The sequence below is a fragment of the Streptomyces sp. NPDC058691 genome (assembly GCF_042714775.1).
Classification (GTDB): Bacteria; Actinomycetota; Actinomycetes; order Streptomycetales; family Streptomycetaceae; genus Actinacidiphila.
This window is the reverse complement of record NZ_JBHXSO010000018.1, coordinates 54,128-110,182: the sequence shown is the minus strand read 5'-3', so window position 1 is coordinate 110,182 and position 56,055 is coordinate 54,128. Positions and strand designations below refer to the sequence as shown.

Genomic DNA, 56,055 nt, shown 5'->3' with positions numbered 1-56,055 from the left:
GACGGCCGTCGCCACGGGCCTGCCGCTGCAACTCCACACCGGCTTCGGCGACCCCGACCTGCGACTGGACCACGCGGACCCGGCACTGCTCACGGACTTCGCCCGGGCGACCGCGGGCCTCGGCACGGACCTGGTGCTGCTGCACTGCTACCCGTACCACCGGCAGGCCGCCTACCTCGCGAACGTCTTCCCGCACGTCCACGCCGACGTCGGACTCGCCCTCACCCACGTCGGCCCCCGGGCGGGCGCGGTGCTCGCGGAATTCCTGGAGCTGGCGCCCTTCGGCAAGCTGCTCTTCTCGACGGACGCCTACGGGCTGCCGGAGCTCTACGTCGTGGGCGCCGAGGCCTTCCGTACCGCGGTACGGGACGTGCTGGGCGGCTGGATCGCCGACGGCGCGTGCTCCCCGGCCGACGCACGCCGCGTCGCCGCGCTCCTCGCCGCGGACAACGCCCGTCGCGTCTACCGTCTGTGAGGTCCCGGGCCGGGCCCGTCAGCCGGCCGGGGCGGGTTCCGGAGCGGAGACGGCGGCGGGGGCGGGAACGGCGCCGGGCTCGGTCAGGGGGCGCTCGCGCAGCGAGAGCAGGACGCGCAGGACCGCGATCCACACCAGCGTGGAGCCCAGCATGTGCGCGGCGACCAAGGCCTCGGGGAGCTTGGTGAAGTACTGGACGTAGCCGATGACGCCCTGCGCCAGCAGGACCAGGACGAGGTCGCGGACCCGCGCCCGCGGCCCGGCCGGGGCGTCGACGGCGCGCAGGGCGAACCACAGCGCGACGGTCAGCCCGCACACGACCCAGGCCAGATCGGCGTGGAGCTGGGCGATGGTCTCCCACTTCACCTGGACGCGCGGTACGTCACTGCTGTCGCCGGCATGCGGCCCGGCCCCCGTGACCAGCGTGCCCACCGCGATGAGCACGGCGGAGGCGACGACCAGCAGCCAGGTCAGCTGCCGCACCGGCTTGCCGACCAGCGGGCGGGGGCCAGCGTCGCCCTCGCCGGCACGGTGCCAGGTCAGCAGCGCGACCGCGATGAGAGCGCTGGACAGCAGGAAGTGCGAGGCGACGGTGTACGGGTTGAGCCCGGTCAGCACCGTGATGCCGCCCAGCACCGCGTTGCCCATGACGACCCAGAACTGCGCCCAGCCCAGGCGGGTCAGCCCGCGCCGCCACGGCTTGGCCGCGCGCGCGGCGACGATGGCCCAGCCGACGGCCGCGCACAGCACGTACGTCAGCATGCGGTTGGTGAACTCGATCGCGCCGTGCACGCCCATGGCACCGGTCGCGGTGAGGCTGTCGGCCGTGCACTTGGGCCAGGTCGGGCAGCCGAGCCCCGAGCTGGTCAGCCGGACGGCGCCCCCGGTCACCACGATGACCACGCTCATCACGAGCGCCGCCAGGGCGGCCCGCCGGACCGTCGCGGGGGACGGGGTCCAGCGCTGGGCGATGAAGGCCAGCGGGTTTCGCACGGCTTGGCCTGCTTGGCTGAGATTCGGCACGGCCACCATCGTAGGCGCCCCCTTGTGCAATCCTTCACGAGGGGGACGGCCAGGGGGAGGGGATCGGCCATGACCGGGGTCGACCGGCGGAAACTGATCTACGGGGGCGCCGCCGCGGCGTTGACGGGGACCGGCGTGGCCGCCTGCACCGCGGCCGGCACGCCGGCCGCCGAGGCCGCACGACAGCCGAGGAGCACCGCCCGTCCCGGCGTGGTCGACGTCGTCGCCGACTTCGGCGCCAAGGGCGACGGCACCACCGACGACAGCCGCGCCTTCGCCGACGCCTACCGCTACGCAGAGTCCCGCCTGGACGGCCACACGGGCCGCACGGTGATCGACGTCCCGCCCGGCAGATACCTGGTCACCGAGCCCGGCGCGCTGCTGGCCGGCGACAACCCCCGCAACCAGGCCAACGGGCTGCGCTTCCGGGGCGCCGGCCTGCGCATCAGCGAGATCGTCTTCGCGCCGGAGAAGGCCGAGGGCGCCTTCCTGTGCGTCAACGACGACATGTGGCAGAACATCGCCTTCGAGGGTCTGCGCTTCACCTCCGGCACACCCGGCGCCTCGTTCTTCTCCTCCTACTCCACCGGCGGCGCGGCGAACTACCGCTTCACCGACTGCGAGTGGATGGGGGAGTGGGAGTACGGCATCGCCCTGGACGGCACCAACACCAACTCCGAGATGCGCTGGGAGGCGTGCCGGGTCGGCGGCGCCTACCGGAAGGCGTTCCTGTACTCGGGCCTGTCGAAGCGCTCACAACATCCGGAGCAGCAGGACCAGTTCCTCAACTACTGGTTCACCGACATGAACGTCACCTACGAGTGGGGCAACTTCCTGGAGTTCCCCTACGGCGGCTCCGTCACCTGCCGCGCCGGAAGCTATGTCGTCACCGGCCGCCGCCCGGTCCCGCACCCCGACTACGGATTCGAGAGCGCCTTCTTCCGCTTCCCCCGGGCGCAGCACTTCAGCTCGGTCCAGCGCTTCCATGCCGAGGACATCCGCTTCGAGCTGCGCGGCCCGGACACCGTCGTCATCGACTGCGAGTGGGCAGGCGGCACCGTCCACTTCAACGACTGCGACGACACCGCGAACGCCTTCAAGCCCTTCGCCGCCGGCCTGCGCGCCCACCGCTACACGCCCGGCCCGCGCGGACCGCTGGTGCGGTACGACTCCTGCCAGCTCACCGGCGCGCACCGCTTCCGCACGGACGCCGCGGCGCGGCCGCCGGTGTGCGTGCGCTACGACATGTGCCTGCTGGTGAGCCACGGCCCCGAGGACGGCTTCCTGGCCCTCGACGACGGCCAGGACGCCGGATTCGCCCGCTTCGTGGACTGCATCACGCCCGCGTGAGTCAGGCGCCCACGGTGCCGTCGACGCCCTCGCGGAGGAAGTCGGCGTGCCCGTTGTGGCGGCCGTACTCCAGCAGGACGTGCACCATCACCATGCGCAGCGACACGTCCTCACCCCAGCGGGGCTGATGGCCGGCCAGGTCCAGGGAGGCGGCCTCGAGCTCGATGCGGCGCGAGGTCTCCACCTCGGCCTCCCACGCGCCGAAGGCCTCGGCCCGGGTCGAGGCGCTCGCGTCGTACGCCGCCTGGAAGTCGATCCGGTCGGACCAGACCATGGGGGCGTCGTGGTCCTCGAACACCCGGCGGAACCAGGCGCGCTCGACCTCCGCCATGTGCCGGACCAGGCCGAGCAGCGACAGCGTGGACGGCGGCATCGACCGCTGCCGCAGCTCCTCGTCGGTGAGGCCCTCGCACTTCATCGCGAGCGTCGCCCGGTGGTAGTCCAGGAACGCCCGCAGCGTCTCGCGCTCGCCGCCGAGGCTCGGCGGCCCGACGCGGTGGTCGGCGGTCACGGATGGGTCCCCCGTTCCGGATGATCAGGGGCCGCAGACTACTCCCAGCGGAACCAGCGGGCCGCCGCGCCCAGGCCCAGCACGGCCCAGACGGCGAGGATGCCGAGGTCGCCCCAGGGCACGCCCGCACCGTGCTGCAGGACGTCCCGCAGGCCGCCGGACAGGGCGGAGACCGGCAGCAGTTCGAGCACGGAGCGGACGCCGTCCGGGAACCTGTCGAGCGGCACGACGACCCCGCCGCAGACCAGCAGCAGGAGGAAGACCAGGTTGGCGGCGGCCAGCGTGGCCTCCGCCTTGAGGGTGCCCGCCATGAGCAGGCCGAGCCCGGAGAACGCGGCGGTGCCCAGGACCAGGAGCAGCAGCACGGACAGCGGGTCGCCGTGCGGGGACCAGCCCAGCGCGAAGGCGATGGCCGTCAGCAGGACCACCTGCAGAACCTCGGTGACCAGGACGGACCCGGTCTTGGCGGTCATCAGCGCCCACCGCGGCAGCGGCGAGGCGGCGAGCCGCTTCAGCACGCCGTAGCGGCGCTCGAAGCCGGTGGCGATCGCCTGCCCGGTGAAGGCGGTCGACATCACGGCCAGGGCCAGGATGCCCGGGGCCAGGAAGTCGACGGCCTTGCCGGCGCCGGTGTCGACGACGTCGACGGTGGAGAACAGGACCAGCAGCAGGGTGGGGATGACGACGGTGAGCAGCAGCTGCTCACCGTTGCGCAGCAGCATCCGCGTCTCCAGGACGGTCTGCGCGCCGATCATGCGGCCCAGCGGCGCGGCGCCGGGGGCGGGGGTGAAGGTCCCGGTGGCGGTCACGAACGCAGCTCCTTGCCGGTCAGCTCCAGGAAGACGTCCTCCAGGGTGCGCCGCTCGACCGCGAGCCGGTCGGGCATCACGCCGTGCTGGGCGCACCAGGAGGTGACGGTGGCCAGCATCTGCGGGCCGACCTTGCCCTCGATGCGGTAGCTGCCCGGGGTGAGCTCGGCCGCGGCCGAGTCGGCGGGCAGCGCCTTGAGGAGCGAGGCCAGGTCCAGGCCGGGGCGGCCGCTGAAGCGGAGGGTGTTCTCCGCGCCGCCGCGGCACAGCTCCTCGGGGGTGCCGCTCGCTATCACACGGCCCTGGTCGATGATCGCCACGTCGTCGGCGAGCTGTTCCGCCTCGTCCATGAAGTGCGTGGTCAGGACGACGGTGACGCCGTCGGTGCGCAGTTCCCTGATCAGCTCCCAGGTGACGCGGCGGGCCTGCGGATCCAGGCCCGCGGTCGGCTCGTCGAGGAAGACCAGTTCGGGGCGGCCCACGACCGCCATGGCGAGCGCGAGGCGCTGCTGCTGGCCGCCGGAGAGCCGGCGGTAGGCGGTGCGGCCGCAGGACTCCAGGCCCAGGCGCTCGATGAGCAGCGCCGGGTCGACGGGGTTCGCGTGCAGTTTCGCCGTGTGCCGCAGCATCTCCTCGGCGTGGGCGCCCGCGTACACGCCGCCGGACTGGAGCATCACCCCGATCCGCGGCCGCAGCGCGGCGGCCTCGCGTACGGGGTCCAGCCCCAGCACGCACACGCGGCCGGCGTCCGGACGGCGGTATCCCTCGCAGGTTTCGACGGTGGTGGTCTTCCCCGCGCCGTTCGGGCCGAGCACGGCCGTCACGGTGCCCCGTGCGACGGACAGGTCGAGCCCGTTCACCGCGGTTTTGGCGCCGTAGCGCTTGACCAGTCCGGTCACCTCGACCGCGGGGTCCATTTGCATGACGGGCAGTCTACGAACCCCGGCGCGGCGCTCTGCCGGGAGGGCCGTCGCGGGTGGGCGGGAAAGGGCCCTTTCGAGGGACGCCGGGTGCCCGCTTCCCTGGTGGGAGCCTCGCGCGGGGGGCCGGCCGGCCGGGGCCGGGAAGATCGTTCCCGCAGGTCAGGTTAGGTTTCCCTAAGTGACACAGCACACCGATCACCCACTGGACGCCGCTTGCCTCTCCCGGATGAATTACGCAACACTGGGCTTGTGAAAAACGCGTCCGAGGCTCGGGAGGAGCAGACGACCGGGGAGCGGAGCACCCGCAACCGGGTCGCCAGGTCCGTCCTGCTCCACGGGCCGTCGACCGCCGCGGACGTGGCGGAACGGCTGGGCCTGACGCAGGCCGCCGTACGGCGCCATCTGGACGCGCTCGTGGCCGAGGGCATGGTGGAGCCGCGCGAGAAGCGGGTCTACGGTAACCGCGGCCGGGGCCGCCCCGCGAAGGTCTTCGCGCTCACCGACTGCGGACGCGACACCTTCGACCAGGCGTACGACCAGCTCGCCGCGGACGCGATGCGCTGGATCGCCGAGTCCGCCGGCGGCGGGCCGCAGGGGGAAGCCGCGGTGTCGGCCTTCGCCCGCGCCCGGGTCGCCGCACAGGCCGAGCGCTACCGGGCGGTCGTCGAGGCGGCCGGTCCCGAGGAGCGCACGCAGGCGCTCGCCGAGGCGCTGAGCCAGGACGGGTACGCTGCCACGACGCGCGGCGCCCCCGCCTCCGCCGGGGAGCAGCTCTGTCAGCACCACTGCCCGGTGGCCCACATCGCCGAGCAGTTCCCGCAGCTGTGCGAGGCGGAGGCCGAGGTCTTCTCCCGCCTGCTCGGTACCCACGTACAACGGCTGGCCACCATCGCCCATGGCGATGGCGTGTGCACCACTTTCGTGCCGAAGGCCGGCCCGCAATCCCACAACGCAAGCAACGCCGGGAGGAACCCCGCATGACTGCCCCCCTGGAGACGGCTCACCCTGAACTCGAGGGTCTGGGCACCTACGAGTACGGCTGGGCCGATTCCGACGCCGCCGGCGCCGTGGCCCGCCGCGGGCTCAACGAAGAGGTCGTCCGCGACATCTCGGCGAAGAAGAACGAGCCCGAGTGGATGCTCAAGATGCGGCTGAAGGGTCTGAAGCTCTTCGGGAAGAAGCCGATGCCCACCTGGGGTTCCGACCTCTCCGACATCGACTTCGACAACATCAAGTACTTCGTGCGGTCCACCGAGAAGCAGGCGGAGTCCTGGGAGGACCTGCCCGAGGACATCAAGAACACCTACGACCGGCTCGGCATCCCCGAGGCGGAGAAGCAGCGCCTGGTCGCCGGTGTCGCAGCGCAGTACGAGTCCGAGGTCGTCTACCACCAGATCCGCGAGGACCTGGAGGAGCAGGGCGTCATCTTCCTGGACACCGACACCGCGCTCAAGGAGCACCCGGAGCTCTTCCAGGAGTACTTCGGCACCGTCATCCCCGCGGGTGACAACAAGTTCGCCTCGCTGAACACGGCCGTGTGGTCCGGCGGTTCCTTCATCTACGTGCCGAAGGGCGTGCACGTCGAGATCCCGCTGCAGGCCTACTTCCGGATCAACACCGAGAACATGGGCCAGTTCGAGCGGACGCTGATCATCGTCGACGAGGACGCCTACGTCCACTACGTCGAGGGCTGCACCGCCCCGATCTACAAGTCGGACTCGCTGCACAGCGCCGTCGTCGAGATCATCGTCAAGAAGGGCGGCCGCTGCCGCTACACGACCATCCAGAACTGGTCGAACAACGTCTACAACCTGGTCACCAAGCGGGCCGTCGCCTACGAGGGCGCCACCATGGAGTGGGTCGACGGCAACATCGGCTCCAAGGTGACCATGAAGTACCCGGCCGTCTACCTGATGGGCGAGCACGCCAAGGGCGAGACCCTGTCCATCGCCTTCGCCGGCGAGGGCCAGCACCAGGACGCCGGCGCCAAGATGGTGCACATGGCGCCGAACACCTCCTCCTCGATCGTCTCCAAGTCCGTGGCGCGCGGCGGTGGCCGCACCTCCTACCGCGGTCTGATCGAGATCGGCGAGGGTGCTCACGGCTCCAAGTCCAACGTGCTGTGCGACGCGCTGCTGGTGGACACCATCTCCCGCTCGGACACCTACCCCTACGTGGACGTCCGCGAGGACGACGTGTCCATGGGCCACGAGGCGACGGTCTCCAAGGTCAGCGAGGACCAGCTCTTCTACCTGATGAGCCGCGGTCTGGAGGAGAACGAGGCGATGGCCACGATCGTCCGCGGTTTCGTGGAGCCGATCGCGCGTGAGCTGCCGATGGAGTACGCGCTGGAGCTCAACCGGCTCATCGAGCTGCAGATGGAGGGCTCGGTCGGCTGACGCCGCACCCGCACCTCCGCCGGGGTCACCCCCGGCAACCCCGTCAAGCTCGTGAGCGAGTCGAAGGGCGCGTCGGCACCCGGCCGAAGCGCCCGGAGGCGAGCGAACACAGAAAGAGGCAGTAACACAGCCATGGCTGAAACCATCCCGGCCGCCGGTGCCACCACCGAAGGGGCCATCCAGGTCGGCCAGCCCCGGGACGCCCGGGTCAGCGCGCCCGCGTCCTACGACGTGGCCGACTTCCCCGTGCCCAACGGCCGTGAGGAGGAATGGCGCTTCACCCCGCTGGAGCGGCTGCGCGGTCTGCACGACGGCACCGCCGTCGCGACCGGCGGCGGCGTCAGGGTCGAGGTGAGCGCCCCCGAGGGCGTCACCGTCGAGACCGTCGGCCGGGACGACGCCCGCGTCGGCAAGGCGGGCAAGCCGGTGGACCGGGTCGCCGCACAGGCCTACAGCTCCTTCGAGAAGGCCGGCGTCGTCTCCATCCCCAAGGACGCGGTGCTCACCGAGCCGGTGCGGATCGCGGTGCACGGCGAGGGCGGTGTGGCCTTCGGCCACCAGGTCGTCGAGGTCGGCGCCTTCGCCGAGGCGGTCGTGGTCATCGACCACACCGGTGCCGCCACCGTCGCCGCCAACGTCGAGTACCTGATCGGTGACGGAGCCAAGCTCACCGTCGTCTCCATCCAGGACTGGGACGACACCGCCGTGCACGTCGCCCAGCACACCGCGCTGATCGGCCGCGACGCGACCTTCAAGTCCGTCGTGGTCACCTTCGGCGGCGACCTGGTGCGGCTGCACCCGCGGGTCGTCTACGGCGCTCCCGGCGGCGAGGCGGAGCTGTACGGCGTCTACTTCACCGACCGGGGCCAGCACCAGGAGCACCGCCTCTTCATCGACCACGACACCCCGCACTGCCGCTCCAACGTGGCGTACAAGGGCGCGCTGCAGGGCCAGGACGCGCACGCGGTGTGGATCGGCGACGTGCTCATCCGGGCCGAGGCCGAGGGCACCGACACCTACGAGCTCAACCGCAACCTGGTGCTCACCGACGGCGCCCGGGTCGACTCCGTGCCGAACCTGGAGATCGAGACCGGCGAGATCGTCGGCGCCGGCCACGCCTCGGCGACCGGCCGCTTCGAGGACGAGCAGCTGTTCTACCTGATGGCCCGCGGCATTCCGGCAGACGAGGCCCGCCGGCTGGTCGTGCGCGGCTTCTTCGCCGGGCTGATCCAGCAGATCGGCGTGGCGGACCTGGAGGAGCGCCTGCTGGAGAAGATCGACGCGGAGCTGGAGGCGTCCGTCGTATGACCACCGCTGGAGGCTTCGTCCGCGTCTGCGCGCTGAGCGAGCTGGAGGAGGACACGCCCAGGCGTGTCGAGCTCGACGGCGTTCCGGTGTCGGTCGTGCGCACCGAGGGCGAGGTGTTCGCGATCAACGACATCTGCTCGCACGCGAACGTCTCGCTGTCCGAGGGCGAGGTGGAGGACTGCCAGATCGAGTGCTGGCTGCACGGCTCGTCCTTCGACCTGCGGACCGGCAAGCCGTCCGGGCTGCCCGCGACGCGGCCCGTCCCCGTATACCCCGTACAGATCCAAGGGGACGATGTGCTCGTCTCCGTCACCCAGGAGTCCTGAGGCACCCATGGCAACGCTTGAGATCCACGACCTGCACGTCTCCGTCGACGCCGAAGGCGGTCCGCGCGAGATCCTCCGCGGCGTCGACCTGACCGTGAAGCAGGGCGAGACGCACGCCATCATGGGCCCCAACGGCTCCGGCAAGTCGACCCTCGCCTACTCGCTGGCCGGGCACCCGAAGTACACCGTCACCGGTGGCACCGTCACCCTCGACGGCGAGGACGTGCTGGCCATGTCCGTCGACCAGCGGGCGCGGGCGGGCCTCTTCCTCGCCATGCAGTACCCGGTCGAGGTGCCCGGCGTCTCGGTCTCCAACTTCCTGCGCACCTCCGCCACCGCCATCCGCGGCGAGGCCCCCAAGCTGCGCACCTGGGTGAAGGAGGTCAAGGAGGCCATGGAGCGCCTGCACATGGACCCCGCCTTCGCCGAGCGCAACGTCAACGAGGGCTTCTCCGGCGGTGAGAAGAAGCGCCACGAGATCCTCCAGCTCGAACTGCTCAAGCCGAAGATCGCGATCCTCGACGAGACCGACTCCGGCCTGGACGTCGACGCCCTGCGCGTCGTCTCCGAGGGCGTCAACCGCGTGCGCGAGAGCGGTGAGGTCGGCACCCTGCTGATCACCCACTACACGCGCATCCTGCGCTACATCAAGCCCGACTATGTCCACGTCTTCGCCGCGGGCCGGATCGCCGAGTCCGGTGGTCCGGAGCTCGCGGACAAGCTGGAGGCCGAGGGCTACGAGGCCTATGCGAAGGGAGGCGTATCCGCGTGACACCGCAGCTGCCGGGCCTGCTCGACACCGAGGCCATCCGCAAGGACTTCCCGGTGCTCGACCGGCTCGTCCACGAGAGCAAGAAGCTCGTCTACCTGGACAACGCGGCGACCTCCCAGAAGCCGCGCCAGGTCCTGGACGTCCTGAGCGAGTACTACGAGCGTCACAACGCCAACGTCCACCGTGGCGTGCACACGCTCGCCGAGGAGGCCACGGCGCTGTACGAGGGTGCCCGCGACAAGATCGCCGCCTTCATCAACGCGCCCAGCCGCGACGAGGTCATATTCACCAAGAACGCCTCGGAGTCGCTGAACCTGGTCGCCAACATGCTGGGCTGGGCCGACGAGCCCTACCGCGTGGACCGGGACACCGAGATCGTCATCACGGAGATGGAGCACCACTCCAACATCGTCCCGTGGCAGCTGCTCTCGCAGCGCACGGGCGCGCAGCTGAAGTGGTTCGGCCTGACCGACGACGGCCGGCTCGACCTGAGCGACATCGAGCAGGTCATCACCGAGAAGACGAAGATCGTCTCCTTCACGCTCGTCTCCAACATCCTGGGCACGATCAACCCCGTCGAGGCGATCGTGCGCCGCGCCCAGCAGGTCGGCGCCTTGGTGCTGATCGACGCCTCGCAGGCCGCGCCGCACATGGTGCTGGACGTGCAGGCGCTCCAGGCCGACTTCGTGGCCTTCACCGGTCACAAGATGCTCGGCCCGACCGGCATCGGCGTGCTGTGGGGCCGCCAGGAGCTGCTGGAGGACCTCCCGCCGTTCCTGGGCGGCGGCGAGATGATCGAGACCGTCTCGATGCACTCGTCGACGTACGCGCCCGCGCCGCACAAGTTCGAGGCGGGCACGCCCCCGATCGCCCAGGCGGTCGGCCTCGGCGCGGCTGTGGACTACCTGGCGGCGCTGGGCATGGACAAGGTCGAGGCGCACGAGCACGCCCTCACCGAGTACGCGCTGCGGCGGCTGAAGGAGGTGCCCGAGCTGAAGATCATCGGCCCGGACACCCCCGAGGGCCGTGGCTCCGCGATTTCCTTCACCCTGGGTGACATCCACCCGCACGACGTGGGCCAGGTCCTGGACGAGCAGGGCATCGCCGTGCGTGTCGGCCACCACTGCGCGCGGCCGGTCTGCCTGAGGTACGGAATTCCCGCGACCACGCGAGCGTCGTTCTATCTGTACTCCACCCCGGCCGAGGTCGACGCACTGGTCGAGGGCCTGGAGCACGTACGGAACTTCTTCGGCTGAGGACGGACGGCTAGCCTGTGAAGCTGGATTCGATGTACCAGGAAGTCATCCTGGACCACTACAAGAACCCGCACGGACGGGGCCTGCGCGACGGCGATGTCGAGGTGCACCACGTCAATCCGACGTGCGGTGACGAGATCACGCTGCGCGTGCGGCTGGACGGCACGTCCATCCAGGACATCAGCTACGAGGGCCAGGGCTGCTCCATCAGCCAGGCCAGCGCCTCCGTGCTCAACGAACTCCTGGTCGGCCGGCAGGTCGACGAGGCGGTGAAGGTCCAGGAGGTCTTCCTGGAACTGATGCAGTCCAAGGGCAAGCTGGAGCCCGACGACGCGATGGAGGACGTTCTGGAGGACGCCGTCGCGTTCGCCGGCGTCTCCAAGTACCCGGCGCGCGTGAAGTGCGCGCTGCTGAGCTGGATGGCGTGGAAGGACGCCACCGCCCAGGCTCTGGGCGATGGCGCGGCGAGGGAGTCCGCATGAGCGACAACGCAGAAGTCATGACCACGAAGCCGGCGAGCGAGGAGGAGGTCCGCGAGGCCCTCTACGACGTCGTCGACCCCGAGCTGGGCATCGACGTGGTCAATCTCGGTCTGATCTACGGCATCCACATCGACGACACCAATGTGGTCACCCTCGACATGACGCTCACGTCGGCGGCCTGCCCGCTGACCGACGTCATCGAGGACCAGGCCAAGTCGGCCACCGAGGGCATCGTCAACGACCTCAAGATCAACTGGGTCTGGATGCCGCCGTGGGGGCCGGACAAGATCACCGACGACGGCCGCGAGCAGCTTCGCGCGCTCGGCTTCAACGTCTGACCCGCGCGAGACCGCTGCGGCGGGGCGCCACTCCTCGGTGTGGCGCCCCGCCGTCGTATGTACGGGCGTACGCATCGATGTGTACGCTTGTACACATGGCATACGCGTTGCTGGGCGGGGCGATACTCGCCGAAGTGCTCGGGACGACCTCGATGAAGTACAGCGAGGGCTTCACCCGGCTGTGGCCCTCGCTGGGCACCGCCGTCGGCTACCTCATCGCCTTCGCGTTCCTCGCGCAGACCCTCAAGACCCTCTCCGTCGGCACCGCCTACGCCATTTGGTCCGGGGTCGGCACCGCGGCCATCGCCGGCATCGGCATGGTCTTCCTCGGGGAGGCGGCGACCGCGGCCAAGCTGATCGGGGTCGTCCTGGTCATCGCCGGGGTCGTCGTGCTCAACCTCGGCGGCGGCCACTGATGGCCCGCCGGTACGACCCCGAGCGCCGTCAGCGCATCATCGACGCCGCGATCCGGGTGGTCGGCGCGCGCGGCATCGCGGCGCTCAGCCACCGCGCGGTGGCCGCCGAGGCCGATGTGCCGCTCGGCTCGACCACGTACCACTTCGCCACCCTCGACGACCTGCTGGTGGCCGCGCTGGCCCAGTGCAACGAGACGTATTTCCAGGAGGCCGAGGAACGCGCCCTGTTCGCCGGGACCGGCGGCGACCTCGCCGCGGAACTGGCCCGGTTCGCCGGAGAGGCGGTCACCAAGGACCGCCCCCGTGCGCAACTGGAGTACGAGCTCTATCTCGCCGCCCTTCGCCACGAAGCGGTACGCCCGGTCGCCGCGGAGTGGGTGGACCGCATGGCCGCCCTCCTCGCCGGCAGGACCGACCCGGTCACCGCCCGCGCGCTGGCCGCGCTCGTCGACGGGATGTGCCTGCAAGCCCTGCTCACCGGCCGGGACGTCGACCGCGAGGAGGCGCGCGCGGTCTTCGCACGGGTCATCGGCGCGACGGACCGGGGTCGCTGACCTATACCGGACGCGACCTGATCCGGCACCTCCCCCTGCGGCATTCATGTCTTCACGTGATCGATTCTTGTAGAGGGCCGATCGGAGGACAGTATGAAACAGGCGATGAAGGACATACCGAAGGTGGTGTGGCTCCTCGCGACCGGCATGTTCTTCGTCGCGGCGGTGAGTTTCACCTTCGTCTACCTCTTCGTCTACCTGACCGGCCCCCGTGGGCTCAGCACCTCCCAGGCCGGTCTCATCGCCGGCGCCGGAGGCATCGGCATGGTGGCCGGCAACTTCACCGGCGGCTGGTTCGGCGACCGCTTCGGGCACCGGCGCACGCTCATCACCGGCATGGTCGTGTCCGGTCTCGGCCTCGCCTCGCTGCCGGTGCTCCCGACCGGCGCCCTCGCGATCGTCTTCCCGCTGGCCCAGTACGGCACCGGCATCACCCGCGCCTCCAACTCGGCGCTCATCGCCTTCTCCGTCCCCGAGGGCTCCCGCCGCCAGGGCTTCGCCCTGCTGCGCTTCATGGCCAACCTCGGCGTCACCATCGGCCCCCCGCTCGGCGCGCTGATCGCCACCACCACCTCGTACGGCTGGCTCTTCGTCGCCGACGGCCTCGGCATGCTGGCGTTCGGTGTCTACGCGCATTTCATCCTGCCCGCCAACGGCAACCACCGGGAGAAGACCCGGGCCCCCGCCGACGCCCCCGGCCTGTGGGCGGCGCTGCGCGCCAGGCCCGCGGTGCTCCTGCTGCTCGTCGCGATCCTGGTCGCCGACACCATCTACCGCCAGCAGTACTCCACCCTGCCGGTGTTCCTGTCCGACCACGGCATCGGCACCGGCGTCTACGGCGCGCTCATCGCCATCAACGGCGGTCTGGTCATCCTCTTCGAGCTCCCCGTCACCGTCGCCCTGCGCCGCCGCGCCCCGCTGCCGATCATCGCCCTCGGCATGGTGCTCGTGGGCGCCGGGTTCGGCGTGCTCTCGGCTGGCCGGTGGTACATCGCCACCGCGGTCGTGATGATGATCCTGCTCACCGTCGGCGACATCCTCTACAAGTCGCCCTCCACCGCATACGTCGCCGACAACGCCCCCGACCACCTCCAGGGCCGCTTCCAGAGCATGTACGCCGGCGCCTCCATCAGCGGCGTCGTCCTGGCCGCGCCGCTCGGCGGTGTCCTGTACGAGAGCGCACCCGGCGCCCTGTGGCCGCTGTGCGCCGTGCTCGGCATCGCCGCCGGCGTCGTCGTCTACTGCGCCCACCGGCTGCCGGGCGAACGGGCCGCCGCCGCGGAGCCGGACGCGGTCACGGCGACGTCGCAGTCCTGACCGCGCGGCGCCGGAGGGCCCGCCGGAGGGCCAGCCGGCCGGTCCGTATGACGGGCCGGTTGGGCAGGCGGGGGGACCAGCGACTAGCGTTCGACACATGACTGACACGACCGCCATCTCCCGCGCCACCGGCGCCGTCGCCGCGGGCCTCGCCACGATCGCCGACGACGGGACCGTTCTCGACACATGGTTCCCCGCGCCCGCGCTCGCGGCGGCGCCCGGCCCCGCGGGGACGGAGCGGCTGAGTGCCGAGCAGGCGGCCGAACTGCTGGGTGAGGCGGCCCCGAAGGCGCTCGGGCCCGACCCGCGCCGCGGTGTCGAGGTCGTCGCCGTCCGCACGGTGATCGCTTCGACGGAGGACAAGCCGCTGGACGCGCACGACGCGTACCTGCGCCTGCACCTGCTCAGCCACCGCCTGGTGACGCCCAACGGCCAGAACCTGGACGGCATCTTCGGCCTGCTCGCCAACGTGGCGTGGACGTCGCTGGGGCCCGTCCCGGCCGGCGGCATCGAGCGCGCCCGCCTCGCCGCCCGCGGCGAGGGGCTGCACCTGTCCGTCTACGGTGTCGACAAGTTCCCGCGGATGACCGACTACGTCGTCCCCTCCGGCGTCCGCATCGCCGACGCCGACCGCGTCCGCCTCGGCGCGCACCTCGCCTCCGGCACGACCGTGATGCACGAGGGCTTCTGCAACTTCAACGCCGGCACGCTCGGCACCTCCATGGTCGAGGGCCGTATCAGCCAGGGCGTCGTCGTGGGCGACGGCTCCGACATCGGCGGCGGCGCCTCGATCATGGGCACCCTGTCCGGCGGCGGCAAGCAGATCATCTCCATCGGCGAGCGCTGCCTGCTCGGCGCCGAGGCCGGCATCGGCATCTCCCTCGGCGACGACTGCGTCGTCGAGGCCGGCCTCTACATCACCGCGGGCACCCGGGTCACCCTCCCCGACGCCACCATCGTCAAGGCCGCCGAACTCTCCGGCGCGGACAACCTCCTCTTCCGCCGCAACTCCACGACCGGCAAGGTCGAGGTCCTCCAGCGCAAGGGCTCCTGGGGCGGCCTGAACGCGGTCCTGCACAGCCACAACTGACCCTGCGGGGCCGGGGTCCGGGGTCCGGGGTCCGGGGGTCGGGGCCGGGCGCCCCGGCCCCCGCATCGGCCTTTGTCGAGCGCCTCTGCGCTGTATGCCTGGTGGCATCTCACGTGCGACGGACCGCTGTTGACCACGGCCGACCGCCCGATGTGGCCGTTCGGAGGGCGTCAAGGAGGAGAACGCGGACCGGACGATGTCCATAGGCTTCCGGGTCGTGGACGAAGTGCGCTTGGCGTGGGCGGACAGGCCGGGTAACTGGTGGCGGAGAAACTGGTTCTTCGCGGGGTGTTCGGCGTTCGGGGTCGGGCAAGCCGTGGTGGTCGGGTCTTTTTGGCCTGGCGCCCTCTTTCCCCTTGGCTTCGGGCTGATCATGATCGGTGAGCGGATCGTGGCCCGGCGCTTGTGGGTCGCGGTTGACGCAGAAGGCATCAGATGGTGCGGCGGTTTCCGTGGGCAGAGGCAGTTGGGCTGGTCCGAGGTCGGCCACGTAGGGGACCGGTCGACGATCAAGCGCAGCATCCTGGTGCGCAGCATGCGCGTTACCGGCCGGGACGGCGTTGTGCACCGACTGCCGCTGCCGTACTCCACGTCGTTCTTCGATCCCGACGCGGACTTCGACCGCAAGGCCGCACTGATCATGGACCTGGCCCGAAGGTACCTGGACCGCCGGGTGTGATCGGCTTCGGATCGTGGGCCTGGCGGTTGCCGGACTTCGCTGCGCTCGTGCCGAGTCCTGCTGGATGATCAACCCATGGAGCAGGAATTGCGCGGGCAACGGCATCCGGGTGCGTGGGGTCGCGGGATGAAGAGGGTCCTCCTTCTCATCGCCTCCGGCCTCGTGGTGCTCGAAGCGGCCGCAGGTGTCGGGATCATGTGGTTCGGGACGTTCGGCGCCGGCCGGGTGATGTGCGAGTGGGAGGCGGTCGGCACACAGGAGGACTGTTCGCCCACGCCGTACGAGTACGGGCTGTTCGGCGCGGCCGTGCTGACCGCTCTGGTCATGCTGTGTGCCGCGGTTGTCCTGGGCCTGCCGCGCCTTGCCGCGCGGGTGCCCCGCCGGAGTGTGGCGGTGCTCCTCTGGGTCGTGGTCGCCCTCAACGTCTACGGCCTGGCGCGCTGGGCGATGAACGAGCCGTTCGGCGGGGGTGTTCTGCTGGAGGATGCGGAGGGCCTTGCCGTGGCCGCGTACGTCATCGGACTCTGCGTGGTGGGCATGCGGCGACAGGCTGTGAGCGGACCGCACCGTGCTGCTGGGTGACAAGCGCAGGTTCGCGGTGGAGGTCGGCGAGTGGCGCGGTCCGGAACTGCGACGGGTGGACGTCTGGGTCGCAGGCCCTCTGCGCCTCCTCGACGGCGACTACCCCGGCCGGGACCTCATGCGGGCCATCGCGGAGGGCAATCTTCGGGCAGCCCTGGCGCTGCTCCCGTAGCGGAGCGTGAGGTGAGGCGACGTCAGGAACCCGCCGCCCCTTACCGGACCGGGGCCCGGTACCGCTCCCGGCGCGTCAACTCCACAGGGGACGGTTGCGGTAACGGCGGGTGACGGACCGGGGAAGCGCGCCCAGGGGGCGCAGACGCGTCTAGGCTGGGGCTGCGCGCGAACGCGCCCCCCGAACGCCGCTGTATTGGAGACCCCGTCATGGCCGCTGACCGCCTCGACCTGCCGCCCGTGAGGCTGCTGCCCGAGGACGAGCTGGCGCGGCTCGCGCTCGCCGTGCCGCTGCTGGACCGGGCGGTGCGCCTGGCCCGCTGGTCCGCGCCGCACGTGCTGGTGGACGCCATGGGAGAGCTGGCGGTGGAGGACCACGCACGGGCGGTGCGGGAGCTGGGCCTGGAGGACGAGCCCGAGGGGGCCGCGGAGACGGCGCAGGCGTGGGGCGTCGCGGTCGACGCGGGCCTGGTGGACCTGGACATCGAGGAGCCGGACGACGACGCCCCCGCGGCGGAGCGTGTGGCGGCACTGGACGAGCCGGCGGGTCGCGCGGTGCCCGGCGAGGCGCTGCGGGGCGTGGACGAGGGCACCCCGCGCGAGGTGCTGGAGCTCTGGCTCGCCGCGGTGGAGACGGCGCTGTCCGAGGCGGCTGCGCCCGACCTGGAGAGCCTGATGGACGAGCTCGGCCCGGAGGGCGAGATCGATCCGGAGACCCTGGACTGGGACCCGGAGGAGGAGGCCGAGTTCCTGGACGGGGCGCTGGCCAACCTGTACCTCTTCGGCGCCATGGACGACGGAGGCGAGGGTCATGACGCCGTCCCGCTGCCCGTGCTGGCCGCCTCCCTCGTCGTCCCGGAGGACGTGGAGGAGCCGAGCGACGATCTGCTTGAGGACGTCACCGAGGTGATGATGCGCCTCGACGATCACTTCCGGCTGCTGACCACGACCGGGCTGATCGACTACACGCCGCTGGACGAGGCGCTGATCGAGGAGGCGGAGTCCGAGGAGGAGTCCGGCGCCGCCCTGTCCGGAGCCGGTGACCCGGAGGAGATCGGGCCCGAGGAGGTCTCCCGGTACGGCCTGGTGCGGCTGACCCCGCTCGGTGTGTTCGGGGTGCGCGCCCGCATGCTGGAGGCCGGACTGCACGCCCCGGCCGCCGGCGACCTGGCGGAGCGGCCGGCGTCCGTGCTGCTGGAGGCGCTGTTCGAGTACCCGGACCACATCGCCCGCCGCGAGGCCGACCACTGGCTCGCCCGGCGCAAGCCGTACGAGGCGGCCCGCGAACTGCTGGACGCCGCGCGCGGCGAGGACCGCAACGCGCCCGGCCGCCGGCTGGTGGCGCAGCAGACGCTGAGCCTGCTGGGGAACGAGGCCGAGCCCGCCCTGCGCGAGGTGCTCTCCGACCGCGAACTCGGCGGTCTGGCGCGGGTGTGGCTCACGGAGCGGGACGCCCCGGACGTGCCTGCGCCCGACGAGGACATGATCTTCTGGCTGACCATCGACACCATCGCCGCCCAGCTCGACGCCGACGACGACCCGGAGCTGCTGCGCGAGCTCGTCACCGACCTGGTCGCCCGGCACGACGGCTTCTTCTCCGCGGCCTGGCGCGTCGAGCACCCCGCCACGGCCGATGTCCTGGAGGCGATGGGCCGGCTGCACCCGGACAAGCGCCTGGCGAAGGACGCGCGCAAGGCGGCCTTCAAGGCGCGCTCCTCGGGGACCGCCACGCCCTGATCCCGGCGCGGGGCCCGAACGCCTCGGGGAATGGGCGGCGGAATGTCGCCCTGAGTTCAACTCCCGTTGTCCGCAGGGCGCAAGCGTGAGGTGCGGCAGAGAAGAGACCTTGTGGCCCGAGGAGAGTAACGATGCCGCTCACTCGCAGAGACTTCGCCAGGCGCACTGCCATGACGGGGGCCGGCGTCGCGCTGGCCGGAACCGTCGACGTTCTCGCGACCGCCCCCGGAGCCCTCGCGGCCGGGGCGCCCGCCGGCTCCGAGGCGGCCGGCTCGTCCCGGCACCACGGACAGCTCGGCTACGGCGAGCTGATCCCCGATCCCAAGGGCGTTCTGGCGCTGCCCAAGGGCTTCTCGTACCGGATCATCACCCGTACCGGCGTCACCACGCTGGAGTCCGGCGAGTCCACGCCCTCCAACCACGACGGCACCGCCACCTTCGAGGGTCTGCGCGGCGCCACGCTGCTCGCCAACAACCACGAGCTGGCCGGTGCCCGCGCCGACTGGCCGCACCCGGTGCCGCTGGCGGAGGGCCTGGTCTACGACTCCGGCGCCGCGGGCGGAGTGACCGTCGTCGAGGTCGCCAAGCACGGCGGCCACGTCGCGGAGTGGGTGGGCGTCGCGGGCACGGCCACCAACTGCGCCGGCGGCAGCACCCCGTGGGGCACCTGGCTGACCTGCGAGGAGACCGAGGACAAGGCCGGCACGCACGGGTTCCTGAAGGACCACGGCTATGTCTTCGAGGTCGACCCTTACGACCGCAGGGCCAACCGCGACCCCAAGCCCGTCAAGGCCCTGGGCCGCTACGCGCACGAGGCGGTCGTCGTCGACCCCAAGCGCGGCCACCTCTTCCTGACCGAGGACGCCTCCAACCCCAACGGCCTGCTCTACCGCTGGACCCCGCCGGCCGGCTTCCACCACGGACGCGGCAAGCTGCGCGGCCTGCCGGAGACGGCCGGTGTGCTGCAGGCCTTCAAGTGCTTCGACTCCGGCGGCCGGTTCGTCGACGACCTCTCCCGCGCCACGAGGATCGGCACCGTCTACGGCGTGGACTGGGTGGACGTACCGGAGCGCGACGCGAAGGTCACCTCGGTGCGCAAGCAGTTCGCGGCCGGTGCGGTCACCCGTGCCCGGAAGCTGGAGGGCATGTGGTGGGGCGACGGCGGTGTCTACATCGTCTCGTCCTACGCCCGTGAGGAGAGCCCGGGCACCGCGCACGACGGCGCCGTCTGGTTCTACGACCCCAAGCGCCGCACCCTGACCCTGAAGGTCCTGCTCGGCGTGAACCCGGACCCGTCGGTGGACGGTGCCCTCGACGGCCCGGACAACATCACGGTCTCGCCCTACGGCGGTCTGGTCATCGCCGAGGACGGCGAGGGCGTCCAGCACCTCTTCGGCGCCCTCGGCGACGGCCGTACGTATCCGATCGCCCGCAACGAGCTGAACATCGGCACCGCGCAGGAGCCGGAGTTCAGCGAGTTCACGGGGGTGACCTTCTCGCCCGACGGCAGGACGCTCTTCGCCAACATCCAGGTGCCGGGCATCATGCTGGCGATCACCGGTCCCTGGCGCCGCCACGGCCACGGAGGCGCCTGCTGACCCGGGCGACCCGTACCGAAAGCGCCCGGCTTGACCATGCCCTTCACCGTGCGGGAGTCGACGAATTCGCCCAGCGCCGTCATGTCCCACTCACCGGAGAACTGGCGGACGAATTTCGCCATCATGACGCCCGTGCGCGGCTCGGCGCCGGTGAGGTCGAAGCGGACCAGTTCCTCGCCTGTGGTGGCGTCCATCAGCCGGCAGTAGGCCTTGGCGACCTGGTTGAACTTCTGGCCGGAGAAGGAGTTCACCGTGAAGACCAGTCCGGTGACCTCGGGCGGCAGTCCGCCGAGGTGGACGGTGATCGCCTCGTCGTCGCCCGCGCCCTCGCCGGTGAGGTTGTCGCCGGAGTGCTGGATCGCGCCGTTGAGGATCGTGAGCCGGCCGAAGTAGCAGGACTCGATGTGGTTGCGCTGCGGCCCGTACGCGATGACCGAGGCGTCCAGGTCGATGTCCTTGCCGCGGTAGGCGGGCTCCCAGCCCAGGCCCATCCGGACCGTGGCCAGCAGCGGCTTGCCGCCCTTGACCAGGGAGACGGTCTGGTTCTTCTGGAGGCTGACCCGGCCCTTGTCGAGGTTGATCTTGCCGCTGCCGGGCGGAGCGGGGGGCGCCGGGGGAGCCGGCGGCTGGTGGGCAAAGGAGGGGGCCGGGGGCGGGGGCGCCATGGGGGGAGCCGGCGGTGCCTGGGGCGGCGCCTGCGGCGCGGCGGCGGCCGCGGGCTCCTCGTCCACGCTGACGCCGAAGTCGGTGGCGATGCCGGCCAGCCCGTTGGCGTACCCCTGGCCGACCGCGCGGGCCTTCCAGACCCCGGCGCGGCGGTAGATCTCGACCACGACGAGGGCGGTCTCCGTGCTGAGCCGCGGCGGGGTGAACGTGGCGATCACGGCGCCGCTGTCCGCGTCGCGGACGGTCGCCGTGGGCTCGGTGCCCGCGAAGGTGGCTCCGGCGGCGTCGGGGCTCGCCGTCACGACGATCTTCTCGATGTCCGCCGGCACGGCCGCGGTGTCGACCGTGATCGCGTCGGGGGACGCACCGCCGCCGGACCGGTGGGTGACACCGGGGCCCGAGGGCTGGTTGTAGAAGACGAAGTCGTTGTCGGAGCGCACCTTGCCGTTGGCGGCGATCAGCAGGCCCGACACGTCCAGCCGCACGGGCGCGGAGACCTCCACTGCCACGCGCGCTGCGGAGAGCGGCACATTCGAGCCGGGTGTCATAGCGGTCATGTTCCGCTTAACGATCGTTCCGGGTTTACGGTTCCATTACCGAACGGAGTTTTCACGTGTCACGCATTGTGGTGATCAGCGGGGGCGGCACGGGCATCGGACTGGCCGTCGCGGAGGCCTTCGCCGGTGACGGGGCCGGCGCGGACAAGGTGGTGCTCATCGGCCGGCGCAAGGAGGTGCTGGACGCCGCGGTCGCCCGGCTGGGCCCGGACACGGCCCTGGCCCTGCCCGCCGACCTCACGGACGAGTCGGAGGCGGAACGGGTCCGTGACACCCTCGCCGAGCGTTTCGGGCGGGTGGACGTCCTGGTCAACAACGCGGGCGGCAACGTCGCCCTGGGCGCCGGGGAACAGACCCTCGCCGGGCTGTGGACGGGCAACTTCCGGGCGAACGTCCTGACCGCCGTCCTGCTCACCGAGGCGCTGCGCGACCTGATCGCCGACGACGGCCGGGTGCTGCTGCTCAGCTCCATCGCGGCGATCCGCGGCGGCGGCTCGGGCTCGTACGGCGCCGCGAAGGCGGCCCTGCACCCGTACGCCTACGACCTGGCGGCGGAACTGGGCGGTCGCGGCGTCACCGTCAACGTGATCGCGCCCGGCTTCATCGACGACACCGAATTCTTCGGCGGCCGGATGACGGACGAGCGGCGGGCGGTCCTGATCGGCCAGACGCTGAACGCCCGGGTCGGGGTCCCGCAGGACGTCGCCTCCCTCGCGCACTGGCTGGCCTCCCCGGGCGCCGCCCACATCACCGCGCAGATCCACCAGGTCAACGGCGGCGCCGAGCGCGGCCGCTGACCGCGCGAGGACTTACCCTGGCCGCGTGATCAATGGTGGGCACGTCGTCATCCACAGCCGTGACGCGGAAGCGGACCGGGCCTTCTTCCGGGATGTGCTGGAGTATCCGCATGTCGACGCGGGAGGCGGCTGGCTGATCTTCAAGCTGCCGCCGGCCGAGATCGCGGTGCATCCCACGGACGGCCCGGGGTCGCAGGAGCTCTACCTGATGTGCGACGACGTGGACGCGACCGTGGCGGACCTGACCGCGAAGGGCGTCGAGTTCACGCGGCCGGTCACCGACGCGCGCTGGGGACGGGTGACCGGGTTCCGTCTGCCGGGCGGCGGCGAGGTGGGCCTGTACGAGCCCCGCCACGAGCGGGCCACCGAGTTGTGAGGCCGCCCGGGCCCGGGGGACCGCCGCGCGGTCAGTGCGGCCACATCGGCGGGTGCGTGGTGAAGTGGCCGCCCAGGTACGCGTGGTCGGGGTCGGCGGGGTCGAGCTCGCCCTGCTCGGCGATGAGCTTCGCGGCGAACGGCTCGGAGTCGTCCCGGGGCTCGTAGCCCAGGGCGCGGGCGCCGGACAGGTCCCACCATAGGCGGGTGTTGGCGGAGCTGCCGTACACGACGGTGTGGCCGACGCCCTCGGCGGTGAGGGCGGCGTGGAAGAGGCGGGCGCCGTCCTCCGGGCTCATCCAGATCGACAGCATGCGCACCGATGTGGGTTCGCGGAAGCAGGAGCCGATGCGGACGGAGACCGTTTCCATTCCGTGCAGATCCCAGTAGAGCTGGGCGAGGTCCTCGCCGAAGCCCTTGGACAGGCCGTAGAAGGTGTCGGGGCGGCGCGGGGTGTCGACCGGGATGAGGGGGTCGTCCCCGATCGGACGGGGAGTGAAGCCGACGGCGTGGTTGCTGGAGGCGAAGACGATCCGCGGGACGCCCTCCTCGCGGGCGGCCTCGTAGAGGTGGTAAGTCCCCTCGATGTTGGCGTGCAGGATCCTCTCGAAGGAGGACTCCAGGGAGATGGCCGCGAGGTGGACGATCGCGTCGACGCCGCGCACGGCCTCACGCAGGGCCGCCCGGTCGGCGAGGTCCGCGACGACGGCGTCGGGCGCCCCCTCGACGGGTACGACATCGAAGAGGCGCAGGTCGTAGCCGTACTGGGGGAGCAGTTCGCGCATCAGGGTGCCCAGGCCGCCCGCGGCGCCGGTGAGCAGGATGGTGCGGGGAGCGGGCATGCGCGGGTCTCCATCGGTCGCCGTGGTCCACGTCCGTGGACACCATTCATATGCATGGACACGCTAGAGAGCCTCCGTGGAAGCGTCAAGAGTCCACCACCAGCGGCTCTCTTCCTTGACCCCTCCTAATATGCTGCTTTAGCGTAAACGCGTTCATGAATATGGACATTGATCAGATGAGCGCACAGCCGCTGCCAGCTTGCAGGGAGAACGCGATGACCGAAGCCGTCTCACTCGCCGCGCGCCTCGACGGACTGCTGTTCTTTCCCGTGACGCCCTTCGCGCCGGACGGAGCCGTGGACCTGGAGGCCTTCCGCGCGCATGTGCGCGCGGGGGTCGAGGCGGGCGCGGGGGCGGTGTTCGCCTGCTGCGGCACCGGGGAGTTCCACGCGCTGACGCCCGAGGAGTTCCGGGACTGCGTGGCGGCCGCCGTCGAGGAGAGCGCGGGCCGGGTGCCCGTCGTGGCGGGCGCCGGCTACGGCACGGCCCTGGCCCTGCAGTTCGCCCGGCTCGCCGAGGAGGCGGGCGCCGACGGGCTGCTCGCGATGCCCCCCTACCTCGTCGTCGCCGACCAGGCCGGGCTGCTGCGGCACTACGCCGCCCTGGCCGCCGGCACCTCCCTGGACGTCATCGTCTACCAGCGCGACAACGCGGTGTTCACCCCGGCCACCGTCACCGAACTCGCCCGCATCCCGCGGATCATCGGCCTCAAGGACGGCGTCGGCGATCTCGACCTGATGCAGCGCATCGTCAGCGCCGTGCGCAGTTCCGTGCCGGACCGCGACTTCCGCTACTTCAACGGCCTGCCCACCGCCGAACTCACCGGCCTCGCCTACCGGGGCATCGGCGTCACCCTCTACTCCTCCGCCGTCTTCTGCTTCGCCCCCGAGATCGCCCTCGCCTTCCACCGCGCCCTCACCACCGGCGACGACGCCACCGTGAACAGGCTCCTCGACGGCTTCTACCGGCCCCTGGTCGAGTTGCGCCAGCAGGGCCGCGGCTACGCCGTCTCCCTGGTCAAGGCAGGCGTACGGCTGCGCGGCCTGGACGTCGGCGAGGTGCGGCCGCCGCTGTCGGAGCCGGCCCCGGCGCACGTGAAGGAACTGGCCGAGCTCATCGACCGCGGGCTCGCGCTGCTGGGCGAGGACTGACCGCCCGCGCACGACAGTCCCCGCCCACCTCACCCGTCAAGGGAGCCGAGTTGAGAGCCTCCACGTTCGTCTACCCCTGGGACGTCGTCGGCGACCCGGACGCCGCCGCGCGCATCGCCGACCTCGGCGTCCAGCAGGTCACCCTCGCCTCCGCCTACCACTCCACGCGGGCGCTCACCCCGCGCCACCCCGCCCGGCGCGTCGTCACCGCCCGGCACGCCGCCGTGCTCTACCCGCCCGACCCGGAGTACTGGGCCGGGCGGGCCCTGCGGCCGTACACCCAGGACTGGGCGGGCGGCGCCGACGCGTACGGGACGGCCGCCGAGGCCCTGCGGGCGGCCGGGCTGCCCGTGCACTCCTGGGTCGTGCTGGCCCACAACTCCCGCATGGGGGAGGAGCATCCGGGCATCACCGTCCGCAACGCCTTCGGTGACCGCTACCCCTGGGCGCCGTGCGTGGCCCGGCCGGAGGTGCGCGACTACCTCGTCGCGCTCGCGGCGGAGGCCGCCGTGCGGCCCGGCACGGACGGTACCGAACTGGAGAGCTGCGGCTGGTACGGCCTGGCCCATCTGCACGCGCACGACAAGACCGGCGGCGTCCCGCTGCCCGGCGCCGCGCAGTACCTGATGTCCCTGTGCTTCTGCGAGGTGTGCGAGGCGGGCTACGCGGGACTGGGGGCCGATCCCCGGGAACTGCGGGCGGCGGTCCGGTCGGCGCTGGAGCCCGTCTGGGCGGGCGCGTGGGCGCCGGGTTCCGACGAGTGGTCCGACGTCGGAAAGCTGCTCGGCATGGACCTCGCGGCGCTGACGCTCGCCTGGCGCACCGGCGTCGCCCGCGAGATGCAGCGGGCCGCGGTGGAGGCCGTGCGGGCGGCGGCCCCGCCCGGCTTCCGGGTCCTCCTGCACGCCGACCCGCATCCGCACCGCGCCGGCGCCAACACCGGCATCGACCCGGCACACGTCCTGGCCCTGGCCGACGGGCTGGTCCTGCCGGGCACCGACCACCTTGCCGCCTGCGTCCCGCACGCCCGCCCCGGCACCGTCCTGGCCGCCAACTTCCCCGTCGTCGCGGGCATGGGCGGCAGTCCGCACACCCTCGCCGCGGACGCCGCCCGGGCGGCCGCGCTCGGCGCGACCGAGCTGCGGCTCTACCACGCGGGGCTCGCCTCGGACGCGGACCTCGGCGCGGTGCGCGACGCGCTGTCCGCATTGCCGATGGGCGCCTGAACGCCCGGTCCGGCGCGCGTTCTCCCGATGCGGGCGCCGGACCGGAACGGCCCGCCCCTACCTGACGATCCGTCACCGAGCTGGCTTGCCGGGGCCATTGACGGTGCCGGGACACGGGCCTACCGTCGTCGTGTCATACGTCGTACGTCATATATCAGACGCGATATCCGAGAACCGGGGGCCGCTCCATGGACCTGCTGTCCGGCGCAGCGCCGGCCACCATCCCCTCCCGCACCCAGGTGGTGCTGGAGACGATCAGGCGCGGCATCCTGACCGGGCGGCTGAAGCCGGGGCAGGCCCTGGTCGAGACCGAACTCGCCGCGCGGTTCGGGGTGTCCAAGACCCCCGTGCGGGAAGCCCTCAAGACGCTGGCGGGCACCGGCCTGGTGGTGATGAGCCAGTACAAGGCCGTGACCGTGCGTACCGTCGACGCGGAGATGGCCCGGCAGATCTACGACGTGCGCCTCCTGCTGGAACCGCAGGCGCTGCGCCGCACTGTCGCCCGCCGCGCCCCGCTCGACGCCGCCCGCCAGGCGCTGGAGCGCGCGGACGCCGCCGCGGACCGGGCGGAACGGTCGCTGGCCAACCGGGACTTCCACGGCGCGCTGTACGGGCCCTGCGGCAATCCGCTGCTGGCCCGGGTACTCGACGGCCTCCGCGACCAGGCGGCGCTGGTGTCGGCCGTCGTCTGGCAGGAGAACCCCTCCTGGGAGCGGGAGGCGCGCGAGCACCGGGAGATCCTCGCCCGCGCGCAGGACGGCGACGCCGAGGGCGCGGCCCGTCTCCTGCACGACCACATGGCGGGCTTCGTCGCCCGGGCGTTCCCCGAGGGGGACGACAGCCCCTGAACCGCGCGCCGAACCGCGCGCGCCCGTCCACGACCGGCCGGTCCTCGATCCGAAGGGCATTCGCATGTCATTCGCAGAGCGGTCCTCCGCGCTCGCCGGGGTCGTCGCGATCCCGGTGACCCCCTTCGAGGCGGACGGGGGTGTGGCGCGCGGCACCTACCGGGCGCTGCTGCGCCGGCTGCTCGACCACGGGGTCCGGACGGTCACGCCGAACGGCAACACCGGCGAGTTCTACGCGCTGGACCCGGCCGAGCGCCGCCTGGTCGTGGAGTTGACGACGGCGGAGGCGGACGCCGGCACCCAGGTCGTCGCCGGCGTGGGCCTCGACGTGCCCACCGCGGTGGCCGCCGCCCGGCACGCACGCGACGCGGGGGCCGGGATGGTGATGGTGCATCAGCCGGTCCACCCCTACGTCTCCCCGGAGGGCTGGCTCGACTACCACCGGGCGATCGCCGACGCCGTCCCCGGGCTCGGCGTCGTCCCCTACGTCCGCGACGCGGCGCTGGAGGGCGGGCTGATCGGCCGGCTCGGCGAACTGTGCCCGAACGTGATCGGCGTGAAGTACGCCGTGCCGGACCCGGCCCGCTTCGCCGCGGTCGCGCGGGACGCCGGGCTGGACCGCTTCACCTGGATCACGGGCCTGGCCGAGCTGTACGCCCCCGCCCACTGGGCGGTCGGCGCGACCGGTTTCACCTCGGGCCTGGTCAACGTGGCGCCGCGGGTCTCCCTGGCGATGCTGCGCGCGCTGCGCGACGGCGACTACGCGGCCGCCATGGCGGTATGGGAGCAGGTCAGGGAGTTCGAGGGACTGCGGGCCGAGAACCGGTCGGCGGACAACGTGTCCGTGGTCAAGGAGGCACTGGCGGCACTGGGCCGGTGCCGCCGCGACGTACGCCCGCCCAGCCGTCCGCTCCCCGAGGACCGGCGCGAGCGGGTGGCCGCCCTGATCGCCGGGTGGGACCTGTGAGCCGGCCCGTCCTCCGCGGAAGGACCGTGGGCCGGTGAAGACACCGGAAGAGCTGCGCAGCCACCAGTGGTACGGAACGGACGGCCTGCGCTCATTCAGCCACCGGGCCCGCACCCGGCAGCTGGGCTATCTGCCCGAGGAGCATCTGGGCAAGCCGGTGATCGCGATCCTCAACACCTGGAGCGACATCAACCCCTGCCACGTCCATCTCCGCGACCGCGCCCAGGCGGTCAAGCGCGGGGTGTGGCAGGCGGGCGGCTTTCCCCTGGAGTTCCCCGTGGCGACGCTGTCGGAGACCTACCAGAAGCCGACCCCCATGCTCTACCGCAACCTGCTCGCCATGGAGACCGAGGAACTGCTGCGCTCCTACCCCGTGGACGGCGCCGTCCTGATGGGCGGCTGCGACAAGTCGACGCCCGCCCTGCTCATGGGCGCCGCCAGCGCCGGGCTGCCTGCCGTCTTCGTCCCCGCGGGGCCGATGCTGCCCGGCCACTGGCGGGGCGAAGTGCTCGGCTCCGGCACCGACATGTGGAAGTACTGGGACGACAGGCGGGCGGGCCTCATCGGCGACTGCGAGATGGGCGAGCTGGAGAGCGGCCTGGCCCGCTCGCCCGGCCACTGCATGACCATGGGCACCGCCTCCACGCTGACCGCCGCCGCGGAGGCGCTGGGCGTCACGATGCCGGGGGCCTCGTCGATACCCGCCGTGGACTCCGGGCACGACCGGATGGCCGCGGCCTCCGGGATGCGGATCGTCGACCTCGTGCGGCGGGACGTGCGGCTGCCGTCGATCCTCACGCGCGAGGCGTACGAGGACGCGGTGGCCACCGTGCTCGCCCTCGGCGGCTCGACCAACGCCGTCATCCACCTGATCGCGATGGCCGGGCGCAGCGGAGTCCGTCTCACCCTGGACGACTTCGACCGCATCGCGCGCACGGTCCCGGTGCTGGCGAACGTCCGGCCCGGCGGCCGCTACCTGATGGAGGACTTCCACTTCGCGGGCGGCCTGCCCTCCTTCCTGACCCGGCTGCGCGACGCCGGGCGGCTCCACCTGGACCGGCCGACCGTCGCGCACGCCACCCTGCGCGAACAGCTCGCCGGCGCCCTGGTGCACGACGAGGACGTCATCCGCCCACTGGACAACCCGCTCGCCGCGGAGGGCGGCGTCGCCGTCCTGCGCGGCAACCTGTGCCCGGACGGCGCCGTCATCAAGCACATCGCCGCCGAGCCGCGCCTGCTCAGGCACACCGGCCCGGCCGTCGTCTTCGACGACTACCGCACCCTGCAGCGCACCATCGACGACCCCGGCCTCGGCATCACCGAGGACAGCGTCCTGGTGCTCCGGGGCTCCGGCCCGCTCGGCGGGCCGGGCATGCCGGAGTACGGGATGCTGCCGATCCCCGGCCGGCTGCTGAAAAAGGGCGTGCGGGACATGGTGCGGATCTCCGACGCCCGCATGAGCGGCACCAGTTACGGCGCGTGCGTCCTGCACATCGCGCCCGAGTCGCACATCGGCGGTCCGCTCGCCCTCGTCCGCACGGGGGACCCGATCACCCTCGACGTCGCGGCGCGCACCCTGCGCCTGGAGGTGGACGACGCCGAACTGGAGCGCCGCCGGGCGCGCTGGCAGGCGCCCCCGCCGCGCTTCGGCCGCGGCTACGGCGCGCTGTACCAGGATCAGATCACCCAGGCCGACACCGGCTGCGACTTCCGCTTCCTGGCCCGGCCCGGGGACGTGCCGGAGCCGTACGCGGGCTGAGACCGCGCCCGGCCCGCGCCCGGCCCGCACCCGTCGGAAGGAGTACCGGTCATGGCCCCCGCCGCCGTGCCACCGAACCGCCCGCCCGTCACCGTCTCCGGGGCGGCGCTGAAGCCGTCCACGTCACTGCGGGCCGGGGGCCGCACCGTCGGCCGGTACGTGCGCCGCGCGGAGCTGCCCGGCCGGCTCTCGCCGCGGCCCTACCTGCATCCGCTGACCACCCTCGCCGGGGTGCCCGTCACCGGCTTCATGCCCGCCGACCACCCCCACCACCTCGGAGTGAGCGTCGCCGTGCCGGATGTCGCGGGGCGCAACTTCTGGGGCGGACCCACCTTCGTCCGCGGCCGCGGACACGTCGAGCTGGACGACCACGGGGTACAGCAGCCCCTGGCCGGCCCGGCGGGCGGCCCGGAGGGCTTCACCGAGGAGCTGTCCTGGCACGCCGACGGCGGCGAACTGCTGCGCGAGCGGCGCACGGTGGCCGTCCGCGCACTGGACGAGGACTCGTGGGTCCTCGACCTCGCCTTCGCGCTGACCAACCCGGGCCCACGCACGCTGTCCCTCGGCAGCCCCGCCACCAACGGCCGTCCCGGCGCCGGGTACGGGGGCTTTTTCTGGCGGGCACCCTCAGGTTCCGGGCAGGCGGCGGTGTTCACGGCGGACGCCGAGGGCGAGGAGGCGGTGCACGGCCGCACCGCCGACTGGCTGGCGCTCGCCGGGGGACCGTGGACGCTGGTCTTCGCCGGGGCGACCGAGGAGACCCGGCGCGACCCCTGGTTCGTGCGCGTCGCGGACTACCCGGGCGTCGGTTCCGCGCTGGCCTGGACGCGGCGGCTGCCGGTCCCGCCGGGCGTCACCGTGGCCCGGCGGATCGTCACCGCGGTCGTCGACGGGCGGCTCGGCCGCGCGGAGGCGGGCGCGCTGGCCCGTCGTCTCACCGCGGGGACCGGCGCGTAGTCCGGACACCCGGCCGGTGAGCGCGCCGCGGGAATCCGCGCGCCCAGGACCGCCGTGCGTAGCAGGCGTGCCGTTCAGACCGCCGGCGCGGGACGGGCCGGTTCCCGCCGGCCCTCGTACCAGAGCGCGGTGCCCGTGACGAGGGCGCCGACGGCCTCCCACACGCCCACGCCGAGGAATCCGGAGGGCGCCCGGCCGATGACCACGGCCGTGGTGAAGACCGTGAAGGTCAGCAGGCGGAAGGGCACGGTCCAGCGGAAGAAGGCCCGCCAGTCGGCGAGCGCCGCCAGCACGTAGTAGACGCCCATGTTGAGGGCGGCCATGGAGGAGGCGGTGAGGAAGACCAGCGTGTAGTCCCCGCTCGGGCGGGCGTCCGGCCGGTGGAAGCCGAGCAGGGACAGCTGCACGGCGGGCGAGACGATTCCGACGATGCCGAGCGCGGCGGCGAGCAGACCGAAGATGGCCATGGTCCAGCCGGAAAGGGAGCGGGGGAGACGCACCGGTCCTCCAAGTCCTGGGACGGCAGCGTGCGGCGCCCCAACTCTCTTGATCCTAGGGGATGTTCAGACCAACTCCTGCCGCACCGGTTCCCTCGGGGGGATCACTCCCGACGGTTCGTCACCGGCGACGCGGGCGAGCAGTGGCCGCACCATCTCGGCGCTTGTCCGGTTCCATGGCCGCCCTCGGCGGGCAGCCCCGAGGACGCGTCCCGGTGGGCGCGGAGGCGGGAATGGCGGCCGAGCCAGGACCGCGACGCGCGGGCCTGCCGGGACGGGCCGGACCGCCCCGTGACGCCGAGGTCGTCCGGCGCGGTCACAGACGGCGCGTGGCCAGGGTGAGGCGGTCGCGCGCGTCGAAGAGGGTGTCCTTGATCAGCTGTTCGTGCGCGGGGGTCAGCCGGGCCACCGGGACCGAGCAGCTGATCGCGTCCCGGGCGGGCGTCCGGTAGGGGATCGCGACGCCGAAGCAGCGCAGCCCGAGGGTGTTCTCCTCGCGGTCCACGGCATAGCCCTGCTCGCGGATCTGGTGCAGCTCGGCGATGAGCTTCTCGCGGTCGGTGTGGGTGTGCTCGGTCAGCGGTTCCAGCGTCTCCGGCAGCAGCTTGCGGACCTGCTCGTCGGTGTACGTGGCCAGCAGCGCCTTGCCCAGCGAGGTCGAATGGGCCGGCAGTCGACGGCCCACGCGGGTGAACGGCCGCAGGTAGTGCGAGGACTGACGGGTCGCCAGATACACCACGCTCGTGCCGTCGAGGCGCGCCAGGTGGATGGTCTCGCTGGTGTCGTCCGAGAGCCGGTCCAGGGTCGGGCGGGCCGCGGCGACGACCTCGTCGCCGTCGATGTACGAGGTGCCGACCAGCAGGGCGCGCACCCCGATGCCGTAGCGGGTGCCGGTGGCGTCGGTCTCGATCCAGCCGAGCTCGACCAGCGTGCGCAGCAGCATGTACAGGCTGGACTTGGGGTAGCCGACGGCTTCCTGCACGGCGGCGAGGCTGTGCATCCCGGGCTTGCCGGCGAAGAACTCCAGCAGTTCCACCGTCCGTACCGCGGATTTGACCTGCGCGCCGCCCTCACCTGCAGCCATCTGGAGTGGACCCCTCTTGTTCGGCCGGGACCCGCGCAAGTAGGCTCCCGAACAGATTCACAGTTGCGGATGGTGTTCAGCATATCGAACGGAAGGCCTGGAGGTACCCGCGGTGGCCGTACCAGTGTGGAGCGTCGATCCCCGTACCGGGAAGCAGCGGGAACAGGTCGCCGTCGAGGCCACGGCCGAGGAGGTCGACGCGGTGGTGCGCGCCGCGGCTGCCGCCCTCCCGGCACTGGCCGACCGGGAGGTCAGGGCCCGCCTGCTGCGCACCGCGGCAGACTTCCTGGAGGAGGCCGGCCCCCGCATCCTGGAGGCCGCGGACGCCGAGACCGCCCTCGGGCCGGTCCGGCTCACCGGTGAACTCGGCCGCACCGCCTACCAGTTGCGGGCCTTCGCCGACATCGTCGACGAGGGCGCCTTCCTCGACGTCATCATCGACCACGCCGACCCCTCGCTCGCCCCGCCCCGGCCTGACCTGCGGCGCTGGAAGATCCCGCTGGGCGTCGTCGCCGTCTACGCCGCGAGCAACTTCCCGCTGGCCTTCTCCGTCCCAGGCGGCGACACCGCCAGCGCGCTCGCCGCGGGCTGCTCCGTCGTCGTCAAGGCGCACCCCGACCACCCGGCCACCAGCGAGCTGTGCGCGGACGCGCTGCGGCGCGCCGCCGTCGCGGTCGGCCTTCCCGCCGATGTCGTCTCCGTCGTGCACGGCTTCCAGGCCGGCATCGACCTCGTCGAGCACCCGCTCGTGGCCGCCGCGGGCTTCACCGGGTCGGTACGCGGCGGGCGCGCCCTCTTCGAGGCGGCCGCCGCGCGGCCGGTGCCGATCCCGTTCCACGGCGAGCTGGGCAGCCTCAACCCCGTGGTCGTCACGGAGGCGGCGGCCGAGGAGCGCGCCGAGCAGATCGGCGCCGGCCTCGCCGAGGCGATGACGCTCGGCGTCGGGCAGTTCTGCGTCAAGCCGGGCCTCGTCCTGACCCCGCAGGGCGAGGCGGGCGACCGGCTGCTCAAGTCACTGGCGGCGGCCGTCGGAGACGTCGCGCCGGGCACACTGCTCGACGCGCGCATGCGGGACAACTTCATCGCGGGCGTGCGCGAGCTGACGGAACTGCCCGGCGTGGAGGCCCCCGTGGAGCCCGGCGACGGCGGCGAGCACCTGGTGCGGGCCGGCTTCGTCTCCGTCCCGGCCGCCCGGCTCGCGGAGGGCGGCGGCGCCCACGACGGGCTCCTGGAGGAGCACTTCGGGCCGGTGACGGTTGTCGCGCGGTACGCGAACGCGGAGGAGGTCGAGGGCGTGCTCGGGCGGCTCCCCGGCAACCTCACGGCCACGGCGCACCTCGGCGAGGCCGAGGCGTCCGGTGCGGAGGCGTCCGGTGCGGAGCTGCTGCGCAGGCTGACCCCGCTGGCGGGGCGCGTCGTGGTGAACGGCTGGCCGACCGGCGTCGCCGTCGCCCCCGCCATGCACCACGGCGGCCCGTACCCCGCCACGACGTCGACGTCCACGTCGGTGGGCGGCACGGCGATCGAGCGCTGGCTGCGGCCGGTTGCCTACCAGGAAGCGCCGGAGGCGCTGCTGCCGGCGGAGTTGCGGGACGGTAACCCTGTGGGGGTGCCGCGGCGGTTCAACGGGCGGCGCGAGTCCTGACGCGGCGCTTTCGTTCCGGGTAGGTTTTGTTCCCCGCCCGCCCTCCCTCCCCCGGCCGAAGGTTGGGGGAGGGAGGGCGGGCGGGGAAAAAACCCGCCCCCCCACACGCTCAGCCGACAGGCGTGAAGTCCCGCGCCCCGATGAACTCGGGTCGCCGGACCGGCGCCGCGAACGGCTCGACCGCCGCGTTCTCCACGCTGTTGAACACGATGAAGACGTTGCTGCGCGGGAACGGGGTGATGTTGTCCCCCGAGCCGTGCATGCAGTTGCAGTCGAACCACACCGCGGACCCGGCGGCCCCCGTGAAGAGACGGATGCCGTGCCGCCCGGCGAGTTCGGTGAGCGCCACGTCCGAGGGCGTGCCCGCGTCCTGCATCTGGAGGGACTTCTTGTAGTTGTCCTCTGGCGTCGCGCCGGCGCAGCCGAGGAACGTGCGGTGCGAGCCCGGCATGATCATCAGGCCGCCGTTGGTGTCGTGGTTCTCCGTGAGCGCGATGGACACCGACACCGCGCGCATGCGCGGCAGCCCGTCCTCGGCGTGCCAGGTCTCGAAGTCGGAGTGCCAGTAGAAGCCGGAGGCGCCGAAGCCCGGTTTGACGTTGATGCGGCTCTGGTGGACGTAGACGTCGGAGCCGAGGATCTGCCGGGCGCGGCCGACGACGCGCGGGTCGCGGACGAGTTCGGCGAAGACCGGGCTGATCTTGTGCACCTCGAAGACCGAGCGGATGTCCTGGGACTTCGGCTCGACGATGGAGCGCTCGTCGGCGCGGACCGCCGGGTCGGCGCAGAGCCGGTCGAGTTCGGCGCGGTAGCGGGGCACCTCGTCCGGGTCGATGAGGGAGTCCACGGCCAGGAAGCCGTCACGGTCGAGCCCGCGCAGTTCGGAGGGCTGGATCGGGCCGGGGGTGCCCGGGTCGCCCCAGACGACCGGGTCCTGGCGCGGCGTCAGCACTTCGGCGGCGCCGCGGGTGGGGTAGAGGTCGGTCGTCGTCACGGTGGTCATCGGGTTTCACGCTCCCTCGGTGAGCAGGGGGTAGACGCCGTTCTCGTCGTGCACTTCCCGCCCGGTGACGGGCGGGTTGAAGACGCACACGAAGCGCAGGTCGGTCTTCGGCCGCATGGTGTGCCGTTCATGGCCGTCGAGCAGGTAGAGCGTGCCGGGGGAGATCCGGTGCCGCTCACCGGTCTCGTCGTCGGTCAGCTCGCCCTCGCCCTCGACGCAGAGCACCGCCTCGACGTGGTTCGCGTACCACATGGAGGTCTCGGTGCCCGCGTACATCACGGTCTCGTGCAGCGAGAAGCCCACCCGGTCGCCGGCCAGGATGATGCGCTTGCTGCGCCAGGTGCCGGTCGCGGCGGTGACGTCGCGGTCGGTGTCCTCGATGTCCTGCAGGGATCGCACGATCACGGTTGTACGGGTCCTTTCGTCACTCGGTCTCGCGGACGGCGCGGGCGAGGGTGCGCAGTCCCTCGTCCAGCTCGTCGGGGGTGATGGTCAGGGCGGGCAGCAGCTTGACGACCTCGCCGCGCGGGCCGGAGGTCTCCAGCAGCATCCCCAGCTCGAAGGCGCGGGCGCAGACCCGGGAGGCGCGGCCGGGGTCGGTGAACTCCAGGCCCCACGCCAGTCCGCGGCCCCGGTGGTGGGCGCCGGAGCGCGGGTGCTCGGCGCAGATCTCGCGCAGGACGGCCTCGACCTGCTCACCGCGCCCCAGGGTCTGCTTCTCCATGCTGCCGCCGTCCGCCCAGTACGTGTCGAGGGCGGCGGTGGCCGTGACGAACGCCGGGTTGTGGCCGCGGAAGGTCCCGTTGTGCTCGCCCGGCTCCCAGATGTCCAGCTCGGGGCGGAAGAGGGTCAGCGACATCGGCATGCCGTAGCCGCCGATCGACTTGGACAAGGTGATGATGTCCGGCACGATGCCCGCCTCCTCGAAGGAGAAGAACGGTCCGGTGCGGCCGCAGCCCATCTGGATGTCGTCGACGATCAGCAGCATGTCCCGGCGCCTGCACAGGTCGGCGAGGCCGCGCAGCCACTCGGGGCGGGCGACGTTGATGCCGCCCTCGCCCTGGATCGTCTCGACGATGACGGCCGCCGGCTGGTTGAGGCCGGAGCCCTGGTCCTCCAGCAGCCGCTCGAACCACAGGAAGTCCGGGACACGTCCGTCGAAGTAGTGGTCGAACGGCATCGGCGTGCCGTGCACCAGCGGGACGCCGGCGCCGGCCCGCTTCATCGAGTTGCCGGTCACCGCGAGCGCGCCCAGCGACATCCCGTGGAAGGCGTTGGTGAACGACACCACCGACTCGCGGCCCTTGACCTTGCGGGCCAGCTTCAGCGCCGCCTCCACCGCGTTGGTGCCGGTCGGGCCGGGGAACATCACCTTGTGGTCCATGCCGCGCGGGCGCAGCACCACGTCCTGGAAGCGCTCCAGGAAGGCGCGTTTGGCGGTGGTGCTCATGTCCAGGCTGTGCGTGACGCCGTCGCGTTCGAGGTAGTCCAGCAGCGCGCGTTTGAGTACGGGGTTGTTGTGGCCGTAGTTGAGGGCTCCGGCACCGGAGAAGAAGTCCAGGTAGGCGTGGCCGTCCTCGTCGAACATCCAGCTGCCCTGTGCGCGGTCGAAGACGGCGGGCCAGCCGCGGCAGTAGCTGCGGACCTCGGACTCCAGGGTCTCGAAGACGGACATGGCGGGCGGGGCGATGGTCACCGTGCGTTCCTTCGGGTGGGAGTGGGGGGTTGCGGTGAGGACGGGGGTCAGACGACGGGGCCGATGCGGTAGAGGACCTCGGGCTGATGGCCGTCGGGGAACAGCGCGCCGTGGAAGAGCACCTCGCGCTCGGTACGCGCCCCGTGGCGGGCGCCGAAGGACGTGAACAGCCGGTGCGAGGCCTCGTTGTCCGGCGTGATGGTGGTCTCGACCTCGCGGACGCCCTCGGTGGCGGCGCGCTGCGCGAGATCGTCGAGCATCGCGGCGGCCAGTCCGCGTCCGCGGTGCGCGGCGTCCACCGCCACCTGCCACACGACGAGGGTGCGCGGGCTGTCCGGCCGTACGTAGCCGGTCACGAAGCCCACCGCCTCGCCGTTCGAGGCGCGCGCCACCACCGAGGTCCGGGCGAAGTCCCGGCACCAGAGCAGATAGCTGTAGGGGGAGTTCAGGTCCAGCGTCCGGGAATCACGGGCGATACGCCACAGGGCGGTCCCGTCCTCGATTACCGGAGTGTCGAGCAGCAATTCACTTGCGGCGGTCATGCGAAAACAACGTAGCGGCCGGAATTTCATTCCGCATGTCCCCGCGGCCTTGTGTGCGGCCGGGGCGGCTGGTATCAGGCGCGCGAATCCCCGGTGGTTGCGGCGGCTTCGACCGGATATGCCGGGGCAAAACGATCACTTTGTGGAGTCGATCACACCAGGAAATCATCACGCAACGTCTATGAAATCTTGGCGTTTGGAGGCCGGGGTGCTGGGCAGAAGATCACGGGCGAATGGGCGCGGAAATCGCGTCCGCAATTTCATTCGGCGACCCCGGGGAATTCATGGGGAAAGCCGGGTGTGCGGAGAAAGCGATGCCCCCACGCGTGAACGCGTGGGGGCACCCGTGTCCCGCGGGACGGCGCGGCCGTCAGGCCGTCCAGGCGGCCTCGGCCGCGGCCAGGGCGGCGGTCGGGTCCGTCACGTCGAGGGCCGTGCCGAGGGCGCGCACGGTGCGCAGGACGACGTCGAGGGAGGCGTCGAGGCCGTAGTGGTTGACGCGGACCATCTCCTTGGCGAGCGCGCCGCCGCCCGCCACCAGGGGCAGCGCGGGATCGATGGCGAGCGCCCGGGCCACCAGGTCGTCGGCGGCGACGCCGTCCAGGGTGCGCAGTGTCGAGGCGACCGGCGCGGCGTCGCGGTCGCGATGGACAAAGGGCTCCAGCGGGGCGCCGAGCGCGGTGGCGCCCGCCCGGGTCGCCGCGGCGGCGGCACGGTGCCGGGCGAGGACCGCGTCGAGTCCGCTCTCCTCGATGCGCTCCAGGCAGGCCTCCAGCGCGAGCATCTCCAACTGCGCGGGCGCGTGCGGCAGCGCCCTGCGGCCGGTGTCGATCCAGCGCTGCTTCCAGTCCAGGAGCGACAGGTACGAGCGCCGCGGCGCCGCCGGGTTCTCCGCGAAGCGCCGCCATGCCCGCTCGCTCACCGACACCGCCGACACGCCCGCCGGACCGCCCATCGCCTTCTGGGCGCCGATCACGCACAGGTCCACACCCCAGGCGTCGACCTCCAGCGGCTCGGCGGCCACCGAGGCCACCGCGTCCACCATGAACAGCGCCCCGTGCGCCCGGACGACCTCGCCGATCTCCGCGACGGGATTGGTGTTGCCGGTCGCCGCCTCCGCGTGCACCAGGGAGACGAAGTCGATCTCCGGGTGCGCGGCCAGCGCCCGCGCCACGTCCTCGGCGCCGGCCGCGGCGTGGAAGGGCACCTCCAGGTCGACCACTTCGGCGCCCGCGTCGCGCAGCCAGTCGCCGAAGGTCTGCCCGTAGGGACCGGTCACCACGTTGAGCGCCGCCCCGCCGGGCCGCGCGCCGGAGCGGATGCAGCCCTCCAGCGGCAGCAGCGCCTCGCCCTGCGTGATCACCACGTCGTTCCCGGTCCGCAGCAGTGCCGCGACCTTCCGTTCGATCGAGGCGAAGTGCCCGGCGGTCAGCGGGGGCAGGTCAAGGAGGGGATGGGACACGGTGGCGCTGCTTCCTTCGTCGGTGCCGTTCGAGGGCTGTACGCGCCCGAGCGTACTCGCGGCCTCGTAGAGTGCCGGTATGGCTGATCACCAGGCGCCGCCGCCGGCGCTCCGCATCAAGGGCCGGATCCTGGCCGGGCCGCAGGACGTCAGGGACGAACTGTGGGTGATCGGCGGCCGCGTGACCTACGAGCGCCCGGCCGGGGTCCGCGACGTCACCACCGTGGAGGGCTGGGCGCTGCCCGGACTGGTCGACGCGCACTGCCACGTCGGCCTGGACCACCACGGCCCCGTCGAACCGCACACCTCGGAGAAGCAGGCCCTCACCGACCGCGACGCCGGCACCCTGCTGATCCGCGACGCGGGCTCGCCTTCTGATACTCGCTGGATCGACGACCGCGAGGACCTGCCGCGGATCATCCGGGCGGGCAGGCACATCGCGCGTACCCGGCGCTACATCCGCAACTTCGCCTGGGAGATCGAGCCGGAGGACCTGGTCGCCTACGTCCGCCAGGAGGCGCGGCGCGGCGACGGCTGGGTGAAGCTGGTCGGCGACTGGATCGACCGAGACACCGGCGACCTGTCCGCCTGCTGGCCGCGCGGCGCCGTCGAGGAGGCCATCGCGGCCGCCCACGAGGAGGGCGCCCGCGTCACCGCGCACTGCTTCGCCGAGGACTCCCTGCGCGACCTCGTCGAGGCCGGCATCGACTGCGTCGAGCACGCCACCGGCCTGACCGAGGAGACCATCCCGCTCTTCGCCGAGCACGGTGTGGCCATCGTCCCCACCCTGGTGAACATCGCGACGTTCCCGCAGCTCGCGGACGGCGGACAGGCCAAGTTCCCGCGCTGGGCGGACCACATGCGGCGGCTGCACGCCCGGCGCTACGACACCGTCCGCGCCGCCCACGACGCCGGCATCCGGATCTTCGCCGGGACCGACGCCGGCGGCTCCCTCGCGCACGGCCTCGTCGGCGGGGAGGTCGCAGAACTGGTCACCGCGGGGATCCCCGTGCTCGACGCCCTGTCGGCCGCGACCTGGTCCGCCCGCGAGTGGCTCGGACGCGACGGCCTCACCGAGGGCGCCCCCGCCGACCTCGTCGTCTACGAGGCCGATCCCCGCGCCGATGTCCGCGTCCTGACCGCGCCCCGGCGCGTGGTGCTGCGCGGGCGCGTCGTCGGCTGATCCCGCACGGCCGCCGCTCCCGGACGGGGGTTTACCACACTCCACCCCGATTCGGGTGATTCTGCCCGTATCGGCGGGCCCGGCCCGTCGTGGCGTGCTGCGATCGGTAGAACCGGCCGAATCCGCACGACGGGACGGGGAGCACCATGACCAGGCAGGGACCGCAGAAGTACCCGGGGGCATCGCGCAGGTACTGGTACCAGGACGACTACGGCGGGGACGCGATGGAGGTCAACGCCATCGTGCTGCACACCACCGAGGGCAGGTCCGTGCCCTCCTATGACGAGGGTTCCAGCGCCCCCAATCTGACCGCCGCTCCGGACTTCGCGAACCAGAAGCTGGTCTGGTACCAGCACTTCGACATCGACATCTCCTCCCGCGCGCTGGTCAACCGGCCCGGTGGCGTGGAGACCAACACCCTCAACGTGTGCCAGGTGGAGCTGGTCGGCACCTGCGACCCCGAGACCCACGAGGACTGGGGGAGCAGTACCCCCGCCCATCTGTACTGGCCCAAGGCGCCGCAGTGGGCGCTGCGTGAGCTCGCGCGCTTCCTCGCCTGGATGAGCACCGAGCACGACGTGCCCCTGAGCGGCCCGAAGGTGTGGCTGCCCTACCCCAGGTCCTACGGCAGTTCGGGCGGGCAGCGGATGACGGCGCGCCAGTGGAACGCCTTCAACGGGATCTGCGGGCACCAGCACGTGCCGGAGAACTGCGTGCATCCCGACACCTTGGTGCTGTGTGCCGACGGCGGCCTGACGCGCGCGGGGGACCTCCGCGTGGGGGACGAGATCGCCTCGTTCGACGAGGAGGGCGAGCGCAGGCTGCTGCGGCGCGGGGTGGTGACACGCAACAGCCCGGCGAGGAAGGAGTGCTGGCGGGTCGCCACTTCCGCCGGCGAGGTGGTGGCGACGGCCGACCACCCCTGGCTGGTCCGGCTGCCGCACGGCGACGTGTGGGCGGCGAGCCGTGAACTCACCCCGGGCAAACACCGGATCGTGCAGGTCGGGGCCCACGTGCCGCCCGGCTGGGAGGGCACTGCCGTGTGCGAGGCGACCGGCGAGGCCGAGGTGCTGGCGGCGGAGCCCGTGGGCGAGCAGCCGATCGCCTCCCTGTCGACGTCGACCCGCACCTATGTCGCGGCGGGGCTGCTCTGCCACAACACCCATGGGGACCCGGGCGCGTTGGACTTCGCGAAGCTGCTCGAATACGCGAGAGCGCAGGTGTGACGCGCGGGAACGTACGTGCCTGAAGGTTCGAATATGAGGACGAAAACCACCCTTTGGAGTGAACCGGCGTCAGGACGGCGCCGGTTCACTCTCTGTACGTAAATCATTACGGGGTCGAGGTCGCCCGGCGAGCGCGCTGTCCCCTTCAGCGGCGCCGTGGCGACTCCATGACCAGTTGGGGGTTTTCCACCTTGTACAGCTCTCCCTTCAGCATGCCCGCACGCCGTTCGGCTGCCTCGCTGGGGGCCGCCGTCGCGCTGGCGGCGGGCGCCCTCGCGCTCGGGCCGGCGTCCCCGGCCGCGGCCACCGAGGGGTCGCACGGCGGGTCCGGCAAGGCCGGCGCCGTCGTCCTGCGCGCCGGCCTGGATGTGTCCCTGCTCAACAAGACCGTCGACGTACCGCTCAACCTCTCGCTCAACGACGTCCAGGCGCCCGCGAGCGCCGACAAGACCGCGCTCACCGCGACCCTAGACGGAGTCGACCGAGGCCGCCCGTTCAGCGTCCTGCGAGCGGATGTCGCCACCGCCCGGGCCACCGTCGACCGCCACAAGGCGGAGGGGTACGCCAACCTCGTGCACGCGCGCGTCCATGTCCCAGGACTGCCGCTCATCGGGCTCATCAAGGCCGACACGATCACCTCGCGCGCCACCTGCGAGTCCGGCGAACGTCCCGTCGCCGACACGGAGATGCCGGGCTGGGTCACCGTACTCGGCAAGCGCGTCCGGGTCTCCGCGGGCGGTCCCACCGAGGTGAAGGTGCCCGGCGTCGGCGAGGTCCGCCTCGACCTCGCCAAGAAGGTCGTCACCTCGCGCACGGCCGCGGCCACCGCCCTGGAACTCTCCGTCTCCATCAATCCGCTCAAGCTGAACGTCGCCGACGTCAAGGGCACGGTCACGCTCGTGCAGGCCACTTGCGAGACGCCGCGCCGCGGCGAGCACGGGGGCGGCGGGCACGGCGGAGGCAACGGAGGCGGGCACGGCGGTAATGGCGGCGGCAACGGGGGCGGGCACGGCGGTGGCAAGCCCGGCGGGGAGGACGAGGGCAGCGCGACGCCCACGCCGCAGACCGGCGGCGAGTCCGAGGAGCCCGGCACGTCCCCCTCGCCGAGCGCGTCCGCCGAGCCGGCGAACGCCACCGGATCGCCCAGTTCCGCCCCGTCCGTCCAGGCCGAGGCCGGGAACCTCGCCGAGACCGGCAGCGGCAGCATGACGCCCTACCTCGCGGGCGGTTCGGTGCTGCTCTTCGCCGCCGGCTTCGTCGTGATCCGTATGACCCGCCGCAGGACGGCGACCCAGAACACCCGGGACTGACGGGTCCGGGTGACCCCGGGGGCGGTTCAGGGGTCAATGGGGGAGGGGTCCGCGGAGGGCGGCGGCGGGCGGCGTGTGCCGCGTGTCCGCGGCCGCCCTCCGCGGCCGTTGTCCACAGGCGCGTAACGGCCCGCGTCTCAAAAGGGGTGTTTCCACTACCCTGATGAGAGTGTCCGCGCGCCCGCCGCGGACGGGGCCGGGGGGTCTCATGTTCGGGGGACGGTACGAGATCCGGGCGCTGCTCGGGTCCGGGGGGATGGCCCGGGTCCATCTCGCGTACGACACGCGCCTGGGCCGCACCGTCGCCCTCAAGACCCTGCTGCCGGAGCTGGCGCGCGACCCCGAGGCCCGCCGCCGCTTCGCCCGCGAGGCGAGGGCCGCCGCCGGCCTCAACCACCCCGGCATCGTGACCGTCCACGACCAGGACGAGATCACCACGCAGGACGCGGTCGTCCCCTTTCTCGTCATGGAGCACATCGAGGGCCGGACCCTGTCCGAACTCGCCCGCGACCAGGCCCCGATGGAGATCGAGCGGGCCGTCCGCATCACCTGCGACATCCTGGACGCGCTCGCCCACGCCCATGCCCGCGGCCTGGTGCACCGCGACGTGAAGCCCTCCAACGTGCTGATCACCACCGGGGGAGCGGTCAAGGTCGCCGACTTCGGCATCGCCCGTGTCGTGCACTCCCTCACCGGTCTCACCGGCACCGGCTCCGCCATCGGCACCCCCGGCTACATGGCCCCAGAGCAGTGCGCGGGGGACGCCGTCGACGCCCGCAGCGACCTGTACGCGGTCGCCTGCATGCTCACCGAACTCCTCACCGGCACCGTGCCGTTCGCGGGCGCCACCCCGCTGGGGGTGATGTACGCGCACGTCCACCAGATGCCCATGCCGCCCTCCGCGCGCAACCCGCTGGTGCCGCCCGCGCTCGACGCGATCGTGCTCTCCGCGCTGTCCAAGAATCCGGCACTGCGCCCGCAGAGCGCCGGCCAGATGAAGGACCGGCTGAACGGCTGGCTCGCCTCGCGCACCCCGCCGACCGCGCCGCGCGCGCTGCCCCCGCAGCCGCAGCGGGCCCCGGTGCCGCAGCACCCCGCCTACAACCCCCCGTCGTACGGCCCCTGGGCCGCTCCCGCGCTGCGCCCCGCCTGGGACCCCGCGCCGACGACCCCCGTTCCCGGCAGCCGGGCGCCGCGCCGTCGCTGGGGTTTCATCGCCGCGGCCACCGCCGCCGTGGCCGCCGTGCTGATCACCGTGGCCGTCGTCGTGGACCCCTTCGGCGACGACGGGAAGAAGGACCCCGTCACGCCGGTCGCCCAGGACCTGATCGCCGCCCGCAAGTCCGCCAGCGGCTACAACGGGGCGCTGACCGGAGCCGTCAGCCCCTCCGGGGCCAAGGGAGGCACCTTGCGGCTGGTCTCCGCATACGCGCCGGACTCCCTCGACCCGGCCCGCACCTACTCCCCGCTGGTGTGGAACCTCGGCCGCCTCTACCTCCGCAAGCTTGTCGACTTCGCCCCGCAGCCCGGCGCCGCGGGCACGCGCCTGGCCCCGGACCTGGCCACCACCACCGGGCAAATCTCGGACGGCGGCCGCACGTACACGTACACCCTCAAGGAGAACATCGCCTTCGAGGACGGCACGCCCATCACCTCCGAGGACGTCAAGTACGGCATCGAGCGCACCTTCGCCGCCGACCTGTACGCCGGCGGGCCCACGCATCTGCGTGATCTGCTCGACCAGGGCCAGAACTATCCCGGCCCCTACAAGGACACCGACCCGGACCAACTGGGCCTGAAGAGCGTCGACACCCCCGACGACCGCACGATCGTCTTCCACCTCGACGCTCCCTTCGCCGACTTCCCGTACGTGCTCGCCCTGCCCATGGCCTCGCCCGTACCCAAGGGCAAGGACACCAAGACGAGTTACGAGAAGCAGCCGGTCGCCAGCGGCCCCTACCGGATCGCCTCCTACGACGCCGCCAAGGAGCTCAGGCTCGTCCGCAACGATCGGTGGGACGCCTCGACCGACTCCATCCGCACCGCCCTCCCGGACACCGTCGAGCTGACGATCGCCCCCGACGCCGCGGCCGTGGACGCCGCGCTGCTCGACGGCACCGCCGACCTCGACGCCGCTCAGACCGGGGTGCGGGACGCCGCCCGCGCCAGGATCCTCGCCGACGACGCCCTGAAGTCCCGCGCCGACCTCGTCACGACCGGCGCCGTGCGCTACTTCTCGCTGCAGACCGCCGTGCCGCCCTTCGACGACTACCGCTGCCGCTGGGCCGTGCAGTACGCCACCGACCGCCGCGCCCTGCGCGCCGCTCTCGGTGGTGAGAACGCCGGCGACATTGCGGGCGGCATGCTGCCCCCGACCGTCGGCGGCTACGACCGTCACCTGGACACCTACGGCACCGCGACCGGCGGCAGCTACCCCGAGCAGGCCCGGCGCTTCCTCGGCGACTGCGGCCACGCCAAGGGGTTCAGCACCGTCATCGCCGCCTCGGGCAGCGACCCGGTCGCCCGAAGGGCCGCCGAGTCGCTGCGCGGCCAGCTCGCCGCGATAGGCGTCAAGGCGACGGTCGAGACACCCGACGCCGCCGACTACTACCCCGTCCTCGCCGACCAGAAGCGGCTCAAGGCCAAGGGCTGGGGCATCGCGCTGATCACCTGGCAGTCCGACTGGCCGTCGCCCGCGGGCTTCCTGCGGCCCCTGCTGCTGCCCGGCAGCCCCAGCAACTACGCCGCCCTCGACGACCGCGAGATCAACGCCCTGATGGACGAGGCCGACACCGAGACCGACCGCAACGCCGCCGACAACCTGTGGCGGACCGTCGACTCCACCGCCCAGGACCGCGGTACCCTGCTGCCCTTCCTCTACGACCGGCGGCTCAACTACCGCTCCGCGCGCGTGACCAACGCCTACGTCCACCCGGCCCTGGGCGGCATCGACCTCCAGGCGCTCGGGGTCAGGAGCTGACCGCGACCGCCTTGGGTCGCGCACCGGGAACGGCAGCCACTGGGGCCCAGGGCCGGGGAAGGTGTCGGCGTGGTGTGCGGCGAAGCCCGGTTCGCGAAGCGTCGCAGCGTATCCGCGCCGGGAGGTCCCTCCGGCCCTGGGTGGCGTCGATCCCCAGGCTTTCGGGGTCAGGAGCTGACCGCGACCGCCTTGGCCAGCGCCACCGCGAAGCGGTCCGTGGTCTCCCGGTCGCGTACCGAGAGCCGCAGCCATTGCGGGCCGAGGCCGGGGAAGGTGTCCGCGCGGCGTACCGCGAAGCCCAGTTCCCGCAGCCGTTCGCGCACGGCGGCCGCCTCCGGCAGGCGCACCAGGACGAAGGGGCCCAGTGCCGGGCCCGCCACCTCGACGCCCTCGAACTCGGCGAGCCGCGCGAGCAGATGACCGCGGTCGCCGGCGACCTGCCGTGCCGCCCGCTCCGCCTCGGCGAGCGCGGCGGGCGCGCAGCACGCCTCGATCGCCGCCAGGCCGGGCGAGGACACCGGCCACAGCGGCTGCGCCCGCTCCAGCGCCGCGATCCGCTCCCGGTCGCCCAGGACGTAGCCCACCCGCAGGCCCGCCAGCCCCCACGTCTTGGTGAGGCTGCGCAGCACCAGCAGCCCGGGCACGTCGCGCCGGCCGGCCAGCGACTCGTACTCGCCCGGCACCGCGTCCATGAACGCCTCGTCCACCACCAGGGTGCGGCCGGGACGCGCCAGGCGCACGATCTCCTCGGCGGGGTGCAGGACTGAGGTGGGGTTCGTGGGGTTGCCGAGCACGACGAGATCGGCTCGCGCCGGCACGGCGTCCGCGTCCAGCCGGAACCCGTTCCCCGCGGTCAGCAGAACGCGGTGGACGCTGTGCCCGGCGTCCCTCAGCGCCGCCTCCGGCTCGGTGAACTGCGGGTGCACCACGGCCGGATGGCGTGCCCCGAGCGCCCGGGCCAGCAGGACGAACGCCTCCGCCGCGCCGGCGGTCAGCAGTACTTCCTCCGGCGGCCTGCCGTGCCGCACCGCCACGGCCCGGCGCGCGGGCCGCCCGTCGGGGTAGGCCGCCAGGCCGTCCAGGGCCGCGGTGACGCGTTCGCGCAGCCAGCCGGGCGGCGTGCCGGTGCGCACGTTGACGGCCAGGTCGGTGAGCGTGCCGCCGTCGTCGCGCACCTCGACGTCGCCGTGGTGGCGCAGGTCGTGGCCGTCGTCGGGTTCGGCTGCGGACTCGGCGGGGTGCGCCCCCGCCCAGCGCACGTCGAGCCCGGGGTGCGCCTCCGCCCAGCCTTCGGCCTGCTGCCGCGCCCGCCGGGCCGGCTCCCCGTCCGCCAGGACGGCGGGCAGCACGACGATCCGCCGCGCCCCCAGCCGCCGGCAGCGGTCCAGTCCGGCCGGTACGTCGGGGGCAGCCGCGGACACGAAGGCGGTCTCCACGCCCGCGTACCCGCGTCCCTCCCACAGCAGGCGGGCCGCCCGCACCGCCTCCGCGTTGTCCACGGGCTCCGGGGACCCGGCGGCGACGAGCAGCACCATGGTGCCGGCCAGGTCCTGCGGGGCACGCCGTCCGCCGCCCAGCGCCGCGTCGACGCGCCGCTCCAGTACGTCCTCGGGCGGGATGCTCACCGTGCTGTCTCCTCGCTGGTGCCTGCCGCGGGGCCGCGGCGGCGCGCCACGGCGGCCGTGGCCCGGGCCGTGCCCCCGCCGCCGGGCACGGACTTCGTCTTCGGGACGAGCAGTTCGCCGCCGGGCGCCGCGGCGAGCGCCGCCGCCTCGGCCACGGACGGCGTGCCCACGGCGGCCAGTGCTGCTCCGGAGGGCGTCGGCACATCCACGGCGGCCAGCGTATCGGCGTCGTACGCCAGCAGGGGCACCCCCAGCGCCTCGGCGGCGGCCACGATCCCCGGCTCGCGCGCCCGGGCGTCCAGGGTGGCGAGCGCCGCCAGGCACGCGCTCCCCGTGCCCGCCGCGGCCAGTACCAGCCGCACGAGCGCCAGCATTTCGGCCGCCGGGACGCCCCGGCTCGCGCCGACGCCGACGACCACGGTCACGTCGGCCGCGCCGCCCTCCCCGCGCCGCCCCGGCCCGACGCGCTCCCGGGCCGAGGTGCTCCGGCACGGGTGCCGGTCTGCTGGTTGCCCGCTGCATGTCGCGAGACCGCGACGGCGCGCCACCGCGGCCGTACTCCCGGGGTCGGAGCCGGGCTCCGTCTCCGGTGCGGCCCCTTCGACCGCGAGGGCGCTCCGGCGCTCCCGGCCGTGCGGGGCGCGACGGCCGCCCATGTCGGGGACGGTTGGGTGGCCCGGGCCCGCGGCGGCCGGCACTTGCCGTACGAGCGCCGTCACTTCGGCCGCGGGGACGCTCACGCGGACGCGCAGGCCGCGACGAACCGCCGCGCGAGCGACGGCTCGGCGGCCCAGTGCACATGGAGGTACGACGCGTGGACGGCGCCCCGCACAAAGCCCTCCACACGCCGCTCGGGCCGGGTGAACCCCCATGCCGGGACGGCGCCCGCGCCGGGTTCGACGACCGTCCGGTGGAACTCGTGCCCCCGTACCCGCGTCCCGGCCGCCGCCAGTACGTTGTCCGCCACGGCGACCGCCTCGCGATAGCCCAGGGTCAGCCGCTGCGACATCCGGGCCGTCGCGTCCAGGACCCCGCACATGGGACGTCCGTCGAGCTCGCGCGCGAGGTACAGCAGCCCGGCGCACTCCGCCGTCACCGGGCCCGTGAAGGCCGCGACGGCCTCGCGCAGCGGCACGTTGGCGGACAGTTCGGGCGCGTGCATCTCCGGGAAGCCGCCGCCGACGACCAGTCCGGCGCTGTCCTCGGGCAGCCGCTCGTCACGCAGCGGGTCGAAGGTGACGACCTCCGCCCCGGCGGCGGCGAGCAGTTCGACGTGCTCGGCGTAGGAGAAGGTGAACGCCGCGCCGCCCGCCACGGCGACCACCGGCCGCCCGCCCGCGGCGGCGGGACCGGCCGGGCCGATCGCCGCCCGCGGATCCCAGGGCTCGCCCGCGAGCGGGGGGGCACTGCGCGCGAGCGCCAGCAGCGCGTCCATGTCGCAGCCGGCCCGCACCCGCGCCGCCAGGGTCCGGACCGCCTCCACGGCGTCCGCGCGCCGTTCGGCGACCGGCACCAGCCCCAGGTGCCGCGAGGGCGTGCCGACCGCGGAGTCCCGGCGGAGCGCGCCCAGCACCGGCACGCCCGCGCCGTCCAGCGCGTCGCGCAGCAGCTCCTCGTGGCGGTCGGAGCCGACCTTGTTGAGGATGACGCCCGCGACCCGTACCTCCGGGTCCCAGGAGGCGAAGCCGTGCACCAGCGCCGCCACGGACCGGGACTGCGAGGAGGCGTCGACCACCAGCACCACCGGTGCCCGCAGCAGCTTCGCCACGTGCGCGGTGGACGCCAGTTCGCCCATCCCCGAGGCCCCGTCGAAGAGCCCCATCACGCCCTCCACGACCGCGAGGTCGGCGCCGCGCGCCCCGTGCAGGAACAGCGGCGCGATCCGCTCAGGACCGCACATGTACGCGTCGAGGTTGCGGCCCGGGCGGCCGGTGGCCAGCGCGTGGTAGCCGGGGTCGATGTAGTCCGGGCCCACCTTGTGCGGGGAGACCGCGAGCCCGGCCTCGGCGAAGGCGGCCATCAGGCCCGTGGCCACCGTGGTCTTGCCGCTGCCCGACGCCGGGGCCGCGATGACGAGCCTGGCTACCACTCGATGCCCTTCTGGCCCTTCTGGCCGGCGTCCATCGGGTGCTTGACCTTGCCCATCTCGGTGACCAGGTCCGCGAAGTCCAGCAGCGGCTGCGGGGCGTTGCGGCCGGTGACGACGACGTGCTGGGTGCCGGGCCGGTCGCGCAGCACCGAGACCACCTCGTCGGTGTCGATCCACCCCCAGTGCAGCGGGTACGCGAACTCGTCCAGCACGTACAGCCGGTAGGTCTCGGCGGCGAGGTCCCGCTTGACCTGCTCCCAGCCCTCACGGGCGGCGTCCTCACTCGCCATGACGTCGTGGATGTCCCGCTGCACCCAGGACCAGCCCTCGCCCATCTTGTGCCAGGCGACGGTGCCGCCCTCGCCGGAGGCGCCGAGCACACGCAGCGCCCGCTCCTCGCCGACCTTCCACTTCGCCGACTTGACGAACTGGAACACCCCGACCGGCCAGCCCTGGTTCCACGCCCGCAGCGCGAGCCCGAAGGCCGCGGTCGACTTCCCCTTGCCGGTCCCGGTGTGCACCATGACCAGCGGCCGGTTGCGGCGCTGGCGCGTGGTCAGCCCGTCCTCCGGCACGACGCTCGGCTGTCCCTGTGGCATTACGCGGCCCTCCGTACGTCCCGCACCAGTGCCGCGACGCTGTCCGCGCGCAGCTCGTCCAACGTCACGGCGGTGCCGCGCAGTTCGCGCGCCAGCACGCCCGCGAGCCCCAGGCGCACCGGCCCGGTCTCGCAGTCGACCACCACTGAGGCGACGCCGCCCGCGGCCAGCAGGCGGGCGGCCCGCGACGCCAGGGGCAGGGGCTCGGGGCCGCCGGTCGCCCGGCCGTCGGTGACGACCACCAGCAGCGGGCGGCGCGAGGCGTCGCGCAGCCGCTCCACGCGCAGCACCTCGTGCGCCTTGAGCAGACCGGCGGCCAGCGGCGTGCGGCCGCCCGTCGGCAGCTTCTCCAGGCGCGCCGCGCCCGCGTCCACCGAGGAGGTCGGCGGCAGGGCCAGTTCGGCGTCCGTGCCGCGGAAGGTGATCAACCCGACCTTGTCGCGCCGCTGGTAGGCGTCGAGCAGCAGCGAGAGCACGGCGCCCTTCACCGCGCCCATGCGCCGCCGGGCCGCCATGGAGCCGGAGGCGTCCACCACGAACAGCACGAGGTTGCCCTCGCGGCCCTCGCGCACCGCCTCGCGCAGGTCGTCCCGGCGGATCACCAGCCCCGGGCCGCCGCGGCCGCGGGCCCGCTGGTGCGGGGCGGCGGCCTGGACGGTCGCGGCCAGGTGCAGCTTGGACAGCGTGCCCTGCGGGCGGCGGGCGCCCGTGGTCCTGCCGTGCGCGGTGCGGGCCCGGGACCGGCGTCCCGCGGCGCCCTCGCCGAGACCCGGCACGGTCAGTGCGCGTGCCGTGAACGGCTCCGCCGAGGGCACCGCCGCCTGCTCGCGGGGCGCACCGGCGCCGGGCGCGGCACCGGGGGTGCTGTCGGGGGCGGTGTCCGAAGGGGCTTCCGGCGTGCCGCCGTCGGCCTGAGGCGGCTGCCCGCCGCCGTCGCCATCACCGCCGCCGCCGCCGTCCGGGCCGGGGTCCGGGTCAGGCTCGGGATCGGGGTCGTCGTCCCCGCCGCGGTGCTGCTCCAGCGTCTCGTCGAGCTTGTCCTCGTCCAGCCCCGGCGCGTCGAAGGGGTTGCGGCGCCTGCGGTGCGGCAGCGCGAGCAGGGCGGCCTGCCGCACGTCCGCGTCGGTCACCTCCGTACGGCCGTCCCAGGCGGCCAGTGCGGTCGCCGTACGCGCCATGACGATGTCCGCGCGCATGCCGTCCACCTCGAACGCCGCGCACGTCGCGGCTATCTGGCGCAGCGAGCCGTCCCCGAGCCGGACCGAGGGCAGCAGCGCCCGCGCCGCCGCGATGCGGGCCCGCAGCGAGCCCTCCTCGGCCTCCCACTTGGCGGCGAACACCGCCGGGTCCTCGTCGTAGGCCAGCCTGCGGCGCACGACCTCCACCCGCTCGTCGGTCTCCCGCGACGCGCGGACCTCCACGGTCAGCCCGAAACGGTCCAGCAACTGCGGGCGCAGCTCGCCCTCCTCGGGGTTCATCGTGCCCACGAGGAGGAACCGCGCGGCGTGGCGTACCGAGACGCCCTCCCGCTCGACGTAGGACGCGCCCATCGCGGCGGCGTCCAGCAGCAGGTCGACCAGGTGGTCGTGGAGCAGGTTCACCTCGTCCACGTACAGCACGCCGCGGTGCGCGTCGGCCAGCAGGCCCGGCTCGAAGGCCTTCACGCCCTCCGCCAGCGCCCGTTCGATGTCCAGCGCCCCGACCAGGCGGTCCTCGGACGCGCCCACCGGCAGCTCCACCATCCGCGCCGGCCGCGACCCCGGCTCCGCGCCGGACGGGTGCGGCCCGTCAGGGCACGCCGGGTCCGGCGACCCCGGATCGCAACTGAAGCGGCAGCCCGCGACCACGTCCACCCGCGGCATCAACGCCGCCAGCGCGCGCACCGCCGTGGACTTCGCCGTGCCCTTCTCACCGCGCACCAGCACGCCGCCCACGGCCGGGCTCACCGCGTTCAGCAGCAGCGCCAGCCGCAGGTCCTCCATCCCGACGATCGCGGTGAAGGGATAAGGGGTGCTCACGCGGCTGCCTCCTCGTGGGAACGGACATCACGGTACGACCGGGGCGGGCGGGTCACGGCGCGCCCGGGGGGACGAAGGGAAGCCCGGGCGGGGGCCCGGACTCGATGAGGCGGAGGAGGGCGCCGGTGTCGGCGTGCTCCTCGATGAGGTCGCCCAGACGGTCGAGCTGCTCCTCGCGCAGCGCCGCGAAGGCCGTGTCCGGCGCCGGGACGAAACGGCGACCCGAGGCTTCCGCGACGCGGTGGAGGAAGGCGCGGCGGAAGCCGTCGCTCTCCAGGGAGCCGTGCCAGTGGGTGCCCCAGACGGAGCCGGTGCGGCAGCCGTCGAGAAACGGTTCGTCGCCGCCGCGGACGTCGGCGACGCCGTGGTGGATCTCGTACCCCTCGACGGTCTCTCCGTAGGCCTTGCCCGACGGCCGGGCCAGGGTCTTGCCGGGCGCGAAGCGCACCCGTACCGGCAGCAGGCCGAGGCCGGGCACGAGACCGGCCCGCGACTCGACGGGGTCGTCGATCGACTCGGCCAGCATCTGGAAGCCGCCGCAGATGCCGAGCACCGGGCGGCCCTCCGCCGCGCGCCGCACGATCGCGTCGGCCAGCCCGCGCCGGCGCAGCCACTCCAGCGCCTTGACCGTCCCCCGGGTGCCGGGCAGGACGACGAGGTCGGCGTCCGCGAGCTCCTCGGGCCGGTCGGCGAACCGCACGACGACGCCGGGTTCGGCGGCCAGGGCGTCCACGTCGGTGAAGTTGGACATCAGGGGGACCGCGGCGACGGCGATCCGCAGCACGTCCTCGCCGTGCGGCGGCGTCGTGCTCGACTCCCGCACGGTGCCGCGCAGCGACATCCGCAGCCCGTCCTCCTCGTCGATGCCGAGGCCGTGCCGAAACGGCAGGACGCCGTAGAAGCGGCGTCCGGTCAGCCCGCGCAGCATCTCCAGCCCGGGTTCCAGCAACGAGACGTCGCCGCGGAACTTGTTGACGAGGTAGCCGCAGACCAGCTCCTGGTCCTCGCGGCTCAGCAGCGCGGTCGTGCCGAAGAAGGACGCGAAGACCCCGCCCCGGTCGATGTCGCCGACGACGACCACGGGCAGCCGCGCGGCCCTGGCCAGGCCCATGTTGACGATGTCGCCGTGCCGCAGGTTGATCTCGGCCGGGCTGCCCGCGCCCTCGCAGATGACGGCGTCGTGGCGGGAGCGCAGCTCCTCCAGACAGGCGGTGACGGTCTCCAGCAGTTCCGAGCGGCGCCCGTTGTGGTAGCCGCGCGCGCTCATCTCGCCCACCGGGCGGCCCATCAGGACGACCTGGCTCGTGCGGTCGCCGCCCGGCTTGAGCAGCACCGGGTTCATCAGCGCGGACGGCTCCACGCGTGCGGCCTGCGCCTGCATGGCCTGCGCGCGGCCGATCTCGGCGCCCTCGCGCGTCACGTACGAGTTCAACGACATGTTCTGCGCCTTGAAGGGCGCCACGGACACGCCTTGGCGGGCCAGCCAGCGGCAGATGCCGGCGGTGACGACGCTCTTGCCGGCGTCCGAGGTGGTGCCCGCGACCAACAGCGCGCCGCCGCTCATGCGTTCCCCCTCCGGGCGAGCCCGTGCCAGGCCAGCCGGCCCCCGGCCGTGACCGCCAGGGCCAGCGCGCTCACCCGCCGCGACAACCGCACCGCCCGCTCGATGTCGGCCACCTCCACCGGCCGGTTGCCGGCGCCGAGTACGGGCCGGTGCTCGACCCGGCCCCCGTAGGCCAGCGTCCCCCCGAGCCGTACGCCGAGCGCCCCGGCGAACGAGGCCTCCACGGGACCGGCGTTCGGGCTGGGGTGCCGGCCGCCGTCCTCACGCCAGGCCCGCCACGCGCCCCGCCGGTCGGGGCCCGCCAGCACGGTGAGCGCGGCGGTCAGCCGGGCGCCGGGGAAGCCGGCGACGTCGTCCAGCCGGGCCGACGCCCAGCCGAACCGGCTGAAGCGCGGCGACTTGTGACCGACCATCGCGTCAAGGGTGTTGACCGCCCGGAAGCCCACGAGCCCCGGCACACCGCCCAACGCGCCCCACACCAGGGCGCCCACGACGGCGTCGGAGGTGTTCTCGGCGACCGACTCGACGACCGCACGGGCCATCTGCCGCTCGTCCAGGGCCTGCGGGTCCCGCCCGCACAGATGGGGCAGCCGGGCCCGCGCCGCCGCGGTGTCCCCGGCGGCGAGGGCGGCGCCGATCGTCCGCGCCTCACGGGCCAGTGACGTACCGCCGAGCACCGCCCAGGTCGCGGCCGCGGTCAGGGCCACCGACGCGGTGGGGGAGCGGCGTACCGCGCGTGCGGTCCCCGCGGCGGCCGCCGCGGCGCCCCCGGCGCACAACACGGTGTAGAGGGCGCCCCGGCCGCGATGGTCGTGCCACAACGCGCGCTCCAATGCGCCTGCCGCGCGCCCGAAGACCGCCACAGGATGCCCGCGGCGCGGGTCGGCGAGGGCGAGGTCGGCCAGCCAGCCGAGGGCCGCCCCGGCGGCGAAGACGGAGGGCGCGGCAGGGCCGGCGTCGGGTGTACGGCGGTTGCCGCCCATCGCTGGTGTCCTCACTCAGGGTCCGCGCCCTGGATCGACGTGACCGGCGGTGAGAGTCTCCTGGCTCCCGGATCGGCGGCACCCCCGGCCTTCCGGCCCGTGGTACGGGGCCGTGGCCGCTGGTGGAGGCGCGCTCCCCGGTGACAGTGGCGGGACCGCGCCGGATTCGCACCGGACTTCCTCTCCTGCCGCCGTGTGGCGGTTCCGATACCACCACGCGCCGATCCGGCCCGTCAACTCACCCCGAATTGCCAGGGAAAGACGGAAACCCCAGCTCACGACCGGAAAGGCCGGGAGCTGAGGCCGAGTTCACACCGCCTGGCGGGGCGTCAGGCGGCGATCAGGAGGATCCCGTACGCCACGGCCGCCGCGCACAGCGCGAAGCACGCGTACGCGCCCGCGCGCACCACGGCGCCCTGCCCGCCGCCTGTCGCGGCCGGCCGCGACAGGCCCACGATGCCGAGGGTGAAGAGGCCGACGAGGCCGACGGTGACGGCGAGGCTGACGCCGAAGACGGAGCCGAGGGCAGCCCAGTCGATGTGCATGCTGCTGTGTCCTTCCGGGACCTGTAGGGCGGTGCCCGCCCTCAGGCGGTGGCCTTGGCGTGGTCGGTGTCGGCGGTTTTCGTGACGGGGGAGAGAGTGCCCGCGGGCGGCGGCGTCACGACGGCGATGGCCGCGGTCACGATCCCCGGCTCCCCGGCGTCCAGGCCGTCGGCGTTGACGTTGGTGTGGTCGATCGGCCTGCGGCGCGCGGCCACCCAGATTGCCGCGCACACCGCGAGCGCCAGCACGGCGACCGCGGTGACGCCCAGGTCGCTCTGGTCGGCCAGGAGCGCGGCGCCCGCCGCGACCAGGCCGGCGGCCGGCAGCGTCAGCGCCCAGGCGGCGACCATGCGGCCCGCGGTGCTCCAGCGGACGACGCCGCCCTTGCGGCCCACACCCGCGCCCATGACGGAACCGGAGCAGACCTGCGTGGTGGACAGCGAGAAGCCGAGGTGCGAGGAGGCCAGGATGACGGCCGCGGCGCCGGTCTGGGCGGCGAAGCCCTGCGGCGGCTGGATGTCGGTGATGCCCTTGCCCATGGTGCGGATGATCCGCCAGCCGCCGATGAAGGTGCCGAGCGCGATGGCCAGACCCGCGGAGACGATGACCCACAGCGGCGGGTCGGAGTCGGGGGCGACGACGTTGCCCGCGATGAGGGCGAGCGTGATGACGCCCATCGTCTTCTGGGCGTCGTTCGTGCCGTGCGCGAGGGAGACCAGTCCCGCCGAGGCGATCTGCCCTGCCCGGTAGCCCTTGGCGGTCGCGGCCGGGTCGGTGCCGCGGCCGATGCGGTAGGTCAGGCGGGTCGCCAGCAGCGCGGCGACCCCGGCGACGACCGGGGCGCAGACGGCCGGGATGAGCACCTTCATGACGACCGCGTCGCCGTTGACCGCCCCGAATCCGGCGGACGCGACGGAGGCGCCGATCAGCCCGCCGAACAGCGCGTGCGAGGAACTGGAGGGGAGCCCCGCCAGCCACGTCAGCAGATTCCAGACGATGGCGCCGACGAGTCCGGCGAAGATCACCTCGGGCCTGATCCCCGCGGTCTCGTCGAGGATTCCCCCGGAGATGGTCTTGGCGACCTCCACGGAGAGGAACGCTCCGACGAGGTTCAGCACGGCGGACATCGCCACCGCTGTCCGGGGAGCCAGTGCGCCAGTGGAGATGGTGGTGGCCATCGCATTGGCGGTGTCGTGGAAACCGTTCGTGAAGTCGAACACGAGTGCGGTGATAATCACGATTCCGATCAGGAGCGTGATGTGTTCCATGTACCCAGGCATTCGTTTGATCGGACAGTGGCGGTGGCGACCGTACGGAGTCTGGATGAACGGAAAGTAAACGATGGGGATCCGTGGGGTGCTGGAGGTTCGGGGGGCCTGTGCGCGGCCCAGGGCCCGGGATCGTTACCGGCGCCCCGATATCCGGTCGGCCACCCGGGCCAGGGAGTCCGTCGCGGCGCTGCGGCCGGACTGCTCGCGCCGGTCGGCGGCGCGGTAGGCCGCGTAGAGGCCGTGCACGCCGATCCAGCGGAAGGGTTCCGGCTCCCAGCGGCGGACGCGGTGGTGCACCCAGGGCAGGGCCGTCAGCTCCGTGCCGTGGCCCTGCCCCGAGTCGAGCTGCACCAGGTCCCGCAGGGTGCGCGCCGCCAGGTTCGCCGTGGCCACGCCACTGCCGACGTAACCGCCTGCCCAGCCGAGCCCCGTCGAGCGGTCCAGCTCCACCGTCGCGCACCAGTCGCGCGGC

Annotated in this window: 53 protein-coding genes, 3 pseudogenes and 1 riboswitch (2 of these 57 only partly in view); of the genes and pseudogenes, 32 read left to right on the top strand and 24 right to left on the bottom strand. The window is 73.0% G+C overall.

What is annotated here, in order from left to right:
- Positions 1-475, top strand: the final stretch of a protein-coding gene (locus ACFWVC_RS15465) for an amidohydrolase family protein (protein WP_384284781.1). 635 nt of this gene lie to the left of the window's left edge; only the last 475 of its 1,110 coding nucleotides appear in the window; its start codon lies beyond the left edge, outside the window; its stop codon occupies positions 473-475.
- An 18-nt stretch (positions 476-493) separates the two neighbouring features.
- Here the strand turns inward: ACFWVC_RS15465 and ACFWVC_RS15460 are convergent, their stop codons facing one another.
- Positions 494-1,507 carry a heme A synthase gene (locus tag ACFWVC_RS15460; protein WP_384284687.1) on the bottom strand — a complete coding sequence of 338 codons (1,014 nt, stop codon included), beginning with the start codon at positions 1,505-1,507 and terminating at the stop codon, positions 494-496.
- 60 nt (positions 1,508-1,567) lie between these two features.
- Here ACFWVC_RS15460 and ACFWVC_RS15455 point away from each other — a divergent pair, with 60 nt between their 5' ends.
- The gene (locus ACFWVC_RS15455) at positions 1,568-2,848 is read left to right on the top strand and encodes a glycosyl hydrolase family 28-related protein (RefSeq protein ID WP_384284683.1); all 1,281 of its coding nucleotides are present in this window, start codon (positions 1,568-1,570) and stop codon (positions 2,846-2,848) included.
- A 1-nt stretch (position 2,849) separates the two neighbouring features.
- On the opposite strand, the gene ACFWVC_RS15450 is transcribed toward ACFWVC_RS15455, so the two are convergent.
- From ACFWVC_RS15450 to ACFWVC_RS15440, 3 genes are read right to left on the bottom strand one after another with little or no spacing between them, the layout of a single operon-like run.
- On the bottom strand, positions 2,850-3,359 hold the full coding sequence (locus ACFWVC_RS15450; protein ID WP_384284679.1) for a DinB family protein: 510 nt from the start codon (positions 3,357-3,359) through the stop codon (positions 2,850-2,852).
- Positions 3,360-3,397: 38 nt separating this feature from the next.
- Complete coding sequence (locus ACFWVC_RS15445) at positions 3,398-4,168, bottom strand: ABC transporter permease (protein WP_384284677.1); 771 nt, start codon at positions 4,166-4,168, stop codon at positions 3,398-3,400.
- Positions 4,165-5,091, bottom strand: coding sequence for an ABC transporter ATP-binding protein (locus ACFWVC_RS15440; RefSeq protein WP_384284675.1), 927 nt, complete (start codon positions 5,089-5,091; stop codon positions 4,165-4,167). Before ACFWVC_RS15440 ends, ACFWVC_RS15445 begins: the two co-directional genes overlap by 4 nt.
- 249 nt (positions 5,092-5,340) lie before the next feature.
- On the opposite strand from ACFWVC_RS15440, the gene ACFWVC_RS15435 reads away from it, so the two are divergent.
- The 17 genes and pseudogenes from ACFWVC_RS15435 to ACFWVC_RS15355 all read left to right on the top strand — a co-directional run bounded on the left by ACFWVC_RS15435 (position 5,341) and on the right by ACFWVC_RS15355 (position 20,116).
- Entirely contained in the window at positions 5,341-6,072 is a 732-nt protein-coding gene (locus tag ACFWVC_RS15435; RefSeq protein WP_384284673.1) for a helix-turn-helix transcriptional regulator, read from the top strand.
- Positions 6,069-7,490 (top strand): Fe-S cluster assembly protein SufB, encoded by a 1,422-nt coding sequence (sufB, locus tag ACFWVC_RS15430; RefSeq protein ID WP_384284671.1) that lies wholly within the window; start codon positions 6,069-6,071, stop codon positions 7,488-7,490. Before ACFWVC_RS15435 ends, sufB begins: the two co-directional genes overlap by 4 nt.
- 132 nt (positions 7,491-7,622) lie before the next feature.
- On the top strand, positions 7,623-8,798 hold the full coding sequence (sufD, locus tag ACFWVC_RS15425) for a Fe-S cluster assembly protein SufD (protein ID WP_384284669.1): 1,176 nt from the start codon (positions 7,623-7,625) through the stop codon (positions 8,796-8,798).
- Positions 8,795-9,124: a bifunctional 3-phenylpropionate/cinnamic acid dioxygenase ferredoxin subunit gene (locus ACFWVC_RS15420; RefSeq protein ID WP_360912242.1), complete on the top strand. Its 330-nt coding sequence runs from the start codon at positions 8,795-8,797 to the stop codon at positions 9,122-9,124. Before sufD ends, ACFWVC_RS15420 begins: the two co-directional genes overlap by 4 nt.
- A gap of 7 nt (positions 9,125-9,131) precedes the next feature.
- Complete coding sequence (gene sufC / locus ACFWVC_RS15415; RefSeq protein WP_384284666.1) at positions 9,132-9,896, top strand: Fe-S cluster assembly ATPase SufC; 765 nt, start codon at positions 9,132-9,134, stop codon at positions 9,894-9,896.
- Positions 9,893-11,152 (top strand): cysteine desulfurase, encoded by a 1,260-nt coding sequence (locus ACFWVC_RS15410; protein WP_384284664.1) that lies wholly within the window; start codon positions 9,893-9,895, stop codon positions 11,150-11,152. Before sufC ends, ACFWVC_RS15410 begins: the two co-directional genes overlap by 4 nt.
- Positions 11,153-11,169: 17 nt before the next feature.
- Positions 11,170-11,634 carry a Fe-S cluster assembly sulfur transfer protein SufU gene (gene sufU / locus ACFWVC_RS15405; RefSeq protein WP_319661209.1) on the top strand — a complete coding sequence of 155 codons (465 nt, stop codon included), beginning with the start codon at positions 11,170-11,172 and terminating at the stop codon, positions 11,632-11,634.
- Complete coding sequence (locus tag ACFWVC_RS15400) at positions 11,631-11,972, top strand: metal-sulfur cluster assembly factor (protein ID WP_384284662.1); 342 nt, start codon at positions 11,631-11,633, stop codon at positions 11,970-11,972. Before sufU ends, ACFWVC_RS15400 begins: the two co-directional genes overlap by 4 nt.
- Positions 11,973-12,067: 95 nt before the next feature.
- Positions 12,068-12,388: a DMT family transporter gene (locus ACFWVC_RS15395; protein ID WP_384284660.1), complete on the top strand. Its 321-nt coding sequence runs from the start codon at positions 12,068-12,070 to the stop codon at positions 12,386-12,388.
- Positions 12,388-12,942 (top strand): TetR/AcrR family transcriptional regulator, encoded by a 555-nt coding sequence (locus tag ACFWVC_RS15390; RefSeq protein ID WP_384284658.1) that lies wholly within the window; start codon positions 12,388-12,390, stop codon positions 12,940-12,942. The genes ACFWVC_RS15395 and ACFWVC_RS15390 overlap by 1 nt, the downstream gene beginning before the upstream one ends.
- 105 nt (positions 12,943-13,047) lie before the next feature.
- Positions 13,048-14,259 (top strand): MFS transporter, encoded by a 1,212-nt coding sequence (locus ACFWVC_RS15385; protein ID WP_384284656.1) that lies wholly within the window; start codon positions 13,048-13,050, stop codon positions 14,257-14,259.
- A gap of 97 nt (positions 14,260-14,356) precedes the next feature.
- Positions 14,357-15,349 carry a 2,3,4,5-tetrahydropyridine-2,6-dicarboxylate N-succinyltransferase gene (dapD, locus tag ACFWVC_RS15380; protein ID WP_384284654.1) on the top strand — a complete coding sequence of 331 codons (993 nt, stop codon included), beginning with the start codon at positions 14,357-14,359 and terminating at the stop codon, positions 15,347-15,349.
- A gap of 217 nt (positions 15,350-15,566) precedes the next feature.
- The gene (locus ACFWVC_RS15375; protein ID WP_384284652.1) at positions 15,567-16,028 is read left to right on the top strand and encodes a hypothetical protein; all 462 of its coding nucleotides are present in this window, start codon (positions 15,567-15,569) and stop codon (positions 16,026-16,028) included.
- A 126-nt stretch (positions 16,029-16,154) separates the two neighbouring features.
- Entirely contained in the window at positions 16,155-16,610 is a 456-nt protein-coding gene (locus ACFWVC_RS15370) for a hypothetical protein (protein WP_384284650.1), read from the top strand.
- Positions 16,611-16,680: 70 nt separating this feature from the next.
- A pseudogene (locus ACFWVC_RS15365) lies at positions 16,681-16,782 on the top strand (aminoglycoside phosphotransferase family protein); the annotation flags it as partial.
- 209 nt (positions 16,783-16,991) lie between these two features.
- Positions 16,992-18,518, top strand: a complete 1,527-nt coding sequence (locus tag ACFWVC_RS15360) for a hypothetical protein (protein WP_384284648.1) — start codon at positions 16,992-16,994, stop codon at positions 18,516-18,518.
- Positions 18,519-18,649: 131 nt separating this feature from the next.
- Entirely contained in the window at positions 18,650-20,116 is a 1,467-nt protein-coding gene (locus ACFWVC_RS15355) for an alkaline phosphatase PhoX (RefSeq protein WP_384284646.1), read from the top strand.
- A gap of 20 nt (positions 20,117-20,136) precedes the next feature.
- Here ACFWVC_RS15355 and ACFWVC_RS15350 read toward each other — a convergent pair.
- Positions 20,137-21,330, bottom strand: a pseudogene (locus tag ACFWVC_RS15350) (TerD family protein); the annotation flags it as partial.
- A gap of 65 nt (positions 21,331-21,395) precedes the next feature.
- On the opposite strand from ACFWVC_RS15350, the gene ACFWVC_RS15345 reads away from it, so the two are divergent.
- Both ACFWVC_RS15345 and ACFWVC_RS15340 read left to right on the top strand, forming a co-directional pair.
- On the top strand, positions 21,396-22,136 hold the full coding sequence (locus ACFWVC_RS15345; protein WP_384284644.1) for an SDR family NAD(P)-dependent oxidoreductase: 741 nt from the start codon (positions 21,396-21,398) through the stop codon (positions 22,134-22,136).
- Between the two features lie 25 nt (positions 22,137-22,161).
- Positions 22,162-22,512, top strand: coding sequence for a VOC family protein (locus ACFWVC_RS15340; protein WP_384284642.1), 351 nt, complete (start codon positions 22,162-22,164; stop codon positions 22,510-22,512).
- 31 nt (positions 22,513-22,543) lie between these two features.
- Here the strand turns inward: ACFWVC_RS15340 and ACFWVC_RS15335 are convergent, their stop codons facing one another.
- The gene (locus tag ACFWVC_RS15335) at positions 22,544-23,353 is read right to left on the bottom strand and encodes an NAD-dependent epimerase/dehydratase family protein (RefSeq protein WP_384284640.1); all 810 of its coding nucleotides are present in this window, start codon (positions 23,351-23,353) and stop codon (positions 22,544-22,546) included.
- 215 nt (positions 23,354-23,568) lie between these two features.
- Between ACFWVC_RS15335 and ACFWVC_RS15330 the strand changes: the two genes are divergently transcribed.
- The 6 genes from ACFWVC_RS15330 (at position 23,569) to ACFWVC_RS15305 (ending at position 30,261) form a co-directional block, all read left to right on the top strand.
- On the top strand, positions 23,569-24,504 hold the full coding sequence (locus ACFWVC_RS15330; RefSeq protein WP_384284638.1) for a 5-dehydro-4-deoxyglucarate dehydratase: 936 nt from the start codon (positions 23,569-23,571) through the stop codon (positions 24,502-24,504).
- 50 nt (positions 24,505-24,554) lie between these two features.
- Positions 24,555-25,730, top strand: coding sequence for a hypothetical protein (locus ACFWVC_RS15325; RefSeq protein WP_384284636.1), 1,176 nt, complete (start codon positions 24,555-24,557; stop codon positions 25,728-25,730).
- A gap of 188 nt (positions 25,731-25,918) precedes the next feature.
- Complete coding sequence (locus ACFWVC_RS15320) at positions 25,919-26,578, top strand: GntR family transcriptional regulator (protein WP_384284634.1); 660 nt, start codon at positions 25,919-25,921, stop codon at positions 26,576-26,578.
- A 64-nt stretch (positions 26,579-26,642) separates the two neighbouring features.
- Positions 26,643-27,545: a dihydrodipicolinate synthase family protein gene (locus ACFWVC_RS15315; RefSeq protein ID WP_384284632.1), complete on the top strand. Its 903-nt coding sequence runs from the start codon at positions 26,643-26,645 to the stop codon at positions 27,543-27,545.
- 34 nt (positions 27,546-27,579) lie between these two features.
- Complete coding sequence (gene araD, locus ACFWVC_RS15310) at positions 27,580-29,304, top strand: L-arabinonate dehydratase (protein ID WP_384284630.1); 1,725 nt, start codon at positions 27,580-27,582, stop codon at positions 29,302-29,304.
- Positions 29,305-29,355: 51 nt separating this feature from the next.
- Positions 29,356-30,261 carry a PmoA family protein gene (locus tag ACFWVC_RS15305; protein ID WP_384284628.1) on the top strand — a complete coding sequence of 302 codons (906 nt, stop codon included), beginning with the start codon at positions 29,356-29,358 and terminating at the stop codon, positions 30,259-30,261.
- Between the two features lie 74 nt (positions 30,262-30,335).
- Here the strand turns inward: ACFWVC_RS15305 and ACFWVC_RS15300 are convergent, their stop codons facing one another.
- Both ACFWVC_RS15300 and ACFWVC_RS15295 read right to left on the bottom strand, forming a co-directional pair.
- Positions 30,336-30,728 carry a hypothetical protein gene (locus ACFWVC_RS15300; RefSeq protein WP_384284779.1) on the bottom strand — a complete coding sequence of 131 codons (393 nt, stop codon included), beginning with the start codon at positions 30,726-30,728 and terminating at the stop codon, positions 30,336-30,338.
- 346 nt (positions 30,729-31,074) lie between these two features.
- Positions 31,075-31,842 carry an IclR family transcriptional regulator gene (locus tag ACFWVC_RS15295; protein ID WP_384284625.1) on the bottom strand — a complete coding sequence of 256 codons (768 nt, stop codon included), beginning with the start codon at positions 31,840-31,842 and terminating at the stop codon, positions 31,075-31,077.
- Positions 31,843-31,954: 112 nt separating this feature from the next.
- Here ACFWVC_RS15295 and ACFWVC_RS15290 point away from each other — a divergent pair, with 112 nt between their 5' ends.
- Complete coding sequence (locus ACFWVC_RS15290; RefSeq protein WP_384284622.1) at positions 31,955-33,487, top strand: aldehyde dehydrogenase (NADP(+)); 1,533 nt, start codon at positions 31,955-31,957, stop codon at positions 33,485-33,487.
- A 109-nt stretch (positions 33,488-33,596) separates the two neighbouring features.
- Here ACFWVC_RS15290 and thpD read toward each other — a convergent pair whose 3' ends face one another.
- The 5 genes from thpD to ACFWVC_RS15265 form a co-directional block, all read right to left on the bottom strand.
- The gene (thpD, locus tag ACFWVC_RS15285; RefSeq protein ID WP_384284620.1) at positions 33,597-34,490 is read right to left on the bottom strand and encodes an ectoine hydroxylase; all 894 of its coding nucleotides are present in this window, start codon (positions 34,488-34,490) and stop codon (positions 33,597-33,599) included.
- Between the two features lie 6 nt (positions 34,491-34,496).
- On the bottom strand, positions 34,497-34,895 hold the full coding sequence (locus ACFWVC_RS15280) for an ectoine synthase (RefSeq protein WP_384284618.1): 399 nt from the start codon (positions 34,893-34,895) through the stop codon (positions 34,497-34,499).
- Between the two features lie 19 nt (positions 34,896-34,914).
- Entirely contained in the window at positions 34,915-36,186 is a 1,272-nt protein-coding gene (gene ectB, locus ACFWVC_RS15275; RefSeq protein ID WP_384284616.1) for a diaminobutyrate--2-oxoglutarate transaminase, read from the bottom strand.
- A gap of 47 nt (positions 36,187-36,233) precedes the next feature.
- Positions 36,234-36,728 (bottom strand): diaminobutyrate acetyltransferase, encoded by a 495-nt coding sequence (gene ectA / locus ACFWVC_RS15270; protein WP_384284612.1) that lies wholly within the window; start codon positions 36,726-36,728, stop codon positions 36,234-36,236.
- 370 nt (positions 36,729-37,098) lie between these two features.
- Positions 37,099-38,190 carry a pyridoxal-phosphate-dependent aminotransferase family protein gene (locus ACFWVC_RS15265; RefSeq protein WP_384284609.1) on the bottom strand — a complete coding sequence of 364 codons (1,092 nt, stop codon included), beginning with the start codon at positions 38,188-38,190 and terminating at the stop codon, positions 37,099-37,101.
- Between the two features lie 79 nt (positions 38,191-38,269).
- Here ACFWVC_RS15265 and ACFWVC_RS15260 point away from each other — a divergent pair, with 79 nt between their 5' ends.
- The 4 genes from ACFWVC_RS15260 (at position 38,270) to ACFWVC_RS15245 (ending at position 44,889) form a co-directional block, all read left to right on the top strand.
- Complete coding sequence (locus ACFWVC_RS15260) at positions 38,270-39,373, top strand: amidohydrolase family protein (protein ID WP_384284606.1); 1,104 nt, start codon at positions 38,270-38,272, stop codon at positions 39,371-39,373.
- A 146-nt stretch (positions 39,374-39,519) separates the two neighbouring features.
- A complete protein-coding gene (locus ACFWVC_RS15255) occupies positions 39,520-40,599 on the top strand; it encodes a Hint domain-containing protein (RefSeq protein ID WP_384284603.1) in 1,080 nt (359 codons plus the stop codon).
- Between the two features lie 212 nt (positions 40,600-40,811).
- Entirely contained in the window at positions 40,812-41,909 is a 1,098-nt protein-coding gene (locus ACFWVC_RS15250; RefSeq protein WP_384284599.1) for an SCO1860 family LAETG-anchored protein, read from the top strand.
- A gap of 208 nt (positions 41,910-42,117) precedes the next feature.
- Positions 42,118-44,889 (top strand): ABC transporter substrate-binding protein, encoded by a 2,772-nt coding sequence (locus tag ACFWVC_RS15245; RefSeq protein WP_384284596.1) that lies wholly within the window; start codon positions 42,118-42,120, stop codon positions 44,887-44,889.
- A 167-nt stretch (positions 44,890-45,056) separates the two neighbouring features.
- Here the strand turns inward: ACFWVC_RS15245 and cobC are convergent, their stop codons facing one another.
- From cobC to ACFWVC_RS15190, 11 genes and pseudogenes are all read right to left on the bottom strand, one after another.
- Positions 45,057-46,148 carry an Rv2231c family pyridoxal phosphate-dependent protein CobC gene (gene cobC, locus ACFWVC_RS15240; protein ID WP_384284776.1) on the bottom strand — a complete coding sequence of 364 codons (1,092 nt, stop codon included), beginning with the start codon at positions 46,146-46,148 and terminating at the stop codon, positions 45,057-45,059.
- A 54-nt stretch (positions 46,149-46,202) separates the two neighbouring features.
- Positions 46,203-46,424 (bottom strand): annotated as a pseudogene (locus ACFWVC_RS15235) (CbiX/SirB N-terminal domain-containing protein); the annotation flags it as partial.
- An 86-nt stretch (positions 46,425-46,510) separates the two neighbouring features.
- Complete coding sequence (locus ACFWVC_RS15230; protein WP_384284594.1) at positions 46,511-46,939, bottom strand: cobalamin biosynthesis protein; 429 nt, start codon at positions 46,937-46,939, stop codon at positions 46,511-46,513.
- Between the two features lie 311 nt (positions 46,940-47,250).
- Positions 47,251-48,603, bottom strand: coding sequence for a cobyrinate a,c-diamide synthase (locus tag ACFWVC_RS15225; protein WP_384284592.1), 1,353 nt, complete (start codon positions 48,601-48,603; stop codon positions 47,251-47,253).
- The gene (cobO, locus tag ACFWVC_RS15220; RefSeq protein WP_384284590.1) at positions 48,597-49,202 is read right to left on the bottom strand and encodes a cob(I)yrinic acid a,c-diamide adenosyltransferase; all 606 of its coding nucleotides are present in this window, start codon (positions 49,200-49,202) and stop codon (positions 48,597-48,599) included. Before cobO ends, ACFWVC_RS15225 begins: the two co-directional genes overlap by 7 nt.
- A complete protein-coding gene (locus ACFWVC_RS15215; RefSeq protein WP_384284586.1) occupies positions 49,202-51,220 on the bottom strand; it encodes a putative cobaltochelatase in 2,019 nt (672 codons plus the stop codon). The genes cobO and ACFWVC_RS15215 overlap by 1 nt, the downstream gene beginning before the upstream one ends.
- A 52-nt stretch (positions 51,221-51,272) precedes the next feature.
- The gene (locus tag ACFWVC_RS15210) at positions 51,273-52,784 is read right to left on the bottom strand and encodes a cobyric acid synthase (RefSeq protein WP_384284584.1); all 1,512 of its coding nucleotides are present in this window, start codon (positions 52,782-52,784) and stop codon (positions 51,273-51,275) included.
- Positions 52,781-53,767, bottom strand: coding sequence for a cobalamin biosynthesis protein (locus tag ACFWVC_RS15205; protein ID WP_384284582.1), 987 nt, complete (start codon positions 53,765-53,767; stop codon positions 52,781-52,783). Before ACFWVC_RS15205 ends, ACFWVC_RS15210 begins: the two co-directional genes overlap by 4 nt.
- 53 nt (positions 53,768-53,820) lie before the next feature.
- A riboswitch (cobalamin riboswitch) is annotated at positions 53,821-53,951 on the bottom strand.
- A 145-nt stretch (positions 53,952-54,096) separates the two neighbouring features.
- Positions 54,097-54,312, bottom strand: a complete 216-nt coding sequence (locus ACFWVC_RS15200; protein WP_384284579.1) for a hypothetical protein — start codon at positions 54,310-54,312, stop codon at positions 54,097-54,099.
- 41 nt (positions 54,313-54,353) lie between these two features.
- Complete coding sequence (locus ACFWVC_RS15195; RefSeq protein ID WP_384284577.1) at positions 54,354-55,580, bottom strand: anion permease; 1,227 nt, start codon at positions 55,578-55,580, stop codon at positions 54,354-54,356.
- A gap of 135 nt (positions 55,581-55,715) precedes the next feature.
- Positions 55,716-56,055, bottom strand: partial view of an NAD(P)/FAD-dependent oxidoreductase gene (locus ACFWVC_RS15190; protein ID WP_384284575.1) — the 3' portion only. Its footprint extends 1,052 nt past the window's final position; 340 of the gene's 1,392 nt are visible here — the last part of the coding sequence; the start codon falls outside the window, past its right edge — the gene reads right to left on this strand; the stop codon is at positions 55,716-55,718.

Excerpts from the sequence above, each read along its gene's own strand:
- ACFWVC_RS15460 (WP_384284687.1), bottom strand. The coding sequence starts at position 1,507 with ATGGTGGCCGTGCCGAATCTCAGCCAAGCAGGCCAAGCCGTGCGAAAC.
- ACFWVC_RS15330 (WP_384284638.1), top strand. The coding sequence starts at position 23,569 with ATGACCGAAGCCGTCTCACTCGCCGCGCGCCTCGACGGACTGCTGTTC.
- ACFWVC_RS15210 (WP_384284584.1), bottom strand. The coding sequence starts at position 52,784 with ATGAGCGGCGGCGCGCTGTTGGTCGCGGGCACCACCTCGGACGCCGGC.
- ACFWVC_RS15305 (WP_384284628.1), top strand. The coding sequence starts at position 29,356 with ATGGCCCCCGCCGCCGTGCCACCGAACCGCCCGCCCGTCACCGTCTCC.
- ectA (WP_384284612.1), bottom strand. The coding sequence starts at position 36,728 with ATGACCGCCGCAAGTGAATTGCTGCTCGACACTCCGGTAATCGAGGAC.
- ACFWVC_RS15370 (WP_384284650.1), top strand. The coding sequence starts at position 16,155 with ATGAAGAGGGTCCTCCTTCTCATCGCCTCCGGCCTCGTGGTGCTCGAA.
- sufB (WP_384284671.1), top strand. The coding sequence starts at position 6,069 with ATGACTGCCCCCCTGGAGACGGCTCACCCTGAACTCGAGGGTCTGGGC.
- ACFWVC_RS15205 (WP_384284582.1), bottom strand. The coding sequence starts at position 53,767 with ATGGGCGGCAACCGCCGTACACCCGACGCCGGCCCTGCCGCGCCCTCC.
- ACFWVC_RS15245 (WP_384284596.1), top strand. The coding sequence starts at position 42,118 with ATGTTCGGGGGACGGTACGAGATCCGGGCGCTGCTCGGGTCCGGGGGG.
- ACFWVC_RS15335 (WP_384284640.1), bottom strand. The coding sequence starts at position 23,353 with ATGCCCGCTCCCCGCACCATCCTGCTCACCGGCGCCGCGGGCGGCCTG.
- ACFWVC_RS15255 (WP_384284603.1), top strand. The coding sequence starts at position 39,520 with ATGACCAGGCAGGGACCGCAGAAGTACCCGGGGGCATCGCGCAGGTAC.
- ACFWVC_RS15385 (WP_384284656.1), top strand. The coding sequence starts at position 13,048 with ATGAAGGACATACCGAAGGTGGTGTGGCTCCTCGCGACCGGCATGTTC.
- ACFWVC_RS15390 (WP_384284658.1), top strand. The coding sequence starts at position 12,388 with ATGGCCCGCCGGTACGACCCCGAGCGCCGTCAGCGCATCATCGACGCC.
- ACFWVC_RS15200 (WP_384284579.1), bottom strand. The coding sequence starts at position 54,312 with ATGCACATCGACTGGGCTGCCCTCGGCTCCGTCTTCGGCGTCAGCCTC.
- ACFWVC_RS15295 (WP_384284625.1), bottom strand. The coding sequence starts at position 31,842 with ATGGCTGCAGGTGAGGGCGGCGCGCAGGTCAAATCCGCGGTACGGACG.
- ACFWVC_RS15440 (WP_384284675.1), bottom strand. The coding sequence starts at position 5,091 with ATGCAAATGGACCCCGCGGTCGAGGTGACCGGACTGGTCAAGCGCTAC.
- ACFWVC_RS15455 (WP_384284683.1), top strand. The coding sequence starts at position 1,568 with ATGACCGGGGTCGACCGGCGGAAACTGATCTACGGGGGCGCCGCCGCG.
- sufC (WP_384284666.1), top strand. The coding sequence starts at position 9,132 with ATGGCAACGCTTGAGATCCACGACCTGCACGTCTCCGTCGACGCCGAA.
- ACFWVC_RS15250 (WP_384284599.1), top strand. The coding sequence starts at position 40,812 with ATGCCCGCACGCCGTTCGGCTGCCTCGCTGGGGGCCGCCGTCGCGCTG.
- sufD (WP_384284669.1), top strand. The coding sequence starts at position 7,623 with ATGGCTGAAACCATCCCGGCCGCCGGTGCCACCACCGAAGGGGCCATC.
- ACFWVC_RS15260 (WP_384284606.1), top strand. The coding sequence starts at position 38,270 with ATGGCTGATCACCAGGCGCCGCCGCCGGCGCTCCGCATCAAGGGCCGG.
- ACFWVC_RS15195 (WP_384284577.1), bottom strand. The coding sequence starts at position 55,580 with ATGGAACACATCACGCTCCTGATCGGAATCGTGATTATCACCGCACTC.
- dapD (WP_384284654.1), top strand. The coding sequence starts at position 14,357 with ATGACTGACACGACCGCCATCTCCCGCGCCACCGGCGCCGTCGCCGCG.
- ACFWVC_RS15395 (WP_384284660.1), top strand. The coding sequence starts at position 12,068 with ATGGCATACGCGTTGCTGGGCGGGGCGATACTCGCCGAAGTGCTCGGG.
- ACFWVC_RS15360 (WP_384284648.1), top strand. The coding sequence starts at position 16,992 with ATGGCCGCTGACCGCCTCGACCTGCCGCCCGTGAGGCTGCTGCCCGAG.
- ACFWVC_RS15400 (WP_384284662.1), top strand. The coding sequence starts at position 11,631 with ATGAGCGACAACGCAGAAGTCATGACCACGAAGCCGGCGAGCGAGGAG.
- ACFWVC_RS15420 (WP_360912242.1), top strand. The coding sequence starts at position 8,795 with ATGACCACCGCTGGAGGCTTCGTCCGCGTCTGCGCGCTGAGCGAGCTG.
- ACFWVC_RS15320 (WP_384284634.1), top strand. The coding sequence starts at position 25,919 with ATGGACCTGCTGTCCGGCGCAGCGCCGGCCACCATCCCCTCCCGCACC.
- ACFWVC_RS15300 (WP_384284779.1), bottom strand. The coding sequence starts at position 30,728 with ATGGCCATCTTCGGTCTGCTCGCCGCCGCGCTCGGCATCGTCGGAATC.
- ACFWVC_RS15355 (WP_384284646.1), top strand. The coding sequence starts at position 18,650 with ATGCCGCTCACTCGCAGAGACTTCGCCAGGCGCACTGCCATGACGGGG.
- cobO (WP_384284590.1), bottom strand. The coding sequence starts at position 49,202 with ATGCCACAGGGACAGCCGAGCGTCGTGCCGGAGGACGGGCTGACCACG.
- ACFWVC_RS15315 (WP_384284632.1), top strand. The coding sequence starts at position 26,643 with ATGTCATTCGCAGAGCGGTCCTCCGCGCTCGCCGGGGTCGTCGCGATC.
- thpD (WP_384284620.1), bottom strand. The coding sequence starts at position 34,490 with ATGACCACCGTGACGACGACCGACCTCTACCCCACCCGCGGCGCCGCC.